The organism is Streptomyces sp. NPDC044002 (assembly GCF_056434525.1).
The window spans coordinates 56,506-106,542 of the sequence record NZ_JBWKEZ010000001.1 but is presented as its reverse complement, the minus strand read 5'-3'; the positions used below and the strand labels follow the sequence as shown (position 1 = coordinate 106,542).

Below are 50,037 nucleotides of genomic sequence, written 5' to 3'. Positions count from 1 at the left end.
TTAGAGTGCGGTCTGCGCGTCCCGGCTGAGAAAGAGTTTTCCGGGAGCCCCGACAAAAAGAAGGGGGAGAGCCCCCCGGTATCCCCTCGGGGCGTCCCCCCCCGGCCGCGTGCGCGTCAGGGGTTGGGGCCGGTGGCCACGGGCCGCTCCGGGTCCGAGGACCACTGCGACCAGCTGCCCGCGTACAGGGCGGCCGGAATCCCGGCCACCTCCAGCGCGAGGACCTCGTGCGCCCCGGAGACCCCGGAACCGCAGTACACGCCCACCGCGGTGTCCCCCGCGGCGCCGAGCGCCGCGAACCGGGCGCGCAGCTCCCCGGCCGACAGGAACCGCCCGTCCGGGCCGACGTTCTCGGTGGTCGGGGCCGACACCGCGCCGGGGATGTGCCCGCCGATCCGGTCGATCGGCTCGACCTCGCCGCGGTAGCGCTCGCCCGCGCGGGCGTCCAGCAGGAGGCCCGTACGCGCCAGCGCGGCCGCGTCGTCGGCGTCCAGCAGTCCGAACGCCCCGGGGTTTGGCTTGAAATCACCCTCGGCGGGCGTCGGCGCGTCGGTGCTGAGCGCGCCGCCCGCCGCCGTCCACGCGGCCAGGCCGCCGTCCAGTACGCGCACGTTCCGGTGGCCCGTCCAGCGCAGCAGCCACCAGGCGCGGGCGGCCGCCCAGCCGAGGCCGCCGTCGTACACGACCACCGGCTCGTCGGCCCGCACCCCGGCCCGGCGCATCGCGGCGCCGAAGTCCTCCGGGTCGGGGAGCGGGTGGCGGCCGCCCGCCCCCGGCGGACCTGCCAGTTCGCGGTCCAGGTCGACGTACACGGCGCCGGGCAGGTGCCCGGCTTCGTAGGCGGGGCGCTGGTCGGGGCCGCCCAGCTGCCAGCGGACGTCCAGGAGTGCCGGCGGGCGGGAGCCGGCCAGCTCGCCCCGCAGTTCGGAGGCCGAGAGAATCGCAGTCATGGGCCCATCTTCCTCCCCGCCCTCGAACCCGTGTAACAAGCCCGACATCGACGGGGCGCAGTGATTCGGACATCTCTGTTCCGCACCCCGGTCGCGCGGCCGGTCGGGGCACACGGGGTGCCGCGGAGTGCAAGCATCTGCGGGGAACAGGGACACGACGGCGGGAGACGGCTGACATGACGGAGGCATCGGGGGCTTCGCGGCGCACGCCCGGCACACCGTGCTGGGTGAGCCTGATGGTGCACGGCCTCGGGAGCACGGAGGACTTCTACGCCGACCTGTTCGGCTGGGAGTACGAGCCCGGCCCCACCCAGTTCGGCCCGAGCGTCCGGGCCTTCCTCGACGGCCAGGAGGTCGCCGGGATCGGCGAGATGCCGCCGGACCGGCATCTTCCGGTGGCGTGGACCACGTACTTCGCCACGGACGACGCCGACTGCACCGCCGAGTCCATCCGCTCCTGCGGCGGCACGGTCGCCGTGGGCCCGCTCGACGCGGGGGCGGCGGGACGGATGGCGATCTGCTCCGACCCGCTGGGGGCGATCTTCGGGATCTGGCAGACGGACGGGCACCCCGCGGCCCGCCCGGCGGGGGCGGCGGGCACCCCGGTGTGGAACGAGCTGCTCACCCAGGAGTCCTCGACGGTCGGCAAGTTCTACGAGCACGTCTTCGGCCACGAGGCCGAGCCGCACCCGGACGTGCCGTCCGACTTCGACTACCTGACACTGCGCCTGGGCGGCCGTCCGGTCGCCGCCGTCCACGGCGTCGGCCGGTCGCTGCCGCACGACCGGGGGCCGCACTGGATGACGTACTTCGAGGTGGCGGACCCCGACGCGGCCGCCGCCCGGGTCGCCGAGCTGGGCGGCCGGGTCGTCACCCCGCCCCGGGAACGGATCACGGGCCGGCTGGCCGTGGTCGCGGACCCGGAGGGAGCGGTCTTCGCCCTGGTCCGGACGCCCTCCGGTACCTAGACGGGCTAGACGGCCTGGAGCGGCAGCAGCTGCGGACGCTTCGCGGTGCGGCCGTCGCCGGAGGAGGTGCCGCGCAGCCGGCGGCCGAGCCAGGGGCCGAGGAACCCGGCCACCCAGGCCGCCTCGGCGGCCACGGCCCCGGCGAGCGCGCGGGGCGGCCGGGGCGGCAGCGGCTCCTTCCAGCCATCGCCGCTGCCCGGCAGCTCCAGGGCCTCGGCCAGGGCTGCGGCGATCCGGGCGTGGCCGAGGGGGCTGGCGTGCAGCCGGTCGGCGGTCCACAGCCGCGGGTCGGTGGCGACGGCCGCCCGGCCGGTCTCGGCGACCACCACCCCGTGGCGGGCGGCCGCGGCGCGGATGCGGGTGTTGAGCTCGCTCACGCGGGGGCTCAGCGGCCGCGCCAGGGGGGCGATGCGCGCCACGTCGGGGAAGGTCACGGTGGCCACCCGGGCCCCGGCGGCGGTGAGCGCGGCGAACACCTCCTCCAGCTCCCCGGCCACCTCGGCGGCGTCGAAGCGCGGCCGGAGCAGGTCGTTGACCCCGGCGACGACGGTCACGAGGTCCGGCCGCAGCTCCAAGGCGGGCCCGAGCTGTTCGGCGCGGACCTGTCCGGCGAGCCGGCCCCGGACGGCGAGGTTCGCGTACCGCAGCCCGGGGGCGGCGGCCGCGAGGTGACCGGCGAGGCGGTCGGCGAAGCCGCGCAGGCCCACCGTGTCGTCGCCGTCCCCCAGCCCCTCGGTCTGGCTGTCGCCCAGGGCGACGTAACGCAGGTACTCAGGCTTCCGCACGGGTGCTCCCCTCCCTCTCGTCCCTCTTGCCCAGTACGTCCGCGGCGCGCAGGCACCAGTCCCGGTGGCCCTCCTCGAAGGCCACCCCGCGCAGGCAGGTCAGGTAGCCGCCGATCCGCTCGCCGCGCAGCAGGAACTCCTCCTCGTCCAGCTCGCCGCGCATGTCCCGCAGCAGCCCGCGGAGCATCTCGATCTTGGCCTCGGCGGCGGCCGCCCGTTCCAGGAGCTGCCCGATGACCGGGGCGGTGCCGACGCGGTCGGCGCTCTGCACCTTCACGAGGAGGTCGTCGCGGATCGAGGAGGGCTTGGACGCCGCCCCGGCGAACCGCTCCAGTTCGGCGCGGCCGGCGTCGGTGACCCGGAACACCCGCTTGTTCGGCCGGGACTCCTGCACCACCTCCCGGCCCGCGACCAGCCCGTCCGCCTCCAGCCTCGCCAGTTCGGCGTACAGCTGCTGGGGCGAGGCGTGCCAGAAGTTCGCGACGCTGATGTCGAAGGCCTTCGCCAGCTGGTAGCCGCTGTACTCGCCGTCGAGCAGCGCCGCCAGCACCGCGTGCCGCAGAGCCATGGCCGCTCCCCCTTCCCTTTCCGTACCCGCAGCGGCACCATACTCAAAAACATGACTACTCGCATTCTTGAGTAAGCGCCGGGCATCACCGGCAGGAGGAGGGCCACATGGGGACCGTGGACACGGCGGGCACCGCCGAACGCTTCCGCGCCGCCGTGGAGAAGCGCGACCTGGCCGCGCTGGACGACCTGTTCACCGACGACATCCGGCTCTACAGCCCGGTGAAGTTCAAGCCGTTCGAGGGCAAGGCCGCCGTCCTCGGCCTCTTCGGCGTGCTGCTGCGCACCTTCGAGGACCTCCGCTACCTCGGCCGGCTGGACGGCGGCGCCGAGACCACGTCCGGCGGCGGGGAGGCCCCGACGGTGATCCTGCCCTTCCGCGCGCTGGTGGCGGGCAAGCAGATCCACGGCATCGACCAGCTCCAGTTCGACGACGCGGGCCGGGTCAAGGAGTTCACGGTGATGGTCCGCCCCCAGTCCGCCGTCCAGGCCCTGGGCCAGGCGGTCCTGACCGGCCTGATCGCCGACGGCCTCGCCCCGGAGGCCTGACGGGAATTCAAGTCGACGCCCCGAGCGGCCCCTTGGTCACATCACCCGGCAAGTACTTGCTACATTGGCAAGTACTTGCCGGGTGTTTGCGCACGGAGCCGCCCGGCCGCCATTCAGGGGGACGTCATGACCGAACAGGCCGCCGCCGCAGCGGCGTTGAAGGGGATCGCACGCATCGAGGCCGGCACGCGGCAGCGCAGCCGGCGGCTCACCGGCTGCCTGTGGGCCTTCGCGGGGTGGCAGCTCGTCCTCGTCCCCACCGTGGTGCTGTGGCACGGGCGGACGGGCACGCTGGTCAGCACGGTGGCGAACGCCGTAGTGGTGATGGCGCTGTCCGCGTTCGCCACGCGGCAGCCGGCGGTCCCCCGGGGCCACGGCCGCCGCTACCTCGGCGCGATCGGCGCGTGGGCAGCCGCGTACGTGCTGTCCCTCGCCCTGGGCCTCACTCTCTTCGCGGACAGCACCGCCTTCGCGGCCGCGGCCGCCCTGCTGTGCGCGCTGCCGCCCGCCGCCGCGGCCTGGCGGGAGGTCCGAGCCGCATGACGACTCCGGCCGACCGGACCCCGCACCCGCGCCACGCGCTCGCCCCGCTGCTCTCCTCGGCCGTGCGCCTGTCGATCGTGGCGGCCCTCGCGCCCGTGGAGAAGGCCGAGTTCGCCTACGTACGGGACCTCGTGGAGATCACCGACTCCGCGCTGTCGAAGCAGGTCGCGCGGCTGGAGGAGGCGGGCTGGGTGACGGTCGAGAAGGGGCGGGTCGGGCGCCTGCCGCGGACCTGGCTGCTCCTGACCGGGGAGGGCCTGGCCGGCTACCGGCGGCACGTCGCCGCCCTCACCGCCATCGCGGGCCCTCCGCACTGACCCCGGCGTGTCGCCGTCCGGCCGGCGGGGCCGCGGTACGAGGATGTGGCCGGCGTTACCGCACCTGACGGACCGCGCCCACGCGGCTACGCACCGCCCCGGGGAGCCGCCCACGAGTACTGTGGAAGGGCTCCCGGGGGCGCACCGGCGGATGGGATACACCGTGTCGACATCGAGTCACGAAACGTTCGGCGCGCCCTGCTGGGTCAGCCTCATGGCCCGCGACCTCGACGCGTCGAAGGAGTTCTACAGCGCGGTCCTCGGATGGGAATTCGGCCCCGCCCACCTCGGCGAGGCCTTCGCCGTCGGCTTCGCCTCCGGGGTCCCGGTGGCCGGGATCGGCGCACTGCCCCCGACTCTCAGCATCCCCGTCACCTGGACCCCGTACTTCGCGGTGGACGACGCCGACGTCACCGCGGCCCGCATCCGGGAGCGCAGCGGGACCGTCGCCGTCGGCCCCCTGTCCTTCGGCACCGGCCGGGCCGCGCTCGCCGCCGACCGGGACGGGGCGGTCTTCGGGATCTGGCAGGGCGAGGCGATCCCGGACTGGGGCATGGGCGGCGAAGCCGCGCCGGCCTGGCTGGAGCTGCACACCCGGAACGCCTTCGACGCCGCCATCTTCTACGGCGAGGTCCTGGAGTGGGCCTGCGACCACGCCGGCTGCTGCGAGGTGGCCTACGTGGAGGAGGACGACCGCATCCTGCTCCGCCGCGCGGGCCGGACCGTGGCCCGCCTGCACGGCGGCACGCTCGCGGAGGCCCCGGACCCGCACCTGAGGCCGCGCTGGCGCGCCCACTTCCGGGTCCCCGACCTCGACGCCGCGGCGGAGGCCGCCACCGCGCTCGGCGGCACCGCCGTCCCCGCGGCGGACTCCGCCTTCCCCCACGAGCGCACCCTGCGGGACCGCGACGGCGCCGCGTTCAGCATCGTCGGCCCGGCCGCACCGGGCCGCTTCTGAGCCGGCCCGGGCACCCACCGCTCACGACGCCCCTCAGCCGGGCCGGTACTCGGCCCAGGTCTTGGGCGTCTCGGAGACCCTGACGGCCGTGAGCTCGGGGATCCGTTCCGTCCAGAGGTCGTGGATCCACACGGCGAGGTTCTCCGCCGAGGGCGAGGTACCCCCCCCCCATCGCCTCATTGAGGTGACGGTGGTCGAGGGTCTCGTCCACCCACGTCTTGAACGCGTCGAGATCCCGGTAGTCCCTCACGAAGCCGGCCTCCGTGAGGTCCTCCCGGCGGCCGCGGAGTTCGATGACCACGACGTAGTTGTGCCCGTGCATGCGGGCGCAGGGGTGCCAGCCCGGAAGCCGGTCGAGAACGTGGCTGGCCGAGAAGTGGAACTCCTTGGTGATCGTCAGCATGGCCACCCCAGTCGGCCCGCGAGCGGCGGAACTCCGCCCGGCATGAGTGCTTCGCGCATCACCGATCGACCTCGCCGGCGCCGAGAATGGCGCGGTTGAGGGAGACACCGGTCAGGAAGCGCTCCCGCACCGCGTCATCGGCGATCAGGTCCGCCTTGCGCAGGACCGCACCCCTGGCGCGGTCGAGCAGGCCCCGCGCCTCGTCCTCGAACCCCCGGTCCGAGAGGACGAGCGCCGAGTGGTAGAGGACCTCCTCGGTCCGCAGCGCGGGCATGTCCCCGACCTCGCCCAGGATCCGCAGTGCCTCCCGCGCATGCTCCTCGGCCCCCTCCGCGTCGCCCTTGCGCACCAGGATCCGGCTGCGCAGGGAGTGCGCGGCGATCTCGCTGCGCACCATGCCGCTGCGCCGCGTCTCGACGCACGTGGCGACCGCCAGCCGCTCCGCGGCGTCGAGCTGCTCCCCGTACTCCCCCGCGTCGGCGAGGAGCACCTCCGCATAGAGGTTGCGCACGATGGGGACCAGATTGGCCAGCCACGTCCGCTCGGTTTCCGCCCAGGCCTCGGCGATCAGCCGGCGGCCCTCCTCCCGGTCTCCCGAACGCCTCGCGACGATACGGGCGAGGAGCGCGGCGTTGTAGGCGTGCCAGGCGCTGTCACCGCCGCGGTCCGCCTCGAAATCGAGGGCCTCGCGCAGGGCCTCCTCCGCCTTCCCGTGGTCCCCGAGGCCCATGTGCACCTGGGCGAGGTAGTTGAGCGCTATGGGCAGCTCCGCCTTCAGCGGCTCCTCGCGCAAGCGCGCGACGCACCGGGTCAGCCTCGTCAGCGCCTCGGTGAGGTACCCGCTGTCGAAGAGGGTGATGCCGAGCTGCATCTCCCCCAGGTTGCGGGCGTGCTGGAGGACCGGCTCCCCGCTGCCCCCGAGGCGCGGGTCCGAGGCGTACATGCGTTCCGCCTCGCGGAGCTGCGCGAGGCCGTCGGCGAGCCTGCGCTTGGAGACCTGCCGGCCGTACTCGACCCGGGCCACGAAGAGGGGTACCGGGTCCCCGTGCTCCTCGGCCAGCTCCACGGCGGCGGCCAGCTTGTCCAGTGAGGGTACGAGTCCCTGCGTGGCGAGGAGGGTCTTGCCGCGCAGCAACGTCGCACGGATGGCCAGTCCGGGCTCCGCGCACCGCCTCGCCGCGGCCTCCGCCTCGGCCGCCAGGTCGTCGATGTCGGGTCCGCCCGCAGGGCGGCTCTGCCCCCGCCAGCGCACCTCGGTCAGCGAGAGGAGCAGCTCCACGGCCTGCACGAAGCGCCGGTCCCGTCCCTCGGTCCCCACCGGCAGGTCCCGGGCGGCCCTGATCACTTCCTCACAGTGCCGCTCGGCCTCGGAGAAGGACAGTCCCTCCGTGGCCGCGTCCCGCGCGAGCGCGAAATGGGCGTCGGCCGATGCGGCCAGACAGGTGGGCCCGCCCCGTCTCAGGTGCCCTGCGATCTCCAGCCTCCGCTCCAGCGAGGTGGTCTCCGGCCGTGCCTGGCCGAGGGCCGCCGCGATGCGCGCGTGCCGCGACCGCATCTGCTCGGCGCTCTGCTGTGCGTAGACGACGCTCCACAGCGCGCGGTGCTCGAAGCGGTAGCAGTCCGACGGCTCCCAGCGCGCCCACGCGGGCGGCTCCTCGGGGACGAGCAGGCGGTGGTCCCGCGCGATCAGCCGCAGCCGCTCCATCACGACGTCGTGCGGCACACCCGTGACCGCCGCGACCGTGCCCGACAGGAACACCTCCCCCTGGGCCGCCCCGGTGACGAGCAGGGCACGGTCCTGTTCGGTCAGCGTGCGCAGCCGCTCCTCCACCACCCTCGACAGGGTGGGGGGCAGGGCCACGTCGGCCCCGTGGCCGGGGCTCCACTCCTCCAGGCAGAGCGTCACGAATATGGCGTGGCCGCCCGTCAGTTCCGCCAGCCGGTGCGAGAGGGCGGGCGGGGCCGCCGGGTGCCGCTGGGCGACGAGTTCGGCGATCGCGTCCTGCGGCAGTCCCCCCATCGTCCTGCGCCGCAGCAGTCCCTCGCCGGACCAGCGGTGCAGCAGCGCCTCGATCCTGGATTCGCGGCCGTCCGCGTACGCCCCGTCGCTCGTGTGGCCGAGCACGAGGGCGAGCCGCTCCTGCGGGAGTCTGCGCAGGAGCTGGTCGAGGACGAACTGGCTGCTCTCGTCGATGTGCTGGACGTCGTCGATCACGAGCACGGTCGGCGGGCCCTGCCGGACCACCTCCAGCAGACCGTCCACGATCCGGAGGGCCGCCGCGTGCCGGAAGGGCAGCAGGCTGTCGAAGGGCATCGACCCGGAGTCGAGGGAGGCCTCGGTGATCTCCCGTCCCAGGGTGAACACCGCCCCGAGTCCGGGGACGATCGCGGACAGCACCTCCGGTGCCGATCGGACCACCCCCTGCCCGGTGGCGCCGAGCATCCTCCTGAACACGCCGCGCCGCTTGGGTTCCTGGTCCTCCCCGATCTTCAGGAGCAGATCGAGCACCGGCCCGTACATCAGGTCCGGTCCGATGCCGGGCCGGCACACGGTCGACACGATCCGGCACCTCGCGGGGCCCGCGGACGCGGCGGCCTCCGCCTCGAACGCCCTCAGCAGAGCCGACTTGCCCATTCCCGACGCACCGTCGAAGGCGAGGGCCTGGCCGCCCCGTCCCTCCACGAGAGCCGCCAGGACCGAACGCAGTTCCTCCATGTGCTCGACGCGATCGACGAATCCGATCGGCACCCCACGTCCCCCGTCCCGTGTTTCCGGCAGAGCTTCCCGGCCCGTCTCGGCAGGCCGCCGCCAACGGTAGATCATCCGGGTTCGTCCCGCCCGTGACTCGGCGAGATCGGCTCATCCGGATGCCCGCTGCCGGCCGGGGGCCCGCCCGGGGGACCAGGCCCCGGTCACCAGTACAGGAGCCAGCGTCCGTCGCACCACACCCCGTGTCCCTGGAGGGTGAGCCGCTCGTCGTCGGGTTCGACGCGCGTGCTGGGGGCGACCTGGTGCAGGGTGTGGCCGGAGTGGATCACCATCTGGCCGGGCGTGTACGGGACGTACTGCTGGGTGTGGAAGCGTTTGAGGTCGGAGGCGCCCTCGATCCAGCCCTTCTCCGAGGCCCGGCGGAAATCCTCGTAGGTCGCGTCCCAGATGTTCAGGCCGCCGCCGGCCGCGGGCAGTCTGATGGGCAGGGTGAAGGACAGCAGACGGGTCAGGTCGGTCCCGGGGGGCCAGGTGAAGGCCCGGTACTGCATGTCGAAGTGCACGGGCGCCTTGGGCTTGGTGAACACGGCGGCGGACAGCCACACGTGGAAACCGGGCAGGGCGAGGTGCCCGGGATAGTCGACGGGGGCACCGAGGTGGCGTGCGAGGAGGTCCGCGAGCCGCTCGTACAGCAGTCCGAAGGACTTCCACAGGAGCGGCCTGGAGTCGTCGGCCCGCTGCTGGTACGCGCCGGACTCCGGGTTCTCGGCGAGGTCGAGGTAGCTGGGCGTGCCCAGGGTGAAGAAGGCGGCGGGTTCCGGGCCGCGCGGTATCCAGTGCTCGCGCAGGCCGTGCACGGCGTCGCGCAGCGCGGCGCTGTCGGCTCCGGTGAGCACGGTCAGCCGGTCGATCACGAGGGCCTCCCCCTCAGCAGTGCGAGAAGCGATGCGGTGATGTCACCGCCGAGCCGCCGGTCGTACCAGTCGTACGCCGGCATCGGATTGACCTCCAGGCACCAGTGGGTGCCGTCCTCGGCGACCTTGAAGTCCCAGCCCGCGAAGGTCATGCCCAGGTCCGCGGTGTGGCGGACCACCTGCGCGGCGACCGGCCCGGGCAGCTCGCACGGGGTGAACAGCGCGTCGGGGTCCGTCCGGTAGTCCACCGCACCGGAGACGATCTCCTCGGCGTGCACCCGGTCGTGGACGACGTGGGCGCGGACGTCCCGGCCCTCGACGTAGCGCTGCAGGTGCACCGGTCCCTGCCGGGGGTCGAAGCCGGCCAGCTCACCGGGGCGGATGAGCCGGCTGGTGGCCCGTACCCCGGACACGGCCTTGACCAGGGTCGGCCCGGCCTCCGCGAAGGCCCGCAGCCGCTCCGGCGAGGAGCTCGTGATGCTGGCGGGCACCCTGAAACCGGCACGGGTCAGTGACCATTCGTGGAGTGGCTTGGACCCGTTGTCGGAGCGGATGGAGGGACGGTTGACGACCAGGCCCGGGATGTGGTCCAGCCAGGCCGTGAGGGCCGTGGTGAGCCAGCGCCAGCGCAGCGCCTGCTCCCGGTCCTCCTGCAGGGCCGACAGGTCGTTGATCCGGCAGTAGTACGACCCCATGGGGTCGAGGGTGTGGTCGCCGAGGAGCGCCCGGCGGTCCCCGCCGATGGCCAGCCGCCAGTCGCCCCGCCGCGCCACCTCCCGGAGGTCGACGGTCTCGACGTGGACGCCGCGGGCCCCGGCCTCGGTGGTGAAGTGCGCGATCGTGCTCTCGGAGGCGAGTCCGATGGTGTAGATCATGGGAAGAGCACCTTCAGGAGTCGGGGGCCGAACCCGAGCCAGACCATGCGCAGCTGCTCCACGTCGGGGAACGGCTCGACCACGACCGGATGCGCCCGCTGCAGGTCCGGGGATATCCGCCAGACCACGGAGGCCAGTTCGAGGCCGAGCCGCGCGACGATCCCGGTGCTGCGCTCCTCCAGACGGAGCCCGCCGAGTTCGACGGAGCTGCAGGGCCATGCGTGGTCGCCGAAGACCACCACGTTCTCGAAGAGGGGATCGGGGTCCGACCACCTCGCACGGTAGGGGCCGGATCCCGGCGACCGCTCCGGCCAGGGCCGTGTCGTCCACGAGGCCAGGTCCTGCACCCACCACTGGGCGCCCTCCCCCGCCCCGGCTTCCCCCGCGCCCTCCGCGGAGCCGTCGGGCTCGGGGGGCTCGGGGGGCCCGGAGGAGAACACCTCCACCGAGCCTGCGGGCAGCCCGGCCCGCAGTTCGGTGAGGGCTGCGGACGCGGAGACACTGGTGCCCAGGCCGCCCGGTGCCGGACGGTTGATCACGGGTGCCGCGGTCAGCGCGGCGACGGCCCACAGGTGGGCGAGGCACTCGTTCAGCTGGAACTCGGCGTCGAAACTGATCCGGAGGAGGGGCGGGGCGGGCAGTCGCAGCATCATCGGCAGCGCGGGCTCGACGACGGGAGCGGCGCCGTCGCCGACGGTGACGGTGAACGTCTGCGCGGCGTCGAACACGTCGAGGACCACGGCCTCGTGCCCGCTCTCCACCACGTAGTCGCGCACCTCGGTCGCCACGGGGTCCTCGGGGTCGGCGACGACGACCAGCCCGGAGAAGCCGGCGTGGGGCACCTCAGATGACGACACCGCGCCTCCTCAGCAGCCGGTTGATCCGCGAGGACCGCAGCTCCGCCGCGGTCTCCTGCTCTTCCGTGAGGGGTTCCGCCGGAGCCGGGGCCGCCTGCGACATGCCGGAGGCGTCCGGACGGTCGCCCGGTCCGGGGCCGCGGGCACGGTCGGATCCGGGGTCCGCGCGGGGGGAACCGGCCGGAGGCCGCACGAAGGCGGCCGTCCCGGACGGCGCCATGGCCCCGTCGAAGCCGTCCTTGCCGTCCTTGCTGTCCTTGCCGTCCTTGAAGTCCTTGGTCTCCTTCCCCTCCTTTCCGTCCTTGGTGTCCTTGGTGTCCTTCGAGTCCTTGTAGTCCTTGTAGTCCTTCGTCTCCTTGCCGTCCTTGCCGTCCTTCGTGTCCTTGGTGTCCTTGTAGTCCTTGGTGTCCTTGGCGTCCTTCGTGTCCTTGTAGTCCTTGTAGTCCTTGGTCTCCTTGGTGTCCTTGCCGTCCTTGAGGTCCTTGTGCTCCTTGCCGTCCTTCCACCTCTTGCGCGCCTCGTGCGGAGCCGCGGCGGCGGCCGCGTCCGCCTCCGCCTCCGTCTCCGCGGGATCGGAGAAGGTACGGCCCCGTTGGGGTGCCCCCGTGAGCATCCCGGTGACATCGCGCCGTTCGGCAGCCGACAGGAAGGGCCGCACCCGTGATTCGTCGACGGTCCACGTCATTGGTCCACCTCTTCTGCGGTCGGCCCGGCCCCGGCCCGGTACCGCCGCAGCGCGGCGCCGAGACGGCTCTGGGCTTCCCCGTGATGCGGGTTGAGGTTGAGGACGAGGTGGGAGACGCCCAGTGCCTCGTACCGGCACAGGCCCCGGGCCACGTCCTGCGGTGATCCGGTCAGGACGTCGGCGCCCGGCGGGACCTCCGCACCGCGGCCGTCCTCCCCCTCGACGCTCACGTTGACGCCGAGCGTGATGCCCAGCGTCCCCGGATCGCGCCCTTCCTTCAGACAGCTCTCCCGCACCGTGGAGAGGACCTCCACGGCACCGGCCGGAGAGCCGAACCAGCAGGAGTTCCACAGGTCCGCGTACCGCGCCGCCAGCGCCATCGTCCGCGGCCGGTGCGCACCCACCAGAACGGGCGGGCCGCCGGGCCGAGGCCCCCGGGGACGCAACTCGCCGTCGCGCAACCAGTAGTGGCGGCCGGTGAAATCGGCGCGGCCCGTCCGCAGCAGTGGAACGATCAGCTGCAGCGCCTCCTCGAAGCGGTCCACCCGGTGGTCGAACGGGACACCGAATGCTTCGAACTCCGGCAGGTGCCAGCCGCTGCCCAGGCCGAGGATGAGACGGCCCCCGCTGACCTCGTCGAGGGTGACGGCCATCTTGGCCAGTACGGCCGGATTACGGAACGCCGTGCACGTCACGAGCGAGCCGAGTTCGACCCGCTCGGTCGCCTCGGCGAGCGCCGCCAGCACGGTCCAGGACTCCCAGATGCCCTCGCTCGTCCCGTCCTCGCCGCGGAACAGCAGATGGTCGAAGACCCACAGCGAGTCGAACCCCGAGTCCTCGGCCTGCAGGGCGAGCGATCTGATCTCCTCGTACGAGGGCTGACCCCACGGGTACTCGGAGAGAGGCAGAACAAGGCCGATCTTCATCGTTCCCCCCGGACGGCTCGTGTCCGCAGCTCCACCGAAAGTACACCGAGTGAGGGATCGTCACAATCCGTTGACCACAGTGCTGTTGAGCGATATGGCGCGGCTCGCGGGGCGGTCGCGAGGCTGCCGCCCGGGCGCTCGTCGCCGCGGAGGCCCTGGCCGCGCTCCCGGAGGACGCCGGCTGAGCGCACGGGCCGCGGTCCGCCCGGGTCACCGCCTCCGGGAGCAGGTCCTGCGACCGGGAATCAGCTGGAAGCGACCGGCAGCACGTCCGGCGACAGCGAACCCGCGTGTGACGCGGCACTCGTCATCCGCCGGCGGTGATGGCGCCGGCACAGCACCTCGTACCCGACGACCTCCGCGGCCACGCCCACGTCCCCCACCACGACCTGCTCACCCTCGACGACCATCTGGCCGCCGACGGTGCGGGCGTTGTGGGTGGCCCGGGCGCCGCACCAGCACATGGCCTCGACCTGGAGGGTCTCGACCCTGTCCGCCAGCTCGATCAGGCGCTGCGAGCCGGGGAAGAGCTTCGTACGGAAGTCCGTCGTGATGCCGAAGGCGAACACGTCCAGGCCCAGGTCGTCGACGATCCGGGCCAGCTGGTCGATCTGGTCCGGTGTCAGGAACTGGGCCTCGTCCACGATCACGTAGTCGGCCCGCATGCCCTTCGACAGCGCCGCGACCAGGTGCCCGTACAGGTCCATGCAGTCGGCCACCTCGACCGCGTCCGTGACCAGGCCGAGGCGGGAGGAGAGCTTGCCCTCGCCCGCCCGGTCCTGGCGCGTGAAGATCATCCCCTGGAGCCCGCGCGCCGAACGGTTGTGCTCGATCTGCAGAGCCAGCGTGCTCTTTCCGCAGTCCATCGTTCCGGAGAAGAACACCAGCTCGGGCATGGGAAGTACGGGACCTTTCAGGTCGGGGTGGAGGGTGGCGGGGAGGAGCGGGGCGGTCAGGTGCGGATCTCGAGCAGCGGGACCAGCTGCTCGGCCGCGGTCATGGAGCCGTGCATCCCGGTGAGCGCCGACTCGTTGGGCTCGTTGCGGGAGGCGGTGATCGCGACGTCGGCCTGGGCGGCGGCGATCACGTCGCCGATCCGTCCGAGGACCCGCTCGTCGCACTCCCCCGGCGCCCCGAACCAGCCCAGTTCCAGGGCCTCTTCGCGGCTCGCGACCCAGAAGCGGTCGCCGAGCACCTCGCGCCACACGGTCAGCACGTCGGCCTCGGCGCCCGGCACCGCGTAGACGTGCCGGGCCCGGCCTTCGCCGCCCAGCAGGGCCACGCCCGCGCCCAGCTCCCAGTCCTCGTCGAAGTCGATCCGGGAGTCCTCGTCGAAGGGCACGTCGACCATGCCGTGGTCGGAGGTGACGTACAGGGCGGTGCGCGGCGGGAGCTGCTCCGCGAGGCGCTGCACGAGCCGGTCGACGTACATGAGCTGGCCGCGCCAGGCGTCGGAGTCCACGCCGTGCCGGTGTCCGGCGCCGTCGAGTTCGCTGAAGTACGTGTACACCAGCGAGCGTTCGCCGGCCGCGAGCTGGATCGCCGCGAGGTCCATCCGCTCCTCGCCGGTCATCCGGCCGTGGAAGGTGCCGCCGCTGAGCGCGATCTTGGTAAGCGGGGTGCTCTGGAAGTTCGGCGCGGACACCTGCGCGGTGTGCACCCCGGCCGCGTCGGCGAGCTGGAACACCGTCGGGTACGGCTGCCAGGGCTTCGGCGGGGTCCACGGGTGCCAGCGGAGCTGGTTCATCAGCTCGCCGGAGGCCGGGTTGCGCACTGCGTAGCCGGGCAGGCCGTGCCGGGCGGGGGGCAGGCCGGTGCCGACGGAGGCGAGGGAGGTGGCGGTGGTCGCCGGGAAGCCGGAGGTGATCGGCAGGCCGGTGCCGCCGCGCGAGCTCGCGAGGAGGGAGGTGAGGAACGGGGCCTCGTCCGGGTGGGCCTTGATCTGCTCCCAGCCCATGCCGTCGACCAGGAACACGCAGTTCCGGTCGGCCGGCGCCAGCTCGGTGATCCCGGCGGCCAGGCCGGGTACGCCCTGGCCGGCCGCGAGGGTCGGCAGCAGGTCGGCGAGGGAGCCGGAGCCGTACTGCGGGACCGGGGCGCCCGCGAGGTCGAGCAGTTCCGGCTCGTCCTGCCAGTTCGACGGTACGGAGTAGGACATCAGCGGGCGGGACCGGAGGTTGCCGCCGTCGCCTCGCTGAGGGCCTGCGCGAAGAGCAGCGCCTGGCGGACCGTCTCGGGGCCGTCGCCGGCCTCGCTGACGCGCAGGCTGAGGTCGTCGGCGGTGGAGTTGCCGGTGTAGCCGTGGTCGGCGTCGCAGTTCTGGTCGCCGCAGGCGGCGGGCTCCAGGTCGATGCGCGAGACCGCGCCCCAGCCGATGGTCAGGACGACCTCGCGGGGCAGCTGGCCGGGCGTGTACGACTCCGGGTTGGCCACGACGCGGCTGAGCACCACGGAGGAGATGCTGGAGAGCTTGACCGACTCGGTGGAGGTGGTCGCGTACGGGGACGGCGACCCGGCGTCGGCGGCCTGCTCGTCGGTGTGGCTGACGATGAACCGGTTGCCGGTCAGGACCAGCACGGTGACGTGCCGGCGCACCTCGTTGGAGTCGAAGGTGGTCTCCTGGTGGACCAGGTACGACGAGATCGGCTCGCCGCCCACCGCGGCCTCCACCGCCTCGGCCACGAGGGCCGGGTAGTAGCCGCTGCGCTCGATGGCCGCGCGCAGCCCCTGGGTCGTCGTACCGGATTTCGCCATGAGGTCCATCCTAAGGCCCGTACGGGCTCCCCCTGCCTGCCGTGCGCTCAGTAGCTCGGCAGTGTGCGCGGGCCGAGGTCGGTCCGGGCGGGCGGGTGCGCCACGCGGACGGTGGCGCTGAGCACGGACAGGCCCTCGGTGGCCACGACGACCGGCTCCAGGGAGATCCCGGTCACTTCCGGGTGGTCGTCCAGCAGGCGGGACAGCCGCAGCAGCAGCTCCTCCAGGGCAGGGGTGTCGACGGGGTCGCTGCCGCGCCAGCCGAAGAGCAGCGGGGCGGCGCGGATGGAGCGGATCAGGGCGGCGGTGTCCCGGTCGGTGGCGGGGACGAGGCCGTGGGCGGTGTCGCCGAGCAGCTCGGAGGGGACGCCGGCGAGGCCGAAGGAGAGGACGGCCCCGGCGGCGGGGTCGACGGTGGCGCGCACGACGGTGTCGACTCCGCGCGGGGCCATCGACTGCACCACGGGCTGCAGCTCGGCCGGCTTTCCGAGGGCCTCGGTGAGCTCCTCGTACGAGCGTCTGAGCTCGGCCTCGTTGGTGAGGTCGAGGCGTACGCCGCCCAGGTCGGCGCGGTGGCGCAGGTGGGGGGCGGTGGTCTTGAGGGCGACCGGGTAGCCCAGGACCCGGGCCGCGCGCACGGCGGCGTCGGGGCCGGGGGCGGGGAGGGTGGGCAGCACCCGGATCCCGTAGCGGGCCAGCAGCCCGCGGGCGTCGGCCTCGTCCAGGGTCAGCGCGGTGCCCTCCTCGACGCCCGTCAGCAGGGTGGCGAGCCGGGCGGCGGCGCCCGCCTCGTCGATGTCCTCGTACTCGGGGACCTGTCCGGTCTCGGCGTTGTCCCGGCGCCAGCGGGCGTACCGCACGGCTTCGGCGACGGCCTTCACGGCGCGCTCGGCGGCCGGGTAGGCGGGGATCCGGCCGGCGCCCTCGATGCCGTGCGCGCCATCGTCGGCGGGCGCCTCGGCGGGCGGCGGGGGCGAGGCGGGGGGCGTGTCGCCGGCCGCGGCGGCCAGGGCTTCGACGAGGTCGCCGAGTTCCACGTGGACCACGGCGACGGGCTTGCCCGGGACCTCGGCGACGGCCTCCCGCAGCGCCTGCGCGAGGTCGTCGGCGAGCCGGCGGTCGCTCACGGAGGGGATGGCGGTGACGACGACGGCGTCGCAGTCCTCGGAGGCGAGCGCCGTGCGCAGGGCGGTGCGGAAGTCGGCGGGGCCGGCGGCGGTCGTCAGGTCGAGCGGGGGCAGCGGGCGCAGCCCTTCGGTCAGGCAGGCGTCGTAGGTGAGGACGCCGAGGGACTCGGAGTTTCCGAGGATCGCCACCCGGGGCCCGGCCGGCAGCGGCTGCCCGGCCAGCAGCAGGCCGACGTCGACCAGCTCGGTGACGGTGTCGACGCGGATGACGCCGGCCTGGCGGAGCAGCTCGGAGACGGTGGCCTCGGGGAGCCGGGTGCCGGGGACGACGTGTCCGGCGGGGGTGTGGCGCCCGCCGAGGGCGACGACGACGGGCTTGACGGCGGCGGTGCGGCGGGCGAGGCGGGTGAACTTGCGCGGGTTGCCGAGGGTTTCCAGGTACATGAGGGCGACGTCGGTGGCCTCGTCCTCGTACCAGTACTGGAGGATGTCGTTGCCGGAGACGTCGGCCCGGTTGCCGGCCGAGACGAAGGACGACAGTCCCTCGCCGCGCCGCAGCAGGGCGGACAGCAGGGCGATGCCGATGGCCCCGGACTGGGTGAACAGGCCGATCGGGCCGCGCGCGGAGGCGGGGGCCGGGGCGAGGCAGGCGTTCAGCTCCACCTCGGGGGCGGTGTTGATCACCCCGAAGGCGTTGGGTCCGATGAGCCGCATCCCGTACGAGCGGACCTGCCGCACCAGTTCGCGCTGGCGGGCGAGTCCGGCCGGGCCGCTCTCGCCGTATCCGGCGGACAGCACCACGAGCCCCTGCACCCCGTGCTCGCCGCAGGCGGCCACGGCGTCGGGGACCCGGCCGGCGGGGACGGCGATCACGGCGAGGTCGACGGGGGCGCCGATGTCGGCGAGGGCGCGGTAGGCCCGTACGCCTTCGAGGAGGTCGCCCTCCATGCCGGGGGCGCGGGACTCGTTGACGGCGTAGAGGTGGCCGCGGAAGCCTCCGTCGCGCAGGTTGCGCAGGGCGGTGGCGCCCACGCCGGAGCCGGAGCGGCTGGCGCCGATCACGGCGACGGAGCCGGGGGCGAGGAGGCGCTGCACGGAGCGGGCCTCGGCGCGCTGTTCGCGGGCGCGCTGGACGGCGAGGGACTCGGCGGTGGGTTCGAGGTCGAGGGTGAGGTGGACGGAGCCGTCCTCGAAGCTGCGCTTCTGCTGGTAGCCGACGTCCGTGAACACCTTGATCATCTTGGTGTTGGCGGGCAGCACCTCGGCCGCGAACCGGCGGATCCCGCGTTCCCGGGCCACCGCGCCGATGTGCTCCAGGAGGGCGGAGGCGACCCCGCGGCCCTGGTGGGCGTCCTGGACGAGGAAGGCGACCTCGGCCTCGTCGGCGGGGGCGGAGGCGGGCCGCCCGTCGGGGCCGATGCGGTCGAAGCGGACCGTGCCGATGAACTCCCCGCCGATGGTCGCGGCGAGGCCGACCCGGTCGACGTAGTCGTGGTGCGTGAAGCGGCGGACGTCGCGGTCCGAGAGGCGGGGGTAGGGCGCGAAGAAGCGGTAGTACTTCGACTCGTCCGAGACCTGTTCGTAGAAGCTGACCAGGCGGCCCGCGTCCTCGGTGGTGATGGGGCGGATCCGGGCGGTGCCGCCGTCGCGCAGCACGACGTCCGCTTCCCAGTGGGCCGGGTACGAGGGGTCCGACGCGGTGGTCATGGGGCCACCTTAAGGGGCGGTCCGGCCGGGTGTGCGGGTGCGGTGGGCGGCCCGTTCGGCGAGCGCGCGGCGAATGCGGCGCACCGGGGCGAACCAGTGCAAGCTGGGGAGGGTCGAACGGCGGTGGACACGGGCCGAAGGTCGGTCCGAGCATTCCGGACGGCGTGAGAGACTGGTCTAGACAACCCGTAGAACCTGAAGGGCATCACCATGGCAGAGCGCCGCGTCAACGTCGGCTGGGCCGAGGGCCTGCACGCTCGTCCCGCCTCGATCTTCGTCCGGGCGACCACCGCCTCCGGAGTCCCGGTGACCATCGCGAAGGCCGGCGGCGACCCCGTCAACGCCGCGTCGATGCTGGCGGTCCTGGGCCTGGGCGCCCAGGGCGGCGAGGAGATCGTCCTGGCCTCCGACGCCGAGGGCGCGGACGCCGCGCTCGACCGCCTCGCGAAGCTGGTCGCCGAGGGTCTCGAGGAGCTCCCCGAGACCGTCTGACCCTTCGGGTCCGGTAGACCGGAAGCCGCAGTCCCCACCACCCCGGGGGCTGCGGCTTCCGCGTTTTCGCGTTCGGGGAATCCGCGAATTCTGCGCGACGGGACGCGGCCGGGCCACAGCAGGATAAAAGCGGGCGGGAATTCCGCCGCCATCCGATCCGTCCGGGCCGGCCGGGATATCCCTCCGTTGTATACGGGAATTGTTAATTCGGAGAGCTCGCCGTGTTTACGGCAGGTTGCGGATTCCTCACCCGCGGCCGGTGCGCCCCGGCCGACCGCTGCGCGTGCAGCGCGGTCAGGGCCCTGGCCCGCTCCGCGTCGCCGCGTGCGACGGCGTCCACGATCGCGGCGTGCTCGGCCCAGCACTCCGCGGGCTGCGCGGGTGCCTCCACCACGTACATCCAGGCGATCTTGTGCCGGGTCTGGGTCAGCAGGGCGATCAGCCCCGGGCTCACCGAGGCCTGGGCCAGCGTCTCGTGGAACCAGCTCCCCAGCGAGCGCAGGTCCTCCCCCTGGGCCCGGCCGGCCCGCTCCCGGCCGAGCCTGACCAGTCCGCGCAACACCTTGAGGTGGCCGTCGGTGCGCCGGCGGGCGGCCCGGGAGGCGGCGAGCGGCTCCAGCATCATCCGCAGCTCCAGCAGGTCGGCGGCCTCCTGCGCGGTCGGCTCGGCCACGCAGGCGCCCGCGTGCCGCCGGGTGATGACGAAGCCCTCGGACTCCAGGGTCCGCAGCGCCTCGCGGACCGGGACGCGCGAGACCCCGTAGCGGCGGGCGAGCACCTCCTCGGTCAGCCGGCCGCCCGGCCCGAAGAAACCGGAGACGATGTCGTCGCGAATCGCTGTGCACACCGCGTGCGCCGGAATACGCAAGGCCGGACCTCCGCTGGTTTCGGTTCGGTTTATCGTGGCCGTGCTGCGACTCTATTGCACAACGCGGTGAATTCCGAGCGGGGCCGGAAACAGGGCTGGAAACAGGGCTGGAAATACGAAGAAGGCCCCGGCTCTGTGAGCCGGGGCCTTCTTCGGTGAAGCGTGCTGCGTACCTGCGGGTCAGATGCCCACGCCGTGGCTGCGCAGGTAGGCCAGCGGGTTGATGTCCGTGCCGTACGTGGCGCCGGTGCGGGCCTCGAAGTGCAGGTGCGGACCGCTGGAGTTGCCGGTGGAGCCCGACAGGCCGATCTGCTGGCCCGGGGTGACCGTCTGGCCGGCGGAGACGCTCAGCGAGTCCAGGTGGCCGTACTGGGTGTAGGTGCCGTCGTTGTGACGGATCACGACGTTGTTGCCGTAGGCGCCGCCCCAGCCGGCCTCGACGACGGTACCCGCGCCCACGGCGTGGACGGAGGTGCCGGAATCGGCGTGGAAGTCGATGCCCGTGTGGCTGCCGGAGGACCACATGCCGCCGCCCGCGCCGTACGAGGTGCTGACGTACGAGCCCTCGATGGGGGAGACGAAGGTGTTGAGGCGCTTGCGGGCCTCTTCCTGGGCGGCCTTCTCGGCGGCCTCGCGCTCGGCCTTCTCCTTGGCCTCGGCGGTGCGCTTCGCCTCGGCGGCGCGCGTCTTCGCCTCGGCCTCGGCCTGCGCCTGCGCGGCGACGGCCTCGGCGGCGCTCTGCTGGGTGGCGGCCTGGACCTCGATGTCGTCCTGCAGACCGTCGGCGACGACGATCGCGTTCTGACCGGTCTCCTCCATGGACGGGGAGCTGCTGTTGTCCGCCGCGAAGGCCGGAGCGGCCAGGGTGCCGACCACGCCCGTGGTGGCGAGGGCGGCGACGCCGGCGAAGCCGGCGGTCTTGCGGCTCAGACGGCTGGAACCACGGTGCTTACCAGAACCGGCGGCACGACTGCCAAACGCCATGAAGGGGGTGATCCTTTCCTTCCCTCTCGCCTACCGGGTTAGCTGACGGGTTCGGAGCAGGAAGGTCTCCTACGGGCCTCCTCTGACGAGGGGGTCCGATTCACCCCAGGGACATGTGGGTCCCCGGCTCCCCAGGCTCGCGCCTGACGGGGACTCGGCGATCGCTGTCCGGTGCCGCGGGTGCGGCGGGTACAAACTGACGAACAGCACGGCCGACGCTAGGCGGATCATCAGTCAATCGCCAAACAGACGAGCGCTTTTGTTGCGTACGCCACACCGCATACCTGCAACCACGCCATCAAACGGACAAAGGGGGCTCCGGTGGATGTTCCACCGGAGCCCCCTGGTGACGGGCCGGATCCCGGCCCGTCCCGGGTCTCGCGCCGCTCAGTTGGAGACGACGGTGACCTCACCGATCCCGAGGGCCAGGACGGGCTCCTCGATCTGCGCGGCGTCGCCCACCAGGATGGTGACCAGACGGTCCACCGGGAAGGCGTTCACCACGGCCGAAGTGGCCTCCGCCGTACCGGTTTCGGCCAGCCGCGCGTACAGCCGCGCCTGGTAGTCGTCCGGCAGCTCCTGCTCGACCTGGTCGGCCAGCGTGCCGGCGACGGAGGCGGCCGTCTCGAACTTCAGCGGGGCCACGCCCACCAGGTTCTGCACCGCCACGTCCCGCTCCGCGTCGGTCAGTCCGCCCTCCGCGAGGGTCCGCAGCACCTTCCACAGGTCCTCCAGCGCCGGACCCGTGTTGGGGGTGTCCACCGAACCGCTGATGGCGAGCATCGAGGCGCCCTTGCCGTCGGCGGTCGAACGCAGCACCTGCCCGAAGGCGCGCACGCCGTAGGTGTAGCCCTTCTCCTCGCGCAGCACCTTGTCCAGGCGGGAGGTGAGGGTGCCGCCGAGGCAGTAGGTGCCGAGCACCTGCGGGGCCCAGACGATGTCGTGCCGGTCCGGGCCGATCCGGCCGATCAGCAGCTGCGTCTGGACGGCGCCGGGCCGGTCCACGATGACCACGCGGCCCGTGTCGTCGGCCGTCACCGGCTGCACGGGGCGGGCCGGGGCGGTGTCGCCGGTCCAGGCGCCCAGGGTGTCCGCCAGCAGGGCGTCCAGGTCGATGCCGGTCAGGTCGCCGACGACCACCGCGGTGGCGGTGGAGGGGCGTACGTGGGCCTCGTAGAAGGCGCGTACGGCCCCGGAGTCGATCCGCGCGACCGTCTCCTCGGTGCCCTGGCGCGGGCGGGACATGCGCAGCGCGGCCGGGAACAGCTCCTTGGAGAGCTCCTTGGCGGCGCGGCGCTGCGGGCTGGCCAGCTCGTGCGGGATCTCGTCGAGCCGGTTGCGCACCAGGCGGTCGACCTCGCCGTCGGCGAAGGCGGGCGCGCTCAGGGCCTCCGCGAGCAGGGCGAGCGCCTTCGGCAGCCGGGAGGCCGGGACCTCCAGGGAGACCCGCAGGCCGGGGTGGTCGGCGTGGGCGTCGAGGGTGGCGCCGCAGCGCTCCAGCTCGGCGGCGAACTCCTCGGCGGAGTGCTTGTCGGTGCCCTCCGACAGGGCGCGGGCCATGATGGTGGCCACCCCGTCGAGGCCCTCGGGCTCGGCGTCCAGCGGGGCCGCGAGGTTGACCTCGACCGCCACCACCTGCTGGCCGGGGCGGTGGCAGCGCAGCAGGGTCAGGCCGTTGGAGAGCGTGGAGCGCTCCGGGGCCGGGAAGGCCCACGGCTTCGCCTCGCCGGCCTGCGGCCGCGGGTGGAAGGTCATCGTGACGGCTGCGGTGTCGCTCACTGCTCCGCCCCCTCGTTCTCGTCGTGCTGCTCGGTCTCGTGGGCCTCGGCGCCGGCCAGCGGCTCGTAGACCAGCACCGCGCGGTTGTCGGGGCGCAGCCTGGCCGCGGCCACGGCCTGCACCTCCTCGGCGGTGACGTCCAGCACCCGCTGGACGGCGGTCAGGGCGAGCTGGGGGTCGCCGAACAGCACCGCGAAGCGGCACAGTTCGTCGGCGCGGCCGGCCACCGTGCCGAGCCGGTCCAGCCACTCGCGCTCCAGCTGCGCCTGGGCGCGCTCCATCTCCTCGGCCGTCGGGCCCTCGGCGGCGAACCGCGCGAGCTCCTCGTCGACGGCCGCCTCGATGGCCGGCACCTCGACACCGCTGGAGGTCTTGACGTCCAGCCAGCCCAGCGAGGGCGCGCCGGCCAGGCGCAGCATGCCGAACCCGGCGGCCACGGCCGTCTGGTCACGGCGTACCAGGCGGTTGTGCAGGCGGGAGGACTCGCCGCCGCCCAGCACGGTCAGCGCCACGTCGGCGGCGTCGCACTCGCGGGTGCCGTCGTGCGGCAGGCGGTAGGCGGCCATCAGCGCACGCGCCGGGACCTCCTCGACGATCTCCTCGCGCAGCTGCCCGCCCATGACCTCCGGGAGCGAGCCGTCGCGCGGCGGCTGCTTGCCGTCGTGCGCCGGGATGGTGCCGAAGTACTTCTCGATCCAGGCGAGGGTGCGCTCCGGGTCGATGTCGCCCACGACCGACAGGACGGCGTTGTTGGGCGCGTAGTACGTGCGGAAGAAGTTGCGCGCGTCCTCCAGGGACGCGGCGTCCAGGTCGGCCATCGAGCCGATCGGGGTGTGGTGGTACGGGTGGCCCTCCGGGTAGGCGAGGGCGGTGAGCTTCTCGAACGCGGTGCCGTAGGGGACGTTGTCGTACCGCTGGCGGCGCTCGTTCTTGACGACGTCGCGCTGGTTCTCCATGGACTCGTCGTCCAGGGCGGCCAGCAGCGAGCCCATGCGGTCCGCCTCCAGCCACAGGGCGAGCTCCAGCTGGTGGGCCGGCATCGTCTCGAAATAGTTGGTGCGCTCGAAGCTGGTGGTGCCGTTCAGCGAGCCGCCGGCGCCCTGGACGAGCTCGAAGTGCCCGTTGCCCGGTACGCTCGCGGAACCCTGGAACATCAGGTGCTCGAAGAGGTGAGCCAGACCGGTCCGCCCCTTGACTTCGTGGCGCGAGCCGACGTCGTACCAGAGGCAGACGGCGGCGACCGGAGTGAGGTGGTCCTCGGACAGCACCACGCGCAGGCCGTTGGCCAGCCGGTGCTCGGTCGCTGTCAGGCCGCCGGAGCCGGCCTGAGCTGTGGCCGTGTGACCCATGGGCATGTGGTCCCTTCGATCGCGATGCAGAGATTTCTGTCAGACCTGCCACTGTATGCAAGCGCACCGACGGCCGGATAAGTTCCCGGGTCACCGCCCCCGACTCCGTACGGGGGACCCCCGGGGTCGGAGTCCGCGTTGTCGGTGCCTCGGGCCACAATGGTCCGCGTCAAACACGCCAGATCCCCCCAGTACACCCCGAACCTTGGTTAAGGAGCCGCGCAGCGATGGCCCGCCGCAGCACGAAGACCCCGCCGCCGGAGGATTTCGAGGAGAAGATCCTCGACATCGACGTCGTCGACGAAATGCAGGGCTCCTTCCTCGAGTACGCGTACTCGGTGATCTACTCCCGCGCCCTGCCCGACGCCCGCGACGGCCTGAAGCCGGTGCACCGGCGCATCGTCTACCAGATGAACGAGATGGGCCTGCGGCCCGACCGGGGGTACGTCAAGTGCGCCCGCGTCGTCGGCGAGGTCATGGGCAAGCTGCACCCGCACGGCGACCAGTCGATCTACGACGCCCTCGTGCGCATGGCCCAGCCCTTCTCGATGCGGCTCCCGCTGGTCGACGGCCACGGCAACTTCGGTTCGCTCGGCAACGACGACCCGCCGGCCGCGATGCGCTACACCGAGTGCAAGATGGCCGACGCCACGTCGCTGATGACGGAGTCGATCGACGAGGACACCGTCGACTTCACGGCCAACTACGACGGCCAGGAGCGCGAGCCCGTCGCCCTGCCGGCGGCCTACCCCAACCTCCTCGTCAACGGCGCCTCCGGCATCGCCGTCGGCATGGCCACCAACATGCCCCCGCACAACCTGGGCGAGGTCATCGCGGCCGCCCGCCACCTGATCCGGTACCCGGAGGCGGACCTGGAGGCGCTGATGCGCTTCGTGCCGGGTCCGGACCTGCCGACCGGCGGGCGGATCGTGGGCCTGTCCGGGATCAAGGACGCCTACGAGAACGGCCGCGGCACCTTCAAGATCCGCGCGACGGTCTCCGTGGAGGACGTGACCGCGCGCCGCAAGGGCCTGGTCGTCACCGAACTGCCCTTCACGGTGGGTCCCGAGAAGGTCGTCGCGAAGATCAAGGACCTGGTCGGCTCGAAGAAGCTCCAGGGCATCGCCGACGTCAAGGACCTCACGGACCGCTCGCACGGCCTGCGCCTGGTCATCGAGATCAAGAACGGCTTCCACCCGGAGGCCGTGCTGGAGCAGCTGTACAAGCTGACGCCGATGGAGGAGTCCTTCGGCATCAACAACGTCGCGCTGGTCGACGGGCAGCCGCTGACGCTGGGCCTCAAGGAGCTGCTGGAGGTCTACCTCGACCACCGCTTCGAGGTCGTGCGCCGGCGCAGCGAGTTCCGCCGGGGCAAGCGCCGCGACCGGCTGCACCTGGTCGAGGGCCTGCTCGTGGCCCTGCTCGACATCGACGAGGTCATCCGGATCATCCGCGACAGCGACAACTCCGCGCAGGCCAAGGAGCGCCTGATGGAGCGCTTCTCGCTGAGCGAGGTCCAGACCCAGTACATCCTGGACACCCCGCTGCGCCGCCTCACCCGCTTCGACCGGATCGAGCTGGAGTCCGAGCGCGACCGGCTGACCGGCGAGATCGACGAGCTGACCGGGATCCTGGAGTCGGACTCGGCGCTGCGCAAGCTGGTCTCCGCGGAACTGGCGGCGGTGGCGAAGAAGTTCGGCACCGAGCGGCGCACCGTGCTGCTGGAGTCGGCGGGCACCTCGGTGGCGGCCGTCCCGCTGGAGGTCGCCGACGACCCGTGCCGGGTGCTGCTGTCCTCCACGGGCCTGCTGGCCCGTACCGCGAACGCCGACCCGCTCCCCGTCGAGGAGGGCGGCGCCCGCGCCAAGCACGACGTGATCGTCTCGCAGGTCGCGGCGACCGCCCGGGCCGACGTCGGTGCCGTCACCTCGTACGGCCGTCTGCTGCGGCTCGCGGTGATCGACCTGCCGCAGCTGCCGGACACGGCCGCCGCGCCGAACCTGGCGGGCGGCGCCCCGGTCTCTGAGTTCCTCTCCGGGCTGGAGGCCGACGAGACGGTGGTCTGCCTGATCTCCCTGGACGAGTCCTCGCAGGGCCTGGCCCTGGGCACCGAGCAGGGCGTGGTCAAGCGGGTCGTGCCCGACTACCCCGCGAACAAGGACGAGCTGGAGGTCATCACCCTCAAGGAGGGCGACCGGATCGTCGGCGCGGTCGAGCTGCGGACGGGCGAGGAGGACCTGGTCTTCATCACCGACGACGCCCAGCTGCTGCGCTACCCGGCCGGCCAGGTGCGCCCCCAGGGCCGCCCGGCGGGCGGCATGGCGGGCATCAAGCTCGCCGAGAACGCCAAGGTGATCCACTTCTCGGCGGTGGACCCGGCCCGGGACGCCCTGGTGTTCACGGTGGCGGGTTCCCACGGCACGCTGGACGACTCGGTGCGCTCCGGCAAGCTGACCCCGTTCGACCAGTACCCGCGCAAGGGCCGGGCGACGGGCGGCGTGCGCTGCCAGCGGTTCCTGAAGGGCGAGGACGTGCTGACGCTGGCCTGGGCGGGCAACGCCCCGGTCCGCGCCGCCGCGGGGAACGGCTCCCCGGCCGCGCTGCCGGCCCCGGACCCGCGCCGCGACGGCTCGGGCGCCGCGCTGCCGGCCGCCGTGGAGTCGCTGGCGGGCGCCGCGCTGTAGCCGCGAACGGGGGCGGGCGGGGCGGGTGGACCGGGTGGACGGATGCGTTCCCCGGGCCACCCGCCCCGCCCGCCCACTACTGTTTTCCCGGTACACGCGGGTGGGGGGAGCAGAGCTGATGAGTCGTCGGTCCAGCGGGATGATCGGCGTCTGGGCGGAGGCCCAGCGACAGCAGCAGCAGACGCAGGTGATCCAGATGCGCGAGGCGGAGCGCCGGGAGCGGGCGTACGAGCGCGAGGCCGCCCGGGACCGGCGCGAGCAGCAGGCCGCGTACAAGCAGCACCGCGAGGCCGCGGCGCGGCGCCTCACGGAGCAGCTCGACGCGGAGGTGGCGGCCTTGCAGGGGCTGCTGGCCTCGGGCTGCCGGGCGCCCGCATTCCGGATGACTTCCCTGGTGCGGTCCGAGCAGGTCCAGCCCTTCGACCCCGGCGGCCTCGGGCAGCCGGTGCCCATGCCGCAGCTGGCCCAGTTCCACCAGCACGGCGGTGGCGGCTGGGCCCTCGGCTCGCGCGGCCGGGCGGAGCGGGAGGCCCACGACCGGTACACCCGGGCCTGGCAGGCCGCGACCGCGGCCGAGCAGGAGCGCCTGCGGCAGCTGGCGGCGTACCGGCAGCAGTACGACCAGTGGGCGGCGGAGCAGCTGGCCGCCATCCGCCGGCACAACAGCGGCCTCACGGATCTGGCCGGCTCCCTGCGCGCCGGGGAGCCCGACGCGGTCGTGGAGTACTTCTCCGCGGCCCTGTACGCCTCCACGGTCTGGCCCGGGGAGCTGCCCCGGCAGGTGTCGGCGTCGTACGACCCCGCGGCGCGCCAGCTCGTACTGGACTGGGAGCTGCCCGGGTACGAGGTGGTGCCCGAGGTGAAGGCCGTGCGGTACATGCCGAGCACGGACCAGGACAGGGAGACGGCGCGGCCCGCCACGCAGCGCCGGGCGCTGTACCGGGACCTGCTCGCCCAGTGCCTGCTGCTGGTGCTGCGCGAGCTGTACGCGGCGGACGAGTTCGGCGCCCTGGACTCGGTGGTCGTCAACGGGTTCGTGGACGACCACGATCCGGTGACGGGCCGTGAGGCGCAGCTCGTGCTGGCGACCGTGCAGGCCGCGCGCACCGCCTTCTCCGGGCTGCGGCTGGAGCAGGTGAGCGCGGTGGACTGCCTGGTCGAGGGGCTGCGGGGGCAGTTGTCGGCGCGGCCGGACCAGCTGACGGCCGTCCGGGCGGGCCGCCGGCCGGGCGAGGTCGGCGGGGACGTCGTCAGCCACGGCGGGCACGTCGCGGGCGGCGAGGACGAGCCCGACCTCTTCCAGATGGACCCGATCGCCTTCGAGAACCTGGTCGCGGAGCTCTTCCGGGCGATGGGCATGGAGGCGGTGACCACGCAGCGGTCCGGTGACGGCGGCGTGGACGTGGAGGCCGTGGACCCGGCGCCGATCCGGGGCGGGCGGATCGTGGTGCAGGTCAAGCGCTACCGCAACACCGTGCCGCCGACGGCGGTACGGGACCTGTACGGCACGGTCCAGGACAAGGGGGCGAACAAGGGGGTGCTGGTCACCACCGCGTCCTTCGGGCCCGGGTCGTACACCTTTGCCAACGGCAAGCCGCTGGAGTTGGTTCCCGGGGCCGAGCTGGTGGAGCTGCTGCACCGGTACGGGCTGCGGGGGCGGCTGGGCGGCGGTCCCGTGCCGGCACAGCGGACCTCCGCGGCCGCGGCGGGCACGGCCGCCCGCCCGGCTCCGGGCCTGGCGGGCGGCCCGGACGGGACGCCGACCCTGGTCGATCTGCCGCCCGTTCCCGCCGACCGCAACGTGCTGGGGATGACCTGGTCGGGCGGGGTCGCGCTGGACGTGTGCGCACTGGTCTGCGAGGGCGGCCGGGTGCTGAGCGAGGACCACTTCGTCTTCTTCAACAACCCCGGCACCCCGGACGGTTCGGTGCGTTCGCGTCCGCACTCCGCCCCGGACAAGGCGGCCGTCGAGGTCGGCTTCGACGACCTTCCCCGGCACGCCGACCGTCTGGTGCTGGTCGCCGCGGTGGACCCCGAGGTGAACCCGGACGCCGATCTGTCGGGCTTCACCGACGCCCGGATCCGGCTGCTGGACGCGTCGGGCGCGGAGATCGACCAGCTGGAGGTCTCCGACGGCCGGGCGGGCGAGACGGCCCTGGTACTGGGCTCCTTCCGCCGGCGCCCCAACGGCGACTGGAAGTTCGTGATCGGCGGCAAGGGCTACCGGGGCGGCCTGGAGGCGCTGCTGGGCGACTTCGGCGTCGACGTGGCCTAGGCCGGGCTGCCGTCCTCCGGCGCGGGGTCGTCCTCCGGCGCGGGGTCGTCCTCCGGCGCGGGGTCGTCCTCCGGCGCGGTGTCGTCCTCCGGCGCGGTGTCGTCCTCCGGCGCGGGGTCCTCCTCCGGCGGTGCGGCAGCCTCCGCCGCGGGGTCGTCCCCGCGGTCCGCCGCCGCGACGTAGCGCAGGACGCCCCACATGCTCTCGGGCGGTACCTGTTCGGGGAACTCCTCCCGGCAGGCGTCCAGCTCGCGCAGCAGGCCCGGCCCGTCGGTGCCGGAGCCGATCAGGACGAGCTGCGTGCGGCGGCGCTCGCCCCGCCCCCAGGGACCGGGGGCGAAGCGCAGGAAGCGGCCGACCGCGTGGACCTCGTACCGTTCCCGGTGGCCGGGCACGCCGAACCAGACGAACCCCTTGATCCGGTAGAGGCCGGCCGGGCGCCGGTCGAGGAAGTCGATGAAGCGGCGCGGGGACAGGGCCTGGTCGGAGGTGAACCCGACGCTCTCGTACCGGGCGTGGGCGTGGTCCGCGTGTGCGTCGCGGCCGTCGCCTCCGGCGTCGTCGGCGGCCTCGGCGGCATCGGCGGCATCGGCGGCCTCCGCGATCAGGTCCTCGAAGGACAGCTGCCCCCGCGTCTCGGTCCAGGGGCGGCGGTCGAAGAGCAGTTCCGGGTCGATCCGCCCGTGGTCGGCGCCGACCAGCGGCGTTCCCGGGGCGCAGAGCGAGGCGATCTCCCCCTCGATGCGCGCGCGTTCGGCGGGGTCCACCCGGTCGGTCTTGTTGAGCACCACCAGGTCGGCGACGGACAGGTGGCGGTCGGTCTCCGGGTGCGCGGCCCGCGTCCGGTCGAACTCCGCCGCGTCGACGACCTGCACCAGGCCGCCGTAGCGGATCGCCGGGTTCTCGTTGGCGACCAGCATCCGGACCATCTCCTGGGGCTCGGCGAGCCCGCTGGCCTCGATGACGATCACGTCGATCCGGTGGACGGGGGCGGCGAGCTTGTCCAGGTACGCGTCCAGCTCGCTGCCGTCGACGGCGCAGCACAGGCAGCCCCCGCCGAGGGAGACCATCGAGTCGCCGACCTGTCCGGCCACCGACATCGCGTCGATCTCGATCGAGCCGAAGTCGTTGACGACGACCCCGATCCGGGTGCCGCCCCGGTTGCCGAGCAGGTGGTTGAGGAGCGTGGTCTTGCCGGAGCCGAGGAATCCGGCGAGGACCACGACGGGAATGGGCTGGACGCTGTTCACCCGGACGATCGTAGTCAGCCCGCGGCGGGCACCGGCTGCGGCGGGGTGGGGCCGGTGTAGCGCGCGGCCGGGCGGATGATCTTCGAGTCGGCGGCCTGTTCCAGGACGTTCGCGCTCCAGCCCACCACCCGGGCCGCGCAGAAGGTGGGGGTGAACATCTCGCGCGGCAGCCCGCACAGCTCCATGACCACGCCCGCGTAGAACTCCACGTTGGTGTGCAGCTCCCGGCCCGGCTTCAGCTCGGCGAGGATCTCCTCCACCTGCCGTTCGACCTCGACGGCGAAGTCCACGAGCGGCCCGCCGAACTGCCGGGCGATGTCGCGCAGCATCCGCGAGCGCGGGTCCTCGGTGCGGTAGACGGGGTGCCCGAAGCCCATGATCCGGTCCCCTGCCAGGACCCGCTCCCGGATCCACGGCCCGATGCGCTCCACCGTGCCGATGGCGTCCAGGGTGTCCAGGGCCCGGCTGGGCGCCCCTCCGTGCAGCGGGCCGGAGAGCGCGCCGATCGCCCCGGTGAGGCAGGCGGCGACGTCGGCTCCGGTGGAGGCGATGACGCGGGCGGTGAAGGTGGAGGCGTTGAAGCCGTGGTCGACGGTGGAGATCAGGTACCGCTCGACGGCGCGGGCCTTGACGGGGTCGGGCTCCTCGCCGGTGAGCATCCACAGGTAGTTGGCGGCGTACGGCAGGTCGTCGCGCGGCTCGACCGGGTCCAGGCCCTGCCCGAGCCGGTGCAGGGCGGTGAGCAGGGTCGGTACGGCGGCGCAGGCGGCGAGCGCGTCGGCGGCCCGACGCTCGGGGTCGAGGTCGTAGACCGGGCGGAATCCGGAGCAGGCGCCGAGCAGCGAGAGCGCGGTGCGCAGTCCGGCGAGGGGGCCGGAGAGGGCGGTGGCGCCGGCGAGGGCGGGGAGGGCGTCGCGGACCTGGGTGGGCAGGTGCCGCAGCGGGGCGGTCTCGGCGGCGAAGGCGGACCGGGCGGCGGCGTCCGCGGGGAGCGTGCCGCGGAACATCAGGTGCCACACGTCCTCGAACGTGCGGCTCCCGGCGAGCTCGACGGCCGAGTACTGGCGGTAGTGGTAGAAGCCCTCGCGGCCCCGGACGTCACCGAGCTGGGTTTCGGTGACCACGACTCCCGCGAGACCGCGGGGTACTTCGACGGTGGTGTTCATGGATTGACCATCCATCCTTGATTGGATCGATGTCAATATTGATTGAATCAATATATGTAGCCTATGCATCATGAGCGAAGACGAGAGGCGGCTCACCACCCGGGAGGCCGCGCAGCTCCTCGGGGTGAAGCCCTCGACGGTGTACGCGTACGTGAGCCGAGGCCAGCTCGGCAGCCGCCGCGACGCGGTCGGGCGGGGCAGCACCTTCGACGTGCGGGAGGTGGAGGCCCTGGCCAGGCGCAGCAGGCGGGAGGCCGCCGCGCCCGCCGGGGAGCTCTCCGTGCGCACCTCGCTCACCCTCATCGAGGACGACCGGTACTACTTCCGCGGTGTCGACGCCGTCGAGCTGGCCGCGCGGTACCCCTACGAGGAGGTCGCCGAGTGGCTCTGGACGGGGAGCCTGCCGCGCGGGGTCCGGTTCACCGCTCCCCCGGAGGCGCTCGCCGCCGCCCGGCGGGCGGTGGCCGCGCTGCCCGAGCACAGCGGGCCCCTCGACCGGCTCCGGGTCGCGGTCGCCGCCGCCGCGGTGGTGGACCCGCTGCGCTTCGACCTGTCCGAGGACGCGGTACTCGGCTCCGCGCGCTGCCTGATACCGACGCTGGTCGGCGCCCTGCCCGGGGCGGAAGCGGCCCCGGCGCCCGTGGGCGACGGGCGGCTCGCCCGGGCGCTGTGGCCCCGGCTGACCGGACACGAGCCCGACCCGGTGGCCGTCGACGCCCTGGACCTGGCCCTCGCCCTGCTGGTCGACCACGACCTGGCCGCCTCCACCCTCGCGGTACGGGTGGCCGCCTCGGCGCGGGCCCATCCGTACGCGGTCGTCTCGGCCGGGCTCGGCGCGCTGGAGGGCCCCCTGCACGGGGCGGCCGGACGGCTCGCGCACCGGATGCTGGCGGAGGTGCTGGAGCGGGGCGGCGCCGCGCCCGTGGTGGCGGAGCACCTGCGCGCGGGGCGCCGGGTGCCCGGGCTCGGCCACCGGCTGTACCGGGGCGAGGACCCGAGGGCGCGGGCCCTGTTCGACCACTTGGAGGGGCTCCCGGGGGCCGCCCCGGCGCTCGGCGCGGCACGGGACGTGGCGGCGGTGACGGCCCGGCACGGGCTGCACCCCAACGTGGACCTGGCGCTGGCCGTGCTGACGGTGTCCTGCGGGATGACCGCCGAGGCCGGCGAGACCGTCTTCGCCGTCGCCCGGACGGCGGGCTGGATCGCGCACGCGCTGGAGGAGTACCAGGAGCGCCCCCTGCGCATGCGCCCCAGCGGCCACTACACCGGCGCCCGCCCGCCCCGCCCGCTGCCCTGACGGGGCCCTCCCCGACCGGCACCCCCGACCGGCACCCCCGCCCGGAACGGCACCGCCCGCCCGGCGACGGCCCGGGTGGACCCCTCCGGGTGGGGCTTCTCATAGACGGAGGAAATTCCGCTTCCGCCCCCGCCGCCCTACGGTGCTAGTCATGCGGTTCCTCCCCACGGGCGCTCGGCGCCTCGGGCTGCCCCGACGGGCCGTCTCGCAGATCCTGCTGACCCAGCTGGCCATCGCGGCCGGGGTCGCCGTCCTGGCGACCGGGCTCTTCCTGGCCCCCCTGAGCGGCCAGCTGGACGACCAGGCGATGCGGCGGGCGCTGGCCATCGCGCAGAGCACGGCCGCGGACCCGTCTCTGGCCGCCGACCTCCTGCGGTCGGAGCCGACCACGGACAGCCCCGTCCAGTCCGCGGCCGAGCGGATCCGCAGGGCGACGGGCGCCGAGTACGTGGTGGTCCTCGACCTCCACGGCATCCGCCGCTCCCACCCCAGCACCGACCGGATCGGACGGCCCGTCTCCACCGACCCGAGCGACGTCCTCGCCGGCCACGAGGTGATGGAGATCGACGAGGGCACCCTGGGCCGCTCCGCCCGCGGCAAGGTCCCCCTGGTCGCCGCCGACGGAGAGGTCGTCGGCGCCGTCTCGGTCGGCATCGCCTACGACAGCGTCCGCGACCGGCTGCTCGGCGCCATCCCCGGCCTGCTCGCCTACGCGGGCGGCGCCCTGGCGGCCGGTGCCCTGGCCGCCTACCTGCTCTCCCGCCGGATCCAGCGGCAGACCCGCGACCTGGCCTTCTCCGACATCGCGGAGCTCCTCGCGGAGCGCGAGGCCATGCTGCACTCCATCCGCGAGGGCGTGATCGCCCTCGACCCGGACGACCGGGTGCGGCTCGTCAACGACGAGGCCGCCCGGCTGCTGGGCCTCCCCCCGGACAGCGCCGCCACCCTCGCCGGCCGGCCCCTGGACGAGGTCCTCGGCACGGGCCGCACCAGCGACGTCCTGACCGGGCGGGTCACCGGCCGGGACCTGCTCGCCGTCCAGGGCCCGCGGGTCCTGGTCGCCAACCGGATGCCGACCGCCGACGGCGGAGCCGTCGCCACCCTGCGCGACCGCACCGAGGTGGAACGCCTGGGCCGCGAGCTGGACTCCACCAAGGGCCTGATCGACGCCCTGCGCGCCCAGGACCACGAGCACGCGAACCGCCTCCACACCCTCCTCGGCCTGCTCGAACTGGGCCTGCACGAGGAAGCCGTCGACTTCGTCAACGAGGTCGTCGGAGTCCACCGCACCACCGCCGAGCAGGTCACCGAGAAGGTCCACGACCCCCTGCTCGCGGCCCTGCTCGTGGGCAAGGCGACCGTCGCCGCCGAGCGCGGCGTCGCCCTGCGCCTCGCCCCGCACGCACTCCTTCCCGACCGCCTGGTGGACCCGGGCGGCCTCGTCACGATCCTCGGCAACCTCGTCGACAACGCCCTGGACGCGGCGGCCGGCTCGGCCGCACCCCTGGTCGAGGTCGACATCCGCACGCAGGGACGCACGGCCGAACTGCGGGTGCGCGACAGCGGCCCGGGGATCCCCGCCGGCCGGCACGAGGAGATCTTCACCGAGGGCTGGTCGACCAAGCAGCCCGAGGCCCACCGCGAGCGCGGGCTGGGGCTGGCCCTCGTACGCCGCCTCGCGGAGCGGCAGGGCGGCAGCGCCCGGGCCGGGTCGGCAGAGGACGGAGGGGCGGAATTCTCCGTCGTGCTCCCGGAGGCCCTGCGATGAACGAGACCCCGATCCACGTATTGGTCGTCGACGACGACATGCGTGTTGCCAGGATCAACGCGGCGTACGTGGCGAAGGTTCCCGGTTTCCGGATCTGCGGCGAGGTCCATTCGGCGGCCGAGGCCCTGGACTTCCTCACCGCCCGCCCGGTGGACCTGGTCCTCCTCGACCACTACCTCCCGGACGAGAACGGCCTCGACCTCGTACGCCGCCTGCGCCAGCTCGGCCACCACACCGACGTGATCATGGTCACTGCCGCCCGGGACCTGGCCACCGTCCAGGCGGCCATGCGGCTCGGCGCCCTCCAGTACCTGGTCAAGCCGTTCACCTTCGCCGGGCTGCGCACCAAGCTGGAGGCCTACGCCTCCCTGCGCCGCTCCCTCTCCGGCGGCGGCGAGGCCGAACAGGCCGAGGTCGACCGGATCTTCGGCGCCCTCGCCGCGGCCGGCACCCCGAACGAGCTGCCCAAGGGACACTCCCCCACCACCGCGGAGCTGGTCCGCCAGGTCCTGCGCTCCGCCGAAGGCCCGCTGTCCACCCAGCAGATCGCCGACCGCGCCGGCATCAGCCGGCAGACCGCCCAGCGCTACCTGAAGCTCCTGGACCGGGCCGGCCGCGTCACCCTGGCCCTGCGCTACGGCGAGACCGGCCGCCCCGAACACCGCTACGCCTGGCGCCCGTCGGACGGCGGCTAGACGGCCTGGCAGGTCACACCGCGCCGGCCCCGGTCAGCGCCCGGACCTCCGTCTCGGCGTGCTTGCGCTCGTCCGCCTCCTCCGCGGAGGTCACGGTGCCCAGCCAGCCCGCGAGGAACCCGAGCGGGATCGAGACGATGCCCGGGTTCTGGAGCGGGAAGTACTGGAAGTCCACGCCCGGGAAGAGGGCTCCGGGGCTCCCGGAGACGACGGGCGACAGGACCACCAGCAGCACCGCCGGGACCAGCCCCCCGTACACCGACCACACGGCCCCCCGCGTGGTGAAACCCCGCCAGAACAGCGAGTACAGCAGCACCGGCAGGTTCGCCGAGGCGGCCACGGCGAAGGCCAGCCCCACCAGGAAGGCCACGTTCAGGTCCTGGGCGAGCAGCCCGAGGGCGATGGCCACCGCCCCGATCCCGACGGCGGCGATCCGCGCCACGGCCACCTCGCTGCGCTGCCGGGCGTGGCGGCGCTTGAGGGAGGCGTACAGGTCGTGCGCGACGGAGGCCGACGAGGCCAGGGTGATCCCGGCGACCACCGCGAGGATGGTCGCGAAGGCGATGGCGGCCACGATCGCGAAGAGCACCGCGCCCCCGGTGGACTCGGCGCCCCCGCCCAGGAAGGCCGCCAGCAGCGGTACGGCCGTGTTCCCGGAGGCGTTCGAGGCCCGCACCTCGTCGGGCCCGACCAGCGCGGCCGCCCCGAAGCCGAGGACGACGGTCATCAGGTAGAAGCCCCCGATCAGCGCGATCGCCCACACCACCGACCGGCGGGCGGCCCGCGCGGTGGGCACCGTGTAGAAGCGCGACAGGATGTGCGGCAGCCCCGCGGTGCCCAGCACCAGCGCGAGGCCCAGGCTCATGAAGTCGATCCGCGCGGTCCAGTCGCCGCCGTACTTGAGGCCGGGGCTCAGGAAGCGGGCCCCGTGCCCGCTGCGCTCGGCGGCGCCGGTGAGCAGCTGGTCGAGGTTCCCGTGGAAGCGGAGCAGGACGAGCACGGTCAGGGCGACGGCCCCGCCCATCAGCAGCACCGCCTTGACGATCTGGATCCAGGTGGTGGCCCGCATCCCGCCGAAGGTCACGTAGACCACCATCAGCGCCCCGACCCCGATCACGGTCAGGGTCCGGGCGGCGGGGCCCGAGGCCGAGAGCAGCAGGCCCACCAGGCTGCCCGCCCCGACCATCTGCGCCACGAGGTAGAGCACGGAGACGACCACCGAGGACGTGCCGGCGGCGATCCGTACGGGCCGCTCGCTCATCCGGGCGGCCACCACGTCTGCGAGGGTGAACCGGCCGCAGTTGCGCACCAGTTCGGCGACCAGGAAGAGGACCACCAGCCAGGCGACGAGGAAGCCGACGGAGTAGAGCAGGCCGTCGTAGCCGAAGAGGGCGATCAGCCCGGAGATCCCCAGGAAGGAGGCGGCGGACATGTAGTCGCCCGCGATGGCGAAACCGTTCTCCATCGGGGAGAAGAGCCGCCCGCCCGCGTAGAACTCCTCGGCCGAGCCGTGCCGGTTGCGGCTGACCCAGGTCGTGATGCCGAGGGTGACCGCGATGAAGGCGCTGAAGAGGATCAGCGCGAGGGTCTGGTGCTCGGTGGTCACGCCCCCTCCCCCCGGACCGTCCTCGTCCGAGGCCGGCCGCGGTCCTGCTCGCGCGCGGCCGCCCGGTCCTGTGCCCGCTCCTGCACGCGTTCCTGCTCGAAGACCGTCCAGCGCAGGTCGAGCGCGGCCCGGTCCCGGCGCAGCCGCGCGTGCCTGGCGTACGCCCAGGTCAGCAGGAAGGTGCTGAGGAACTGGCCGAGGCCGGCCAGCAGCGCCACGTTGACCGCGCCGGCGACGGGCCGGGCCATGAGCCCGGGTGCCGCGGTGGCGGCGACCACGTAGGCGACGTACCAGAGGAAGAAGCCGGCGGTCGCGGGGACAACGAACCTTCGGTAGCGGCCGCGGACCTCCTGGAAGGCGGCGCTGCGCTGCACTTCGAGGTAGATCTCGGACGCGCCGGGCGCTGCCCGGCCTCCGGGGACCGGGGCGGCCTGGGCCGGGACCGCGTCCGCGCCCTCGCCCCAGCCCACGGCCAGTGCGTCGTACCAGGGGTCGTCCAACCGGATCGTTCCGGCATCACGACCTTCGTGCTTGTCCACCGAACTCTCCTTGTCCGCCGCCGCATTGGCCGCGTGCCCACAAGGATGTGCCGGATGGTCGGTTTCCGGACTGATGTACCGGTGCTCTTCACCCCTTCAGGTGATGGAGCGAGCGGCACCGGTGTGCCGGAACGCCGTTTCCGCATCCGCGGTACCGGCCGTGTCGGGCCGGTACCGCGGAGGGGTCAGGCGTCGATGCGCGAGCGGTCGAGGGTCGCCGCGGAGCCGGTGATGAACTCCTTGCGCGGGGCCACCTCATTGCCCATGAGCAGGTCGAAGACCTGCTCGGCGGAGTCGAGGTCGCCGATGTTGATCCGCCGCAGGGTGCGGTGGCGGGGGTCCATCGTGGTCTCCGCCAGCTGGTCCGCGTCCATCTCGCCGAGGCCCTTGTAGCGCTGGATGGCGTCCTTGTACCGGATGTTCTTGCGCTGGTACTCCAGCAGGGTCTGGCGCAGCTCGTTGTCCGAATACGTGTAGACGTACTTGTCCTGGCCCTTCTTGGGCTGGACCAGCTCGATCCGGTGCAGCGGCGGTACGGCCGCGAAGACCCGGCCCGCCTCGACCATCGGGCGCATGTACCGCTGGAAGAGCGTGAGCAGCAGGCAGCGGATGTGCGCGCCGTCGACGTCGGCGTCGACGAGGAGCACGATCTTCCCGTAGCGGGCGGCGTCGATGTCGAAGGTGCGGCCGGAGCCGGCTCCTATGACCTGGATGATCGCGCCGCACTCGGCGTTCTTGAGCATGTCCGAGACCGAGGACTTCTGGACGTTGAGGATCTTGCCCCGGATCGGCAGCAGCGCCTGGAACTCGGAGTTCCGCGCGAGCTTGGCCGTACCGAGGGCGGAGTCCCCCTCGACGATGAAGAGCTCGCTGCGGTCCACGTCGTCGCTGCGGCAGTCGGCCAGCTTGGCCGGCAGCGAGGAGGACTCCAGCGCGGTCTTGCGGCGCTGCGCCTCCTTGTGCTGGCGGGCCGCGATCCTGGTCCGGGCGGCGGCGACGATCTTCTCCATCACGGCGCGGGCCTGCTGCTTGTCGTCGCGCTTGGTGGAGGTCAGGAAGGCCTTGAGCTCCTTGGCGACGACGGCGGCCACGATCCTGGTGGCCGCGGAGGTGCCGAGCACCTCCTTGGTCTGGCCCTCGAACTGCGGCTCGGCGAGACGGACGGTCACGACCGCCGTCATGCCCTCCATGGCGTCGTCCTTGACCACGTCGTCCTCGGCGACGCGCAGGAGCTTCGCGGAGCGCAGCACCTCGTTCACGGTCTTGGTGACCGAGCGCTCGAATCCGGAGACGTGGGTGCCGCCCTTGGGGGTGGCGATGATGTTCACGAAGGACTTGACGCCGGTCTCGTACCCCGTGCCCCAGCGCAGGGCGATGTCCACGCCGAGCTCGCGGGTGACCTCGGTGGGGGTCATGTGGCCGCGGTCGTCGAGGACCGGGACGGTCTCCTTGAAGGTGCCGGTGCCGGTCAGGCGCAGCACGTCGCAGACGGCCTTGTCCTGCGCGAGGTACTCGCAGAACTCGCTGATGCCGCCGTCGAAGCGGAAGGTCTCCTCGGTCTTGCCGGCGCCGTCGATGCCGCGCTCGTCGCGGACGACGATGGTCAGGCCGGGGACGAGGAAGGCCGTCTGGCGGGCGCGCTGGTAGAGGGTCTCCAGGGAGAGCCGGGCGTCCTTGAGGAAGATCTGGCGGTCGGCCCAGTAGCGGATCCGGGTGCCCGTCTTGCCCTTGGCGATCCGCTTGGCCTTGCGCAGGCCGTTCGCCGGGTCGAAGGGGCTCTCGGGGCCCTGCTCGGTGAAGACGCCGGGGACGCCGCGGCGGAAGCTGATGGCGTGCGTGGAGCTGTTCCGGTCGACCTCGACGTCCAGGCGGGCGGAGAGGGCGTTGACCACGGAGGCGCCGACGCCGTGCAGACCGCCGGAGGCCGCGTAGGAGCCCCCGCCGAACTTGCCGCCGGCGTGCAGCTTGGTCATGACGACCTCGACGCCGGACAGGCCGGTCTTGGGCTCGACGTCGACCGGGATGCCGCGGCCGTTGTCGCGGACCTCGACCGAGGCGTCGTCGTGGAGGATCACCTCGATGTGGTCGCAGTAGCCGCCCAGGGCCTCGTCGACGGAATTGTCGATGATCTCCCAGAGGCAGTGCATCAGGCCTCGGCTGTCGGTGGAGCCGATATACATGCCGGGGCGCTTGCGGACGGCCTCGAGGCCTTCGAGGACGAGCAGGTGCCGCGCGGTGTAGTTGGAACCGTCCCGGTCTGCTCCGGACAGCAGCGCGCTGGAAGGCACGGACGTGTCGGCGGTCACGCAGTTCGCTCCTCGCTGAATTTCTTTTCTGGCCCGGTCGGGCGCAGGGGTGGCTGGGTCGCCGGTCGAAGGGTACCGAGGCCTGGTAGAGCCGATGCAACGCCACCCACGTGGGTTCCACAGCCTAGTGCAGATCCGCACGAGTGTTCGATCCCCCGTGAGGGTGAAGCAAACATCACGTTCCCTTCGACGCATGAACCATTTAGGGTTCGGGCACGTCCTCATGAACAACCGGCACTCACGCCGGGGAGGACGAGAACTGCTACAAGCGAACGACTGACAACGCGAAACCGTAAAGCAACGCAATACGGCTCCTTCGCCGCCAACCGGCAGCAGCCGGCCAGCTTCGGAAGGAAGTTTCGAGGAAAAGCCGCGAGCGGGAACGTTTTCGGCCTGGTTGGATGTTGACCCTGGTACGACAGCTCGTCGAGCTAGAGAAGAGGCGACGTGACTACTGTTCTGACACCCGCGACCCCGCTGACGGCCGCTGACCGATGCGACCGTTGCGGCGCCCAGGCATATCTGCGCGTCGTCCTCCTGAGCGGTGGTGAACTGCTCTTCTGCGCCCACCACGGGCGTAAGTTCGAGCCGGAACTCAAGAAGATCGCCGCGGAAATACAGGATGAGACCGAGCGGCTTACGTCCGCTCCGGCCGCCAGTGCGGCCGACGAGGACCGCTGACACAAGGCCTGAACCTCGCATCCGACGAGCCAGGACCGGCCAGGCCGGTCGACGGGCGGCACCCCTGAGATCCAGGGGTGCCGCCCGTCCTCATGTCCGCAGGCGCCCGGGGACACCCGGCGCCCCGCTTCCGGAGACCGCCCCTGGCGGCCCCGATGCCCCTTCCGGGGGCTTGCGGGGCGCCTGGAGCCCCTCCGGGCGCCCCGTGCGGTGCCCTAGTCCCCGCCCGGCCGTGCGCGCTTCTCGGGGCCGCTCACGAAGCCGACGAGCGGTGCGATCCGGGTGTACACCCCCGGGCTGTCGGCGCGCCCACAGCCGCGCCCCCAGGACACCAGCCCGATGAGCCGCCCCTGGGCCACCAGCGGGCCGCCGCTGTCCCCCTGGCAGGCGTCCTTCCCGCCGGCGCGGTCGCCCGCGCACACCATGGACTCCTCCCGGTACTGCCCGTCCGAGTCCCCCGGGTAGGCCCGGCGGCAGACATCGTCGGCGAGTACGGTGACCCGCGCCGCCCGCAGGCCGTACGCGTAGTCGCCGAAGCCGCTGGTGTCGCCCCACCCGTACACGGCCGCCTCCGTGCCCGCCCCGTAGGCGGGGTGGCCGGCCCCGGCCATGGGGAGCACGTGGTCCGCCGGCACCGCTTCGGCCAGCTCCAGCACGGCGAGGTCCCCGGCGTTGGTCCCGGGGTCGTAGGCCGGGTTGACCCGGGCCCCGGCCACCGCGATCTCGCGGCCCTCGGGCGCGCGGAGCTCCGTACGCCCGGTGATCACGCGGAAGTCGGCGACGGATTCGACCGGCCCGCCGAGCACCTGGCGGCCGAGGCAGTGGGCGGCCGTCACCACCGTGGTCGGCGCGACGATGACGCCGCCGCAGAACTGCCCGTCACGGATACCTCCGAACCGGTCACGGCTGGCGAGGGCCACCACCCAGGGACTGTCGGCGACCCGTACCGGGCTCCCGCCTATGACGACGCTGTCCGCGGCAACCCTGGGCGCCTGGGCCAGCGGCGCCGCGGCCGCTCCCGCCACCAGGGTCAGAGCGCCCGCCAGGGCACGGGCGAAGGGACGACGCATGAGGCCTCCTGACTCTGAGTGTGCTCGACTACACCCAGAGTGGGATGCCCGGAGGACATGCGCACCTGCTGCCGCGGCCCCGGCCCGGGGAAGCGCCGGGGCGGTCGAAGGCCCGTCGAGGACCGCCCGGCGCGTGCTCGACGCCCGGTCGGGGCCGGCCCGGACCGGGAGGCGGCCCGCCTCCGGGCCGGGCCGCCGCGGACCGGATCAGTCCAGGTAGTCGCGCAGGACCTGCGAGCGCGACGGGTGGCGCAGCTTCGACATGGTCTTGGACTCGATCTGGCGGATGCGCTCACGAGTGACCCCGTAGACCTTGCCGATCTCGTCCAGGGTCTTGGGCTGCCCGTCGGTCAGTCCGAAGCGCATCGAGACCACGCCCGCCTCGCGCTCGCTCAGCGTGTCGAGCACGGAGTGGAGCTGCTCCTGCAGGAGCGTGAAGCTCACGGCGTCGGCCGGCACGACCGCCTCGGAGTCCTCGATGAGGTCGCCGAACTCGCTGTCGCCGTCCTCGCCGAGCGGGGTGTGCAGGGAGATCGGCTCGCGGCCGTACTTCTGGACCTCGATGACCTTCTCGGGGGTCATGTCGAGTTCCTTGGCCAGCTCCTCCGGGGTGGGCTCGCGGCCCAGGTCCTGGAGCATCTGGCGCTGCACCCGGGCGAGCTTGTTGATCACTTCGACCATGTGCACCGGGATGCGGATGGTGCGGGCCTGGTCGGCCATGGCACGCGTGATCGCCTGCCGGATCCACCAGGTCGCGTACGTGGAGAACTTGTAGCCCTTGGTGTAGTCGAACTTCTCGACCGCGCGGATCAGGCCCAGGTTGCCCTCCTGGATCAGGTCCAGGAAGAGCATGCCGCGGCCGGTGTAGCGCTTGGCCAGCGAGACCACGAGGCGGAGGTTGGCCTCCAGGAGGTGGTTCTTGGCGCGGCGGCCGTCCTCGGCGATGATCTCCAGCTCGCGCTTGAGCTTGGGGGCCAGCTTGTCGGAGTTCGCCAGCTTGTCCTCGGCGAACAGGCCCGCCTCGATGCGCTTGGCGAGCTCGACCTCCTGCTCGGCGTTGAGGAGGGGGACCTTGCCGATCTGCTTGAGGTAGTCCTTGACGGGGTCGGCGGTGGCGCCGGCCACGACGACCTGCTGGGCGGGGGCGTCGTCCTCGTCGTCGGAGATGACGAAGCCCTTGTTCTCGCCGCCCTCGTCCTCCTCCTCGGCCTCCGCCTTCGCGGCGTCGGGGCCCTCGTCGAGAGCCTCTTCGTCGCCCTCGTCGGCGTCCTTCTTGGCGGCGGTCTTCTTCGCCGCCGTCTTCTTCGCGGCGGTCTTCTTGGCGGGTGCGGCCTTCTTGGCCGCCGTCTTCTTCGCCGCCGTCTTCTTCGCGGCGGGCTCGGCTGCGGGCTCCCCGGCGAGCGCGTCGGCGGTGTCGGGGTCCGCCGCCCCCGCCTCCGCCGTGACGGTGTCGGCCACTGCCGGGGCGGCCGCCGTCTTGGCCGCGACGGTCTTCGTCGCCGTCCGCTTCGCGGGAGTCTTCGCTGCGACGCTCTTGCGTGGGGTGCGCTTGGGCGACTCCGCGGCACTGACCATCAGCGTCACACCCTCTTCCTCGAGGATCTGGTTGAGGCTGCGCAGGACATTCTTCCACTGGGTCGCAGGAATCTGGTCAGCCTCGAAGGCCCGACGCACGTCATCGCCGGCGATCTGCCCCTCGGCCTTGCCCCGCTCGATGAGCGCCATCACAGACTCGGAATCGGCGATCTCCGGCGGGAGCGTACGGGATGTGCTGGCCGACACGAACAACCTCTCGGAACGATGGGAACGGCTTCCGACCCCGGCCTGGTGCTGGACCGGAGCCGACGACCACCGACTGGGGATGGGCCGGGGGCGCGGGCAGGGGCCGGGGAGCTGCACAGCATCCCCAAGGGCTGCTGTCTTCCCTCCGTCGGCCATCACCTCTTACGTCATCGCGTGACGTCGCGGAGCGTTACGCCCAATCTTCGCGTCCCGGGTGCACCCCTTCGTGTCCTGCGTCACACCCTGTGCGCGGGCGTGCCGGTCCCGCGGTCGTCCGCACCCGCCCGGGACCGCCCCTGCGGAGCCCCGTACGCGGAGCCCGCATGCCGCTGTCGCCGGGCCCCCAGGGGGCCCGGCGACCGGTGGTGCGCTCCCACGCCCCCGTGCGTCGGAGCGTCAGTGCTCGCGCGGGGCGGGGACCACGCGCTCGACCTCCGGATGCACCGTCAGGAGCTGGCGCATGGCGCTCTCGGCACCCGCGCCGTCACCGGAGGCCAGGGCCTCCACCATCCGCGCGTGGTGGGCCACGCAGGTCTCGCTGGGGCGGTCGCAGGAGGTGACCGGGCTGCCGGAGACCTGGAGGGCGGCGGAGACGATGCCCGAGAGGTGCTCCAGCATGCGGTTGCCCGCGACCTGGATCAGCAGCGCGTGGAACTCGTTGTCGGCGCGGGCGAAGGTGATCGCGTCACCCTGGCCGAGGGCGTGGCCCATGATCTCGACCATGTCGGACAGGCGCTGCTGGACGTCCGGGCGGTCGTGTCCGGCGGCGAGGCGGGCGGCCAGCGGCTCGATGGTCCAGCGGAGCTCGTTGAGCTCGCGGCGCTGGTCGTCGCGCTGGGGGCCGAAGGCGCGCCACTCGATGATGTCGGGGTCGAGGAGGTTCCAGTCGGCGACCGGCCGGACCCGGGTGCCCACGTTGGGGCGGGCGCTGACGAGGCCCTTGGCCTCCAGGACCCGCAGCGACTCGCGGACGACGGTGCGGGAGACCTCGAAGCGCTGGCCGATCTCCTCGGGGACCAGCGGCCGGTCCGCGCCGAGGTCGCCGGAGACGATCATCTGGCCGAGCTGCTGGACGAGTTGGCCGTGCAGTCCGCGGCCGCGACTGCCGGCCGCCCGGCGTCCGACGCGGCTCAACTCGACGTCGGCGCCGTCCCAGTGGGGTGGTCCGACCCGGTCGGAGCCGGCGGCCTCCGCGTAGGGGTAGCGGTCGAGTTCGCCCGGGCCGGCGAGGCCGGTGTCGGCATGGCGGGCGGCGGTCATCATGGTGTGCGCAAGGGTACTCACGAATCCTTTGTCGGCTGTGCCTCCATGACCCTTGAGGTCTTTGGTGAAAAGCACACGAAAGGGTGATCGGTGCCACCTACGCAATTGACGCCTTATCGTAAGGAACCGGGCCTTTTGCGGGGAGTTGCGGTCCGCTTCGCCTGATTCCGTGCGAAGCGGACTTCTACGATCGCCGCGCAGTCGCCTCCCGCACCGGAACGATCACCAACGGACCCGGGCGCGCAGTCCTGTGAACCCATAGGCGCACAACAGGACCATCAACGACAACACCAGCGCGGTGCCGACGGGTTGGGCCATCACCCGAAGGGCCCCCAGCACGAGCCGGTCGCCTTCCGGCGGCCAGGGCGCGGAGGCCAGGGCGCGCAGCCGGGAGGCCACCCCGCTCGCGGGGTACGCGGACTGCCCCTCCAGGGCCTTGCGCACCAGCGGTACGACCGCCACCGGTACGGCGAGCACGGCACCCAGGCCCGCGAGGGAGGACCGGAACACCCCGGAGGCGAGCACCCCGGCCCAGCCGCAGCCGACCAGCAGCCCGGCCCAACTCGCGGCCGGGGCGAGCCACTCGGCCGGGGCGCGCAGCGGGGCGCTCCCGAAGACGAGGCGGAGGGCGGCGGCGTCGGCGGCGACCGCGAGGGCCCCGAGCGCGAGGGCGAGGGCGGCGCACACGCCGAGCTTGGCGGTGAGCAGCCCGAGCCGGCGCGGCACGGTGCCCCGGTCCGCGGCGAGGGCGGGGTAGCGGTACTCCTCGCCGAAGGCCAGGGCCCCCAGCAGTCCGGCGCCGAGCGCGGCCGGGGGCAGCGGGAACGGCTCCGGCCACGCGGCGAGGACCCGGTTCTGCGGGGTGTGGCCGGCGCGGGCCAGCACCAGGGCGGTGGCGGCGGAGACGGCGACAACGAGGGCGGCGGTGAGGAAGGGGGCGGCCGTGCCGAAGACGCGGCGCAGCTCGTAGCGCAGCGGCCGCAGCGGGCCGCCCACGCGGCGCACCACCGGGGCGGTGCGCCCGGGCCGGGCGTGCCGGGCCCGCCGCGCGAGGCCCCGCGTGCGCCCGGCGGGCTCGGGGGCGGACGCCGGGACGGAAGCGGACGCCGGGACGGGGACGGACGCCGGGACGGGAGCTGACACCGGGACCAGGGTGGACGGAGCCCCTCCGGCCGGCTCGCCACAGCCCCCGGCAGCGGGCGCGTGGGCGGTCACGGCACCGGGACCGGGACCGGTGCCGGTGCCGGTGCCGGTACGGGATTCCGCGTGGGCTCCCGCGTCACCGCCGGCCGCGATGCCGCCCGGGCCGGTGCGGACCTGCGCTGCGGCTTCCACCCGGGCCTCCGCGCGGGCCTCCACCCGGACCCCCGAGCCGGTCCTGGTGCGGGCCTGCGGCACGGGCGGGACGGGTGCTCCGGTGTCACCCGTCTCGTCCGCGAGCTGGTGGACCAGCACGCCGTGGCGGAACGCGGCCTCGCCGACCTCCGCGCAGTTGCTCCCGTACACCGAGAGCCGGCTGCCGCTCTCCTCGACGATCTCCACCACCCGGTGCGCGGCCCGGGCCTCGCGGCCCAGTACGTCGGCCAGCCGGGCGGCGTGCGGGGTGCGCACGGCGACCCTGGGCCGCAGCCGGGTGCGCGCGAAGTCCGCGGCGTCCTGGTCTGCGACGAGCCGGCCCGCGGCGATGGAGACGACCCGGTCGGCGCTCCGGGCGGCTTCCTTCGCGTCGTCGGTGGTGAAGAGCACGGCGCCGCCCAGGGAGGCGTGGCCGCGCAGCAGTCCGTGCAGCCAGGCCCGTTCCCGGGGGGCCAGACCGGCCGTGGGCTCGTCGAGGAGCAGGGTGCAGGGGTCGGCGAGCATGGCCGCCGCCAGCCCGACCCGGCGGTCCATCCCGGCCGAGAGCGAACCGAGCCGCTGGTCGCGCAGGCCCCCGATGCCGACGACCTCCATCATGGCGTCGGCCCGGGAGGCCGGGACGCCGACGGCGGCGCAGAGCATCCGGAGCTGGTTGCGGACCGTCCGCGACGGGTGGCCGGGGACGTCGCCGAGGAGGACCCCGACCTCACGGCCGGGATGCGGGATGCGGTGCAGCGGGCGGCCGCGGAAGTAGGTGACGCCGCGGCCCGGTTCGAGTTCGAGCATGAGCCGCAGTGCGGTGGTCTTGCCCGAACCCGGCTCTCCGAGCAGGGCGGTCACGCACCCCGGGCGGGCCTCGAAGGTGAGGTCGTCCACGAGGGGCGGGAGATCTCGACGGGGTGTGCTGGTGAGTCCGATGGCCTGGAGCATCGCTTCTCTCGCGGGGTGTGAGACCGCTTTGCGGCAGCGTGAGTACCGCATGCAAGGTAACGCGATATGTCCGATTTTGTACGCAACTGGCCCGAGTCCGTACCGATATGGCCGCAGGCTGCCCCCCGGACGGCGGAGGCCGCCACCGGAGCCCCGGCTGCTCAGACCTCCGGGCGCAGCATCGGCGGGTTGAGCAGGGTGGCCCCGCCGGCCCTGAACAGCTGTGCGGGCCGCCCGCCCTGACGGGTCGTCGTCCCCCCGGCGGGCACCAGGAACCCGGGGGTCCCGGTGACCTTGCGGTGGAAGTTGCGCGGATCGAGCGCCACGCCCCACACGGCCTCGTAGACCCGGCGCAGCTCGCCGACGGTGAACTCGGGCGGGCAGAAGGCGGTGGCCAGCGAGGAGTACTCGATCTTCGAGCGGGCCCGCTCGACGCCGTCCGCGAGGATCGTCGCATGGTCGAAGGCGAGCCCGGCGGAGGCCTGGTCGGGGCCGTCGAGGAGTTCGTCGACGGGAGCCCAGCGGGCGCTGTTGGCGTCACCCCCGGCCCGCGGGGCGGGCAGGTCCGGGGCGAGGACCAGGTGCGCCACGCTGACCACCCGCATCCGGGGATCGCGCTTCGGGTCCCCGTAGGTGGCGAGCTGTTCGAGGTGCGCGCCGTTGTCCACGCCGGGCGCGGCCGGATCGTGCGCGCACAGACCGGTCTCCTCGGCGAGTTCCCGGGCGGCGGCACCGGCCAGGTCCTCGTCCCCGCGCACGAAGCCGCCGGGCAGCGCCCAGCGCCCCTGGAACGGCTGCTCACCCCGCCGGACGACCAGCGCGCAGAGCGCATGGCGCCGCACGGTGAGCACGACCAGGTCGACGGTGACGGCGAAGGGCGGAAAGGCCGACGGGTCGTAGGGCGACATGCCGCGATCATAGTCGTCTGCCTGACGATAAACAGTCGTTTCGTGATCCCGAGGACGGTGATCTGGACCCCAGTCAGGATCCTCCCGAGCACCAGGGGCCACCGTGCGGGCCTTTCCTCACCCTCCCAGCTGTAGCCCATCGGCCGCCTCCTCCACCATGCCGACGCCGAGGCGGCTGATCCTGACGGTGAAGGGCTCCCCCGCCACCCGCAGCCCGGAGAGGCGCAGGGCACCGAGGGGGGCACCCGCCCTCGGCGCCACGGCGACCGTGCCGGCCGGGGCGTCCGGACGGATGCCAGCGAGGGCGGTGAGCGCGTGGATCCCGGCCGCCGCGGCCACCGCGGCGGGCCGGCAGGCCGCCGGATGAGGCAGGGGCGCACTGCCCGCGGTGCGCTGCTCGGCGGCGTGCATCTCCGGCAGCCGGTACCCGAAGGCCTCCGCCGCGTCGAGCAGGCCCCGCAGCAGACCGGCGGCCTCCTTCTCGAAGCCGGCCTGGGCCAGCCCGGCCACCGCGACGGCGCTCTCATGGGCCCGGACCGCCCCCGACCGGTGGCCGAACGGGTTGTGCCCGGGCTCCCGCGCGGCCATGCTCCGCAGCCCCCACCCCGAGTCCATGGCGGGGGCTCCGAGCAGCCGGGCGAGCTGTTCGGTGCGGACGGGGTCCAGCAGCCCGGGCGCCATCCGGCCCCCGCCGACCAGGCCCGTGTCCAGCAGGTGCGCGGCGGCCCCGGTGAGCCGGGGCAGCGGCCGGCCGTCGGGGTGCAGGGCCGCTGCGGGGCGGCCCCCGTCCGGGCCGTCGATCCAGAACCGGGCCCGGAACCTCTCCCGCAGGGCGGCCGCCCATTCCCGCCACTCCCCGGCTCCGCCTCGCCCGCACCCGTCCAGCAGGTCGGCGCCGAGCAGCGCGGCCCGGTGGGCGTGGGCCTGGGTCTCGCAGCGGCGGGGCCCCGGGTCGGGGTCGGCCAGGAAGCCGTCCTCCCCCAGCGCCCCGCGCAGCCAGTCCAGGCAGCGCTCCGCGACGGGCAGCAGCCGGGCCACCTCCTCCTCGGGCAGGCCCCACCGCCGGGCCTCGGCGAGCACCGCCGGGAAGCCGAGGGTGGCTTCGGTCCCGGTGCACCCGGGCGGCAGCTGCGGCCCGGCGGCCCGCAGCGGACCCGGGATCTTCCCCGCGTCCGGGCCCCGGCCCCCGGTCTGCGCGCGGGCCAGGATCCGCAGCGTGGCGGCGGCCAGCCCGGTGCCGAGCGGCAGTGCCATCCGCGCGGCCCACAGCGACTCCGCCGGGGCCGGCCCGAGCCGCCACGGCACTCCTGCCGCCGCGAAGGCATCCCCGGGTTCGGCGGGGTCCCGCAGGAGCAGTGCCCGGAGGTCTTCGACGCTGGTGCGGAACCACGTGTCGGCCCTCGGGTCGTCCCCCTCGGCGCGGGCTGCGGCCAGGGGGTTCGCCACCTGCCCGGCGGGGGCCCGCGCGGCCCGGTCCCGGGTGGTGCGCAGCTCGATGGTGCGGGACTCGCCGGGGCCGAGGTCGAGCTCCCACCGCAGCAGCCCGGCGGAGGCGAGGGCGTCGTCGGGGGCCGGTTCGGCGGTGGTGACGGCCAGGGCGTCCCCGGTGCTCCAGCGCAGGCCTGCCGCGTGCACCCCGGCGGCGAGCTCCGGCCCGGCACGGCCGGCGGCCACGGCGGCCAGGTCGGCCAGGTCGGTGCCGAGGGAGACCTCCACGGGCAGGCGCAGGGGGCGGGCGGCGTAGCTGCGGACGGTGATGCGCTCGGTGCCGTCGGCGTGGCGGATCCGCTCGACCCCGATGTCGGGGTCCGGTCCGGGTTCGACCCCGGTGCGGACGGTGGCGGTGAAGGAGGCCCGGTCCGCGCCGATCCTGCGGCCCTGGACGGCGACCGGGTCCCGTCCGGCGACGCGCAGCACGCAGCGGGAGAGCAGCCTCCGCCCGGAGCGGTAGATCCCGTCGATCCCCTGCCCGGTCAGCTGGCCGTGCTCGGGCGAGATGGCCAGGCAGGGCGCGGCGACGCAGATGAGCGCCCCGTGCACCGGCGGCAACTCGGCCCGCCGCCCGGCGGCCCCCGCCTGCCCGGGCACCCCGGCTCCCGCCCGCCCCCCGACACCGCCACCACCCACGACACCGGCACCGGCACCGGCACCGGCACCGGCACCGGCACCAGACCCCCGCCCTGCACCCACACCAGCACCAGCACCAGGCAGCGGCCCGTCAGGCCGGCCAGGGCCAACCGGGCGGTCAGGGCGGCCAGGCCGGCCAGGGCCAACCGAGCGATCAGGCCCGTCAGGGCGTTCCGGTCCAACCGGCCCCGCCGACCGGTCCGGCGGGGGCGGAGGGGGGGGGGGGGGGGGGGGGGGGGGGGGGGGGGGGGGGGGGGGGGGGGGGGA

The 50,037-nt window shown here is 73.6% G+C and carries 40 protein-coding genes, 1 pseudogene and 1 riboswitch; of the genes and pseudogenes, 12 read left to right on the top strand and 29 right to left on the bottom strand.

Annotation, left to right across the window (positions count from 1 at the left end; genetic code table 11):
* Positions 1–116 precede the first annotated feature (116 nt).
* The gene (locus AC07A6_RS00435; protein ID WP_478775437.1) at positions 117–950 is read right to left on the bottom strand and encodes a sulfurtransferase; all 834 of its coding nucleotides are present in this window, start codon (positions 948–950) and stop codon (positions 117–119) included.
* 176 nt (positions 951–1,126) lie between these two features.
* Here AC07A6_RS00435 and AC07A6_RS00430 point away from each other — a divergent pair, with 176 nt between their 5' ends.
* Complete coding sequence (locus tag AC07A6_RS00430) at positions 1,127–1,918, top strand: VOC family protein (RefSeq protein WP_362461644.1); 792 nt, start codon at positions 1,127–1,129, stop codon at positions 1,916–1,918.
* A 5-nt stretch (positions 1,919–1,923) separates the two neighbouring features.
* On the opposite strand, the gene AC07A6_RS00425 is transcribed toward AC07A6_RS00430, so the two are convergent.
* Together AC07A6_RS00425 and AC07A6_RS00420 are read right to left on the bottom strand one after the other, a co-directional pair.
* Positions 1,924–2,703: an SGNH/GDSL hydrolase family protein gene (locus tag AC07A6_RS00425; protein WP_478775436.1), complete on the bottom strand. Its 780-nt coding sequence runs from the start codon at positions 2,701–2,703 to the stop codon at positions 1,924–1,926.
* Positions 2,690–3,271 (bottom strand): PadR family transcriptional regulator, encoded by a 582-nt coding sequence (locus AC07A6_RS00420; protein WP_478775435.1) that lies wholly within the window; start codon positions 3,269–3,271, stop codon positions 2,690–2,692. The genes AC07A6_RS00425 and AC07A6_RS00420 overlap by 14 nt, the downstream gene beginning before the upstream one ends.
* A gap of 107 nt (positions 3,272–3,378) precedes the next feature.
* Here AC07A6_RS00420 and AC07A6_RS00415 point away from each other — a divergent pair, with 107 nt between their 5' ends.
* The 4 genes from AC07A6_RS00415 to AC07A6_RS00400 all read left to right on the top strand — a co-directional run bounded on the left by AC07A6_RS00415 (position 3,379) and on the right by AC07A6_RS00400 (position 5,637).
* On the top strand, positions 3,379–3,819 hold the full coding sequence (locus AC07A6_RS00415; protein WP_385765941.1) for a nuclear transport factor 2 family protein: 441 nt from the start codon (positions 3,379–3,381) through the stop codon (positions 3,817–3,819).
* Positions 3,820–3,945: 126 nt separating this feature from the next.
* Positions 3,946–4,362 (top strand): hypothetical protein, encoded by a 417-nt coding sequence (locus AC07A6_RS00410; protein ID WP_478775434.1) that lies wholly within the window; start codon positions 3,946–3,948, stop codon positions 4,360–4,362.
* Complete coding sequence (locus tag AC07A6_RS00405) at positions 4,359–4,679, top strand: winged helix-turn-helix domain-containing protein (protein ID WP_478775433.1); 321 nt, start codon at positions 4,359–4,361, stop codon at positions 4,677–4,679. The genes AC07A6_RS00410 and AC07A6_RS00405 overlap by 4 nt, the downstream gene beginning before the upstream one ends.
* Before the next feature lie 151 nt (positions 4,680–4,830).
* Positions 4,831–5,637, top strand: coding sequence for a VOC family protein (locus tag AC07A6_RS00400; RefSeq protein WP_385765949.1), 807 nt, complete (start codon positions 4,831–4,833; stop codon positions 5,635–5,637).
* 33 nt (positions 5,638–5,670) lie between these two features.
* Here the strand turns inward: AC07A6_RS00400 and AC07A6_RS00395 are convergent.
* From AC07A6_RS00395 to AC07A6_RS00345, 11 genes and pseudogenes are all read right to left on the bottom strand, one after another.
* Positions 5,671–6,040 (bottom strand): annotated as a pseudogene (locus AC07A6_RS00395) (6-pyruvoyl trahydropterin synthase family protein).
* A 58-nt stretch (positions 6,041–6,098) separates the two neighbouring features.
* Complete coding sequence (locus AC07A6_RS00390) at positions 6,099–8,789, bottom strand: AAA family ATPase (RefSeq protein WP_478775432.1); 2,691 nt, start codon at positions 8,787–8,789, stop codon at positions 6,099–6,101.
* 164 nt (positions 8,790–8,953) lie between these two features.
* Positions 8,954–9,664, bottom strand: a complete 711-nt coding sequence (locus AC07A6_RS00385; RefSeq protein WP_386272416.1) for a hypothetical protein — start codon at positions 9,662–9,664, stop codon at positions 8,954–8,956.
* Positions 9,661–10,539, bottom strand: coding sequence for an ATP-grasp domain-containing protein (locus AC07A6_RS00380; protein WP_386272418.1), 879 nt, complete (start codon positions 10,537–10,539; stop codon positions 9,661–9,663). The genes AC07A6_RS00385 and AC07A6_RS00380 overlap by 4 nt, the downstream gene beginning before the upstream one ends.
* The gene (locus AC07A6_RS00375) at positions 10,536–11,396 is read right to left on the bottom strand and encodes a hypothetical protein (RefSeq protein ID WP_478775431.1); all 861 of its coding nucleotides are present in this window, start codon (positions 11,394–11,396) and stop codon (positions 10,536–10,538) included. Before AC07A6_RS00375 ends, AC07A6_RS00380 begins: the two co-directional genes overlap by 4 nt.
* Positions 11,383–12,081 carry a hypothetical protein gene (locus AC07A6_RS00370; RefSeq protein WP_478775430.1) on the bottom strand — a complete coding sequence of 233 codons (699 nt, stop codon included), beginning with the start codon at positions 12,079–12,081 and terminating at the stop codon, positions 11,383–11,385. Before AC07A6_RS00370 ends, AC07A6_RS00375 begins: the two co-directional genes overlap by 14 nt.
* Entirely contained in the window at positions 12,078–13,007 is a 930-nt protein-coding gene (locus tag AC07A6_RS00365) for an LLM class flavin-dependent oxidoreductase (RefSeq protein ID WP_478775429.1), read from the bottom strand. The genes AC07A6_RS00370 and AC07A6_RS00365 overlap by 4 nt, the downstream gene beginning before the upstream one ends.
* Before the next feature lie 245 nt (positions 13,008–13,252).
* Positions 13,253–13,903 carry a thymidine kinase gene (locus AC07A6_RS00360; RefSeq protein WP_478775428.1) on the bottom strand — a complete coding sequence of 217 codons (651 nt, stop codon included), beginning with the start codon at positions 13,901–13,903 and terminating at the stop codon, positions 13,253–13,255.
* 56 nt (positions 13,904–13,959) lie between these two features.
* The gene (locus AC07A6_RS00355; RefSeq protein ID WP_478775427.1) at positions 13,960–15,165 is read right to left on the bottom strand and encodes an alkaline phosphatase family protein; all 1,206 of its coding nucleotides are present in this window, start codon (positions 15,163–15,165) and stop codon (positions 13,960–13,962) included.
* A complete protein-coding gene (locus tag AC07A6_RS00350; protein ID WP_185911182.1) occupies positions 15,165–15,761 on the bottom strand; it encodes a DUF5998 family protein in 597 nt (198 codons plus the stop codon). Before AC07A6_RS00350 ends, AC07A6_RS00355 begins: the two co-directional genes overlap by 1 nt.
* A 47-nt stretch (positions 15,762–15,808) precedes the next feature.
* Positions 15,809–18,595: a bifunctional acetate--CoA ligase family protein/GNAT family N-acetyltransferase gene (locus AC07A6_RS00345; protein WP_386272425.1), complete on the bottom strand. Its 2,787-nt coding sequence runs from the start codon at positions 18,593–18,595 to the stop codon at positions 15,809–15,811.
* A 210-nt stretch (positions 18,596–18,805) separates the two neighbouring features.
* Here AC07A6_RS00345 and AC07A6_RS00340 point away from each other — a divergent pair, with 210 nt between their 5' ends.
* Entirely contained in the window at positions 18,806–19,087 is a 282-nt protein-coding gene (locus AC07A6_RS00340; protein WP_007267025.1) for an HPr family phosphocarrier protein, read from the top strand.
* A 202-nt stretch (positions 19,088–19,289) separates the two neighbouring features.
* Here the strand turns inward: AC07A6_RS00340 and AC07A6_RS00335 are convergent, their stop codons facing one another.
* The 4 genes from AC07A6_RS00335 to AC07A6_RS00320 all read right to left on the bottom strand — a co-directional run bounded on the left by AC07A6_RS00335 (position 19,290) and on the right by AC07A6_RS00320 (position 24,067).
* Positions 19,290–19,955 (bottom strand): GntR family transcriptional regulator, encoded by a 666-nt coding sequence (locus AC07A6_RS00335; protein WP_478775426.1) that lies wholly within the window; start codon positions 19,953–19,955, stop codon positions 19,290–19,292.
* A gap of 180 nt (positions 19,956–20,135) precedes the next feature.
* Complete coding sequence (locus AC07A6_RS00330; RefSeq protein WP_362461598.1) at positions 20,136–20,939, bottom strand: M23 family metallopeptidase; 804 nt, start codon at positions 20,937–20,939, stop codon at positions 20,136–20,138.
* Positions 20,940–20,951: 12 nt separating this feature from the next.
* Positions 20,952–21,109, bottom strand: a riboswitch (cyclic di-AMP (ydaO/yuaA leader).
* 217 nt (positions 21,110–21,326) lie between these two features.
* Positions 21,327–22,694 carry a M16 family metallopeptidase gene (locus tag AC07A6_RS00325; RefSeq protein ID WP_362461659.1) on the bottom strand — a complete coding sequence of 456 codons (1,368 nt, stop codon included), beginning with the start codon at positions 22,692–22,694 and terminating at the stop codon, positions 21,327–21,329.
* 20 nt (positions 22,695–22,714) lie between these two features.
* Positions 22,715–24,067: a M16 family metallopeptidase gene (locus tag AC07A6_RS00320; RefSeq protein WP_362461595.1), complete on the bottom strand. Its 1,353-nt coding sequence runs from the start codon at positions 24,065–24,067 to the stop codon at positions 22,715–22,717.
* A 227-nt stretch (positions 24,068–24,294) separates the two neighbouring features.
* Here AC07A6_RS00320 and AC07A6_RS00315 point away from each other — a divergent pair, with 227 nt between their 5' ends.
* Positions 24,295–26,751 carry a DNA gyrase/topoisomerase IV subunit A gene (locus AC07A6_RS00315; protein ID WP_478775425.1) on the top strand — a complete coding sequence of 819 codons (2,457 nt, stop codon included), beginning with the start codon at positions 24,295–24,297 and terminating at the stop codon, positions 26,749–26,751.
* Between the two features lie 118 nt (positions 26,752–26,869).
* Complete coding sequence (locus tag AC07A6_RS00310) at positions 26,870–29,026, top strand: restriction endonuclease (RefSeq protein WP_478775424.1); 2,157 nt, start codon at positions 26,870–26,872, stop codon at positions 29,024–29,026.
* Here AC07A6_RS00310 and AC07A6_RS00305 read toward each other — a convergent pair.
* Both AC07A6_RS00305 and AC07A6_RS00300 read right to left on the bottom strand, forming a co-directional pair.
* Entirely contained in the window at positions 29,023–30,276 is a 1,254-nt protein-coding gene (locus tag AC07A6_RS00305) for a CobW family GTP-binding protein (protein ID WP_478775423.1), read from the bottom strand. The genes AC07A6_RS00310 and AC07A6_RS00305 overlap by 4 nt on opposite strands.
* Positions 30,277–30,290: 14 nt before the next feature.
* On the bottom strand, positions 30,291–31,442 hold the full coding sequence (locus AC07A6_RS00300; RefSeq protein WP_478775422.1) for a citrate synthase/methylcitrate synthase: 1,152 nt from the start codon (positions 31,440–31,442) through the stop codon (positions 30,291–30,293).
* 70 nt (positions 31,443–31,512) lie between these two features.
* Between AC07A6_RS00300 and AC07A6_RS00295 the strand changes: the two genes are divergently transcribed.
* The 3 genes from AC07A6_RS00295 (at position 31,513) to AC07A6_RS00285 (ending at position 35,202) form a co-directional block, all read left to right on the top strand.
* A complete protein-coding gene (locus AC07A6_RS00295) occupies positions 31,513–32,739 on the top strand; it encodes a citrate synthase (RefSeq protein ID WP_478775421.1) in 1,227 nt (408 codons plus the stop codon).
* Positions 32,740–32,890: 151 nt separating this feature from the next.
* Positions 32,891–34,507, top strand: a complete 1,617-nt coding sequence (locus tag AC07A6_RS00290; protein WP_478775420.1) for an ATP-binding protein — start codon at positions 32,891–32,893, stop codon at positions 34,505–34,507.
* A complete protein-coding gene (locus tag AC07A6_RS00285) occupies positions 34,504–35,202 on the top strand; it encodes a DUF7342 family protein (RefSeq protein WP_478775419.1) in 699 nt (232 codons plus the stop codon). The genes AC07A6_RS00290 and AC07A6_RS00285 overlap by 4 nt, the downstream gene beginning before the upstream one ends.
* A 13-nt stretch (positions 35,203–35,215) precedes the next feature.
* On the opposite strand, the gene AC07A6_RS00280 is transcribed toward AC07A6_RS00285, so the two are convergent.
* The 3 genes from AC07A6_RS00280 to AC07A6_RS00270 all read right to left on the bottom strand — a co-directional run bounded on the left by AC07A6_RS00280 (position 35,216) and on the right by AC07A6_RS00270 (position 39,653).
* Positions 35,216–36,808, bottom strand: a complete 1,593-nt coding sequence (locus AC07A6_RS00280) for a solute symporter family protein (protein WP_478775418.1) — start codon at positions 36,806–36,808, stop codon at positions 35,216–35,218.
* Positions 36,805–37,347 (bottom strand): DUF485 domain-containing protein, encoded by a 543-nt coding sequence (locus AC07A6_RS00275; RefSeq protein WP_478775417.1) that lies wholly within the window; start codon positions 37,345–37,347, stop codon positions 36,805–36,807. Before AC07A6_RS00275 ends, AC07A6_RS00280 begins: the two co-directional genes overlap by 4 nt.
* A gap of 185 nt (positions 37,348–37,532) precedes the next feature.
* Entirely contained in the window at positions 37,533–39,653 is a 2,121-nt protein-coding gene (locus tag AC07A6_RS00270) for a DNA gyrase/topoisomerase IV subunit B (protein WP_478775416.1), read from the bottom strand.
* A 447-nt stretch (positions 39,654–40,100) separates the two neighbouring features.
* On the opposite strand from AC07A6_RS00270, the gene AC07A6_RS00265 reads away from it, so the two are divergent.
* Positions 40,101–40,334, top strand: a complete 234-nt coding sequence (locus tag AC07A6_RS00265; protein ID WP_007267009.1) for a DUF7455 domain-containing protein — start codon at positions 40,101–40,103, stop codon at positions 40,332–40,334.
* 215 nt (positions 40,335–40,549) lie between these two features.
* On the opposite strand, the gene AC07A6_RS00260 is transcribed toward AC07A6_RS00265, so the two are convergent.
* The 6 genes from AC07A6_RS00260 to AC07A6_RS00235 form a co-directional block, all read right to left on the bottom strand.
* On the bottom strand, positions 40,550–41,404 hold the full coding sequence (locus AC07A6_RS00260; protein ID WP_478775415.1) for a serine protease: 855 nt from the start codon (positions 41,402–41,404) through the stop codon (positions 40,550–40,552).
* 207 nt (positions 41,405–41,611) lie between these two features.
* The gene (locus AC07A6_RS00255) at positions 41,612–43,192 is read right to left on the bottom strand and encodes an RNA polymerase sigma factor (RefSeq protein WP_362461563.1); all 1,581 of its coding nucleotides are present in this window, start codon (positions 43,190–43,192) and stop codon (positions 41,612–41,614) included.
* Positions 43,193–43,582: 390 nt separating this feature from the next.
* Positions 43,583–44,470 (bottom strand): FadR/GntR family transcriptional regulator, encoded by an 888-nt coding sequence (locus AC07A6_RS00250; RefSeq protein WP_362461560.1) that lies wholly within the window; start codon positions 44,468–44,470, stop codon positions 43,583–43,585.
* A gap of 201 nt (positions 44,471–44,671) precedes the next feature.
* Entirely contained in the window at positions 44,672–46,735 is a 2,064-nt protein-coding gene (locus AC07A6_RS00245; RefSeq protein WP_478775414.1) for an ATP-binding cassette domain-containing protein, read from the bottom strand.
* A gap of 161 nt (positions 46,736–46,896) precedes the next feature.
* Positions 46,897–47,643, bottom strand: coding sequence for an NUDIX hydrolase (locus AC07A6_RS00240; protein WP_362461555.1), 747 nt, complete (start codon positions 47,641–47,643; stop codon positions 46,897–46,899).
* A 117-nt stretch (positions 47,644–47,760) separates the two neighbouring features.
* Positions 47,761–49,731 (bottom strand): glycogen debranching N-terminal domain-containing protein, encoded by a 1,971-nt coding sequence (locus AC07A6_RS00235; RefSeq protein WP_478775413.1) that lies wholly within the window; start codon positions 49,729–49,731, stop codon positions 47,761–47,763.
* Positions 49,732–50,037 lie beyond the last annotated feature (306 nt).

Bases quoted from the DNA above. Each gene is read 5' to 3' on its own strand.
- AC07A6_RS00435 (WP_478775437.1), bottom strand. From the start codon at position 950: ATGACTGCGATTCTCTCGGCCTCCGAACTGCGGGGCGAGCTGGCCGGC.
- AC07A6_RS00430 (WP_362461644.1), top strand. From the start codon at position 1,127: ATGACGGAGGCATCGGGGGCTTCGCGGCGCACGCCCGGCACACCGTGC.
- AC07A6_RS00420 (WP_478775435.1), bottom strand. From the start codon at position 3,271: ATGGCTCTGCGGCACGCGGTGCTGGCGGCGCTGCTCGACGGCGAGTAC.
- AC07A6_RS00415 (WP_385765941.1), top strand. From the start codon at position 3,379: ATGGGGACCGTGGACACGGCGGGCACCGCCGAACGCTTCCGCGCCGCC.
- AC07A6_RS00410 (WP_478775434.1), top strand. From the start codon at position 3,946: ATGACCGAACAGGCCGCCGCCGCAGCGGCGTTGAAGGGGATCGCACGC.
- AC07A6_RS00405 (WP_478775433.1), top strand. From the start codon at position 4,359: ATGACGACTCCGGCCGACCGGACCCCGCACCCGCGCCACGCGCTCGCC.
- AC07A6_RS00400 (WP_385765949.1), top strand. From the start codon at position 4,831: ATGGGATACACCGTGTCGACATCGAGTCACGAAACGTTCGGCGCGCCC.
- AC07A6_RS00380 (WP_386272418.1), bottom strand. From the start codon at position 10,539: ATGATCTACACCATCGGACTCGCCTCCGAGAGCACGATCGCGCACTTC.
- AC07A6_RS00370 (WP_478775430.1), bottom strand. From the start codon at position 12,081: ATGACGTGGACCGTCGACGAATCACGGGTGCGGCCCTTCCTGTCGGCT.
- AC07A6_RS00365 (WP_478775429.1), bottom strand. From the start codon at position 13,007: ATGAAGATCGGCCTTGTTCTGCCTCTCTCCGAGTACCCGTGGGGTCAG.
- AC07A6_RS00360 (WP_478775428.1), bottom strand. From the start codon at position 13,903: ATGCCCGAGCTGGTGTTCTTCTCCGGAACGATGGACTGCGGAAAGAGC.
- AC07A6_RS00355 (WP_478775427.1), bottom strand. From the start codon at position 15,165: ATGTCCTACTCCGTACCGTCGAACTGGCAGGACGAGCCGGAACTGCTC.
- AC07A6_RS00350 (WP_185911182.1), bottom strand. From the start codon at position 15,761: ATGGCGAAATCCGGTACGACGACCCAGGGGCTGCGCGCGGCCATCGAG.
- AC07A6_RS00345 (WP_386272425.1), bottom strand. From the start codon at position 18,595: ATGACCACCGCGTCGGACCCCTCGTACCCGGCCCACTGGGAAGCGGAC.
- AC07A6_RS00340 (WP_007267025.1), top strand. From the start codon at position 18,806: ATGGCAGAGCGCCGCGTCAACGTCGGCTGGGCCGAGGGCCTGCACGCT.
- AC07A6_RS00330 (WP_362461598.1), bottom strand. From the start codon at position 20,939: ATGGCGTTTGGCAGTCGTGCCGCCGGTTCTGGTAAGCACCGTGGTTCC.
- AC07A6_RS00325 (WP_362461659.1), bottom strand. From the start codon at position 22,694: ATGACCTTCCACCCGCGGCCGCAGGCCGGCGAGGCGAAGCCGTGGGCC.
- AC07A6_RS00320 (WP_362461595.1), bottom strand. From the start codon at position 24,067: ATGGGTCACACGGCCACAGCTCAGGCCGGCTCCGGCGGCCTGACAGCG.
- AC07A6_RS00315 (WP_478775425.1), top strand. From the start codon at position 24,295: ATGGCCCGCCGCAGCACGAAGACCCCGCCGCCGGAGGATTTCGAGGAG.
- AC07A6_RS00310 (WP_478775424.1), top strand. From the start codon at position 26,870: ATGAGTCGTCGGTCCAGCGGGATGATCGGCGTCTGGGCGGAGGCCCAG.
- AC07A6_RS00300 (WP_478775422.1), bottom strand. From the start codon at position 31,442: ATGAACACCACCGTCGAAGTACCCCGCGGTCTCGCGGGAGTCGTGGTC.
- AC07A6_RS00295 (WP_478775421.1), top strand. From the start codon at position 31,513: ATGAGCGAAGACGAGAGGCGGCTCACCACCCGGGAGGCCGCGCAGCTC.
- AC07A6_RS00290 (WP_478775420.1), top strand. From the start codon at position 32,891: ATGCGGTTCCTCCCCACGGGCGCTCGGCGCCTCGGGCTGCCCCGACGG.
- AC07A6_RS00285 (WP_478775419.1), top strand. From the start codon at position 34,504: ATGAACGAGACCCCGATCCACGTATTGGTCGTCGACGACGACATGCGT.
- AC07A6_RS00260 (WP_478775415.1), bottom strand. From the start codon at position 41,404: ATGCGTCGTCCCTTCGCCCGTGCCCTGGCGGGCGCTCTGACCCTGGTG.
- AC07A6_RS00245 (WP_478775414.1), bottom strand. From the start codon at position 46,735: ATGCTCCAGGCCATCGGACTCACCAGCACACCCCGTCGAGATCTCCCG.
- AC07A6_RS00240 (WP_362461555.1), bottom strand. From the start codon at position 47,643: ATGTCGCCCTACGACCCGTCGGCCTTTCCGCCCTTCGCCGTCACCGTC.